Source organism: Klebsiella sp. 64 (genome assembly GCF_018223915.1).
In the GTDB taxonomy this organism is placed as follows: Bacteria; Pseudomonadota; Gammaproteobacteria; order Enterobacterales; family Enterobacteriaceae; genus Klebsiella; species Klebsiella pneumoniae.
In genome coordinates this window covers 288,358-343,602 of the sequence record NZ_JAGRQZ010000003.1, presented here as the reverse complement: position 1 = coordinate 343,602, position 55,245 = coordinate 288,358, and the positions used below count along the sequence as shown (strand labels likewise).

At 57.8% G+C, this 55,245-nt stretch carries 58 protein-coding genes and 1 pseudogene (2 of these 59 cut by a window edge); 24 read left to right on the top strand and 35 right to left on the bottom strand.

The annotated features are described in order from the left end of the window. The 3 genes in view from KHQ23_RS04790 to KHQ23_RS04780 are tightly spaced (at most 6 nt apart) and all read left to right on the top strand, a layout consistent with a single transcriptional unit that may run on beyond the window. Positions 1–174: the 3' end of a MarR family winged helix-turn-helix transcriptional regulator gene (locus KHQ23_RS04790; RefSeq protein ID WP_211776927.1), read on the top strand. It extends 291 nt beyond the left edge of the window; 174 of the gene's 465 nt are visible here — the last part of the coding sequence; its start codon lies off the left edge, out of view; its stop codon occupies positions 172–174. A 6-nt stretch (positions 175–180) separates the two neighbouring features. After that, positions 181–1,248 carry an HlyD family secretion protein gene (locus KHQ23_RS04785; RefSeq protein WP_002887394.1) on the top strand — a complete coding sequence of 356 codons (1,068 nt, stop codon included), beginning with the start codon at positions 181–183 and terminating at the stop codon, positions 1,246–1,248. Continuing rightward, positions 1,238–2,302 (top strand): DUF2955 domain-containing protein, encoded by a 1,065-nt coding sequence (locus tag KHQ23_RS04780; RefSeq protein ID WP_002887411.1) that lies wholly within the window; start codon positions 1,238–1,240, stop codon positions 2,300–2,302. The genes KHQ23_RS04785 and KHQ23_RS04780 overlap by 11 nt, the downstream gene beginning before the upstream one ends. Here the strand turns inward: KHQ23_RS04780 and KHQ23_RS04775 are convergent. From KHQ23_RS04775 to KHQ23_RS04740, 8 genes are all read right to left on the bottom strand, one after another. Next, positions 2,299–2,553 (bottom strand): DUF3343 domain-containing protein, encoded by a 255-nt coding sequence (locus KHQ23_RS04775; protein WP_004177546.1) that lies wholly within the window; start codon positions 2,551–2,553, stop codon positions 2,299–2,301. The two genes, KHQ23_RS04780 and KHQ23_RS04775, sit on opposite strands and share 4 nt — an antisense overlap. Continuing rightward, entirely contained in the window at positions 2,550–3,317 is a 768-nt protein-coding gene (yjiL, locus tag KHQ23_RS04770; protein WP_004178487.1) for a putative 2-hydroxyacyl-CoA dehydratase activator YjiL, read from the bottom strand. Before yjiL ends, KHQ23_RS04775 begins: the two co-directional genes overlap by 4 nt. 9 nt (positions 3,318–3,326) lie before the next feature. Next, positions 3,327–4,478: a double-cubane-cluster-containing anaerobic reductase gene (locus KHQ23_RS04765; RefSeq protein WP_002887414.1), complete on the bottom strand. Its 1,152-nt coding sequence runs from the start codon at positions 4,476–4,478 to the stop codon at positions 3,327–3,329. A gap of 97 nt (positions 4,479–4,575) precedes the next feature. Beyond that, on the bottom strand, positions 4,576–4,815 hold the full coding sequence (locus KHQ23_RS04760) for a DUF2164 domain-containing protein (RefSeq protein WP_002887416.1): 240 nt from the start codon (positions 4,813–4,815) through the stop codon (positions 4,576–4,578). 25 nt (positions 4,816–4,840) lie between these two features. Next, complete coding sequence (mdtM, locus tag KHQ23_RS04755) at positions 4,841–6,082, bottom strand: multidrug efflux MFS transporter MdtM (protein ID WP_032413332.1); 1,242 nt, start codon at positions 6,080–6,082, stop codon at positions 4,841–4,843. Positions 6,083–6,135: 53 nt separating this feature from the next. Next, positions 6,136–7,428 (bottom strand): DUF445 domain-containing protein, encoded by a 1,293-nt coding sequence (locus KHQ23_RS04750; protein ID WP_004146918.1) that lies wholly within the window; start codon positions 7,426–7,428, stop codon positions 6,136–6,138. Beyond that, positions 7,421–8,083, bottom strand: a complete 663-nt coding sequence (locus tag KHQ23_RS04745) for a LysE family translocator (RefSeq protein ID WP_004177543.1) — start codon at positions 8,081–8,083, stop codon at positions 7,421–7,423. The genes KHQ23_RS04750 and KHQ23_RS04745 overlap by 8 nt, the downstream gene beginning before the upstream one ends. 47 nt (positions 8,084–8,130) lie before the next feature. Continuing rightward, positions 8,131–8,946 (bottom strand): AraC family transcriptional regulator, encoded by an 816-nt coding sequence (locus tag KHQ23_RS04740; RefSeq protein ID WP_032435530.1) that lies wholly within the window; start codon positions 8,944–8,946, stop codon positions 8,131–8,133. 215 nt (positions 8,947–9,161) lie between these two features. On the opposite strand from KHQ23_RS04740, the gene KHQ23_RS04735 reads away from it, so the two are divergent. Both KHQ23_RS04735 and KHQ23_RS04730 read left to right on the top strand, forming a co-directional pair. Then, positions 9,162–10,064: an Rpn family recombination-promoting nuclease/putative transposase gene (locus KHQ23_RS04735; RefSeq protein ID WP_004146106.1), complete on the top strand. Its 903-nt coding sequence runs from the start codon at positions 9,162–9,164 to the stop codon at positions 10,062–10,064. Positions 10,065–10,222: 158 nt separating this feature from the next. Continuing rightward, positions 10,223–11,593, top strand: coding sequence for an NAD-dependent succinate-semialdehyde dehydrogenase (locus tag KHQ23_RS04730; RefSeq protein WP_004146105.1), 1,371 nt, complete (start codon positions 10,223–10,225; stop codon positions 11,591–11,593). Positions 11,594–11,690: 97 nt separating this feature from the next. Here the strand turns inward: KHQ23_RS04730 and KHQ23_RS04725 are convergent, their stop codons facing one another. From KHQ23_RS04725 to KHQ23_RS04710, 4 genes are all read right to left on the bottom strand, one after another. Then, positions 11,691–12,236: a YfaZ family outer membrane protein gene (locus KHQ23_RS04725; RefSeq protein WP_004177540.1), complete on the bottom strand. Its 546-nt coding sequence runs from the start codon at positions 12,234–12,236 to the stop codon at positions 11,691–11,693. Between the two features lie 391 nt (positions 12,237–12,627). Beyond that, the gene (gene yjiA, locus KHQ23_RS04720) at positions 12,628–13,584 is read right to left on the bottom strand and encodes a GTPase (RefSeq protein WP_032422058.1); all 957 of its coding nucleotides are present in this window, start codon (positions 13,582–13,584) and stop codon (positions 12,628–12,630) included. A gap of 11 nt (positions 13,585–13,595) precedes the next feature. Next, positions 13,596–13,799 (bottom strand): YbdD/YjiX family protein, encoded by a 204-nt coding sequence (locus tag KHQ23_RS04715; RefSeq protein ID WP_002887451.1) that lies wholly within the window; start codon positions 13,797–13,799, stop codon positions 13,596–13,598. Between the two features lie 109 nt (positions 13,800–13,908). Continuing rightward, a complete protein-coding gene (locus KHQ23_RS04710; protein WP_002887454.1) occupies positions 13,909–16,059 on the bottom strand; it encodes a carbon starvation protein in 2,151 nt (716 codons plus the stop codon). Positions 16,060–16,443: 384 nt separating this feature from the next. Between KHQ23_RS04710 and KHQ23_RS04705 the strand changes: the two genes are divergently transcribed. Both KHQ23_RS04705 and KHQ23_RS04700 read left to right on the top strand, forming a co-directional pair. Beyond that, positions 16,444–17,067 carry a hypothetical protein gene (locus tag KHQ23_RS04705; RefSeq protein WP_004177539.1) on the top strand — a complete coding sequence of 208 codons (624 nt, stop codon included), beginning with the start codon at positions 16,444–16,446 and terminating at the stop codon, positions 17,065–17,067. 127 nt (positions 17,068–17,194) lie between these two features. Beyond that, positions 17,195–17,905, top strand: a complete 711-nt coding sequence (locus KHQ23_RS04700) for a transcriptional regulator (protein WP_073553639.1) — start codon at positions 17,195–17,197, stop codon at positions 17,903–17,905. 74 nt (positions 17,906–17,979) lie between these two features. On the opposite strand, the gene KHQ23_RS04695 is transcribed toward KHQ23_RS04700, so the two are convergent. From KHQ23_RS04695 to KHQ23_RS04640, 12 genes are all read right to left on the bottom strand, one after another. Further along, the gene (locus KHQ23_RS04695) at positions 17,980–18,492 is read right to left on the bottom strand and encodes a 4-hydroxyphenylacetate 3-monooxygenase reductase subunit (protein ID WP_009485364.1); all 513 of its coding nucleotides are present in this window, start codon (positions 18,490–18,492) and stop codon (positions 17,980–17,982) included. A 19-nt stretch (positions 18,493–18,511) separates the two neighbouring features. Beyond that, the gene (gene hpaB / locus KHQ23_RS04690) at positions 18,512–20,074 is read right to left on the bottom strand and encodes a 4-hydroxyphenylacetate 3-monooxygenase, oxygenase component (protein WP_002887473.1); all 1,563 of its coding nucleotides are present in this window, start codon (positions 20,072–20,074) and stop codon (positions 18,512–18,514) included. 225 nt (positions 20,075–20,299) lie between these two features. Then, positions 20,300–21,190: a 4-hydroxyphenylacetate catabolism regulatory protein HpaA gene (hpaA, locus tag KHQ23_RS04685; protein WP_211776926.1), complete on the bottom strand. Its 891-nt coding sequence runs from the start codon at positions 21,188–21,190 to the stop codon at positions 20,300–20,302. 9 nt (positions 21,191–21,199) lie between these two features. Continuing rightward, positions 21,200–22,558, bottom strand: a complete 1,359-nt coding sequence (gene hpaX / locus KHQ23_RS04680; protein ID WP_032422059.1) for a 4-hydroxyphenylacetate permease — start codon at positions 22,556–22,558, stop codon at positions 21,200–21,202. 21 nt (positions 22,559–22,579) lie between these two features. After that, the gene (gene hpaI / locus KHQ23_RS04675) at positions 22,580–23,377 is read right to left on the bottom strand and encodes a 4-hydroxy-2-oxoheptanedioate aldolase (RefSeq protein WP_032422060.1); all 798 of its coding nucleotides are present in this window, start codon (positions 23,375–23,377) and stop codon (positions 22,580–22,582) included. A gap of 10 nt (positions 23,378–23,387) precedes the next feature. Continuing rightward, positions 23,388–24,191: a 2-oxo-hept-4-ene-1,7-dioate hydratase gene (hpaH, locus tag KHQ23_RS04670; RefSeq protein WP_002887487.1), complete on the bottom strand. Its 804-nt coding sequence runs from the start codon at positions 24,189–24,191 to the stop codon at positions 23,388–23,390. A gap of 108 nt (positions 24,192–24,299) precedes the next feature. After that, positions 24,300–24,680, bottom strand: a complete 381-nt coding sequence (locus tag KHQ23_RS04665) for a 5-carboxymethyl-2-hydroxymuconate Delta-isomerase (RefSeq protein WP_032422061.1) — start codon at positions 24,678–24,680, stop codon at positions 24,300–24,302. A 9-nt stretch (positions 24,681–24,689) separates the two neighbouring features. Beyond that, on the bottom strand, positions 24,690–25,547 hold the full coding sequence (gene hpaD / locus KHQ23_RS04660) for a 3,4-dihydroxyphenylacetate 2,3-dioxygenase (RefSeq protein ID WP_002887492.1): 858 nt from the start codon (positions 25,545–25,547) through the stop codon (positions 24,690–24,692). A gap of 1 nt (position 25,548) precedes the next feature. Then, positions 25,549–27,015 carry a 5-carboxymethyl-2-hydroxymuconate semialdehyde dehydrogenase gene (gene hpaE / locus KHQ23_RS04655; protein WP_032422062.1) on the bottom strand — a complete coding sequence of 489 codons (1,467 nt, stop codon included), beginning with the start codon at positions 27,013–27,015 and terminating at the stop codon, positions 25,549–25,551. Next, on the bottom strand, positions 27,012–27,776 hold the full coding sequence (locus KHQ23_RS04650) for a fumarylacetoacetate hydrolase family protein (protein ID WP_002887498.1): 765 nt from the start codon (positions 27,774–27,776) through the stop codon (positions 27,012–27,014). Before KHQ23_RS04650 ends, hpaE begins: the two co-directional genes overlap by 4 nt. Beyond that, positions 27,773–28,405: a fumarylacetoacetate hydrolase family protein gene (locus KHQ23_RS04645; RefSeq protein WP_004146085.1), complete on the bottom strand. Its 633-nt coding sequence runs from the start codon at positions 28,403–28,405 to the stop codon at positions 27,773–27,775. Before KHQ23_RS04645 ends, KHQ23_RS04650 begins: the two co-directional genes overlap by 4 nt. Positions 28,406–28,462: 57 nt before the next feature. Beyond that, entirely contained in the window at positions 28,463–28,627 is a 165-nt protein-coding gene (locus KHQ23_RS04640) for a hypothetical protein (RefSeq protein WP_020805208.1), read from the bottom strand. Between the two features lie 64 nt (positions 28,628–28,691). Between KHQ23_RS04640 and hpaR the strand changes: the two genes are divergently transcribed. After that, positions 28,692–29,132, top strand: coding sequence for a homoprotocatechuate degradation operon regulator HpaR (gene hpaR / locus KHQ23_RS04635; RefSeq protein ID WP_002887503.1), 441 nt, complete (start codon positions 28,692–28,694; stop codon positions 29,130–29,132). Positions 29,133–29,135: 3 nt separating this feature from the next. Here hpaR and KHQ23_RS26275 read toward each other — a convergent pair. Further along, a pseudogene (locus KHQ23_RS26275) lies at positions 29,136–29,400 on the bottom strand (FAD/NAD(P)-binding oxidoreductase); the annotation flags it as partial. A gap of 212 nt (positions 29,401–29,612) precedes the next feature. Here KHQ23_RS26275 and KHQ23_RS04625 point away from each other — a divergent pair. Beyond that, positions 29,613–30,629: an Ldh family oxidoreductase gene (locus KHQ23_RS04625; protein WP_009309150.1), complete on the top strand. Its 1,017-nt coding sequence runs from the start codon at positions 29,613–29,615 to the stop codon at positions 30,627–30,629. 118 nt (positions 30,630–30,747) lie between these two features. Here the strand turns inward: KHQ23_RS04625 and KHQ23_RS04620 are convergent, their stop codons facing one another. Beyond that, positions 30,748–31,968, bottom strand: a complete 1,221-nt coding sequence (locus tag KHQ23_RS04620) for an amino acid deaminase (RefSeq protein WP_023302457.1) — start codon at positions 31,966–31,968, stop codon at positions 30,748–30,750. 43 nt (positions 31,969–32,011) lie between these two features. Further along, positions 32,012–32,191, bottom strand: coding sequence for a hypothetical protein (locus KHQ23_RS04615; RefSeq protein ID WP_032409297.1), 180 nt, complete (start codon positions 32,189–32,191; stop codon positions 32,012–32,014). Between KHQ23_RS04615 and KHQ23_RS04610 the strand changes: the two genes are divergently transcribed. From KHQ23_RS04610 to KHQ23_RS04590, 5 genes are all read left to right on the top strand, one after another. Beyond that, the gene (locus KHQ23_RS04610; RefSeq protein WP_002887553.1) at positions 32,169–33,608 is read left to right on the top strand and encodes an amidohydrolase family protein; all 1,440 of its coding nucleotides are present in this window, start codon (positions 32,169–32,171) and stop codon (positions 33,606–33,608) included. The two genes, KHQ23_RS04615 and KHQ23_RS04610, sit on opposite strands and share 23 nt — an antisense overlap. 10 nt (positions 33,609–33,618) lie before the next feature. Continuing rightward, positions 33,619–34,011: a RidA family protein gene (locus KHQ23_RS04605; RefSeq protein WP_032422063.1), complete on the top strand. Its 393-nt coding sequence runs from the start codon at positions 33,619–33,621 to the stop codon at positions 34,009–34,011. 102 nt (positions 34,012–34,113) lie between these two features. Beyond that, a complete protein-coding gene (locus KHQ23_RS04600; RefSeq protein ID WP_004214404.1) occupies positions 34,114–35,598 on the top strand; it encodes a sodium:solute symporter family protein in 1,485 nt (494 codons plus the stop codon). Continuing rightward, positions 35,595–36,467: a 2-dehydro-3-deoxygalactonokinase gene (locus KHQ23_RS04595; RefSeq protein ID WP_004214405.1), complete on the top strand. Its 873-nt coding sequence runs from the start codon at positions 35,595–35,597 to the stop codon at positions 36,465–36,467. The genes KHQ23_RS04600 and KHQ23_RS04595 overlap by 4 nt, the downstream gene beginning before the upstream one ends. Continuing rightward, complete coding sequence (locus tag KHQ23_RS04590; protein WP_004192142.1) at positions 36,454–37,053, top strand: 2-dehydro-3-deoxy-6-phosphogalactonate aldolase; 600 nt, start codon at positions 36,454–36,456, stop codon at positions 37,051–37,053. The genes KHQ23_RS04595 and KHQ23_RS04590 overlap by 14 nt, the downstream gene beginning before the upstream one ends. Here KHQ23_RS04590 and KHQ23_RS04585 read toward each other — a convergent pair. After that, positions 37,050–37,913, bottom strand: a complete 864-nt coding sequence (locus tag KHQ23_RS04585; RefSeq protein WP_004177525.1) for a MurR/RpiR family transcriptional regulator — start codon at positions 37,911–37,913, stop codon at positions 37,050–37,052. The genes KHQ23_RS04590 and KHQ23_RS04585 overlap by 4 nt on opposite strands. A 69-nt stretch (positions 37,914–37,982) precedes the next feature. Further along, on the bottom strand, positions 37,983–38,516 hold the full coding sequence (locus tag KHQ23_RS04580) for a GNAT family N-acetyltransferase (protein ID WP_002887560.1): 534 nt from the start codon (positions 38,514–38,516) through the stop codon (positions 37,983–37,985). 32 nt (positions 38,517–38,548) lie between these two features. Here KHQ23_RS04580 and KHQ23_RS04575 point away from each other — a divergent pair, with 32 nt between their 5' ends. The 9 genes from KHQ23_RS04575 to KHQ23_RS04535 all read left to right on the top strand — a co-directional run bounded on the left by KHQ23_RS04575 (position 38,549) and on the right by KHQ23_RS04535 (position 48,058). Then, positions 38,549–39,379 carry a GNAT family N-acetyltransferase gene (locus tag KHQ23_RS04575; protein ID WP_004178524.1) on the top strand — a complete coding sequence of 277 codons (831 nt, stop codon included), beginning with the start codon at positions 38,549–38,551 and terminating at the stop codon, positions 39,377–39,379. Positions 39,380–39,479: 100 nt separating this feature from the next. Beyond that, complete coding sequence (locus tag KHQ23_RS04570) at positions 39,480–42,245, top strand: sigma 54-interacting transcriptional regulator (RefSeq protein ID WP_009485347.1); 2,766 nt, start codon at positions 39,480–39,482, stop codon at positions 42,243–42,245. A gap of 100 nt (positions 42,246–42,345) precedes the next feature. Further along, complete coding sequence (locus tag KHQ23_RS04565) at positions 42,346–42,768, top strand: PTS sugar transporter subunit IIA (protein WP_004177518.1); 423 nt, start codon at positions 42,346–42,348, stop codon at positions 42,766–42,768. 14 nt (positions 42,769–42,782) lie between these two features. Then, a complete protein-coding gene (locus tag KHQ23_RS04560) occupies positions 42,783–43,253 on the top strand; it encodes a PTS sugar transporter subunit IIB (protein WP_002887607.1) in 471 nt (156 codons plus the stop codon). Positions 43,254–43,269: 16 nt separating this feature from the next. Next, on the top strand, positions 43,270–44,049 hold the full coding sequence (locus KHQ23_RS04555) for a PTS mannose/fructose/sorbose/N-acetylgalactosamine transporter subunit IIC (protein ID WP_073553635.1): 780 nt from the start codon (positions 43,270–43,272) through the stop codon (positions 44,047–44,049). Next, positions 44,027–44,878 carry a PTS system mannose/fructose/sorbose family transporter subunit IID gene (locus KHQ23_RS04550; protein WP_004146068.1) on the top strand — a complete coding sequence of 284 codons (852 nt, stop codon included), beginning with the start codon at positions 44,027–44,029 and terminating at the stop codon, positions 44,876–44,878. The genes KHQ23_RS04555 and KHQ23_RS04550 overlap by 23 nt, the downstream gene beginning before the upstream one ends. 12 nt (positions 44,879–44,890) lie before the next feature. Then, positions 44,891–45,952 (top strand): SIS domain-containing protein, encoded by a 1,062-nt coding sequence (locus KHQ23_RS04545; RefSeq protein WP_012737366.1) that lies wholly within the window; start codon positions 44,891–44,893, stop codon positions 45,950–45,952. A gap of 17 nt (positions 45,953–45,969) precedes the next feature. Further along, positions 45,970–46,980 (top strand): SIS domain-containing protein, encoded by a 1,011-nt coding sequence (locus KHQ23_RS04540; protein WP_004178531.1) that lies wholly within the window; start codon positions 45,970–45,972, stop codon positions 46,978–46,980. 133 nt (positions 46,981–47,113) lie between these two features. Continuing rightward, positions 47,114–48,058 carry an Rpn family recombination-promoting nuclease/putative transposase gene (locus KHQ23_RS04535; RefSeq protein ID WP_019725343.1) on the top strand — a complete coding sequence of 315 codons (945 nt, stop codon included), beginning with the start codon at positions 47,114–47,116 and terminating at the stop codon, positions 48,056–48,058. 54 nt (positions 48,059–48,112) lie between these two features. Here KHQ23_RS04535 and opgB read toward each other — a convergent pair whose 3' ends face one another. From opgB to KHQ23_RS04505, 6 genes are all read right to left on the bottom strand, one after another. Then, positions 48,113–50,404, bottom strand: coding sequence for a phosphatidylglycerol--membrane-oligosaccharide glycerophosphotransferase (gene opgB / locus KHQ23_RS04530; protein ID WP_004222503.1), 2,292 nt, complete (start codon positions 50,402–50,404; stop codon positions 48,113–48,115). A gap of 257 nt (positions 50,405–50,661) precedes the next feature. Further along, positions 50,662–51,153 (bottom strand): DUF2501 domain-containing protein, encoded by a 492-nt coding sequence (locus tag KHQ23_RS04525; protein ID WP_004177504.1) that lies wholly within the window; start codon positions 51,151–51,153, stop codon positions 50,662–50,664. Positions 51,154–51,218: 65 nt separating this feature from the next. After that, positions 51,219–51,956 carry a DNA replication protein DnaC gene (dnaC, locus tag KHQ23_RS04520; RefSeq protein ID WP_024622969.1) on the bottom strand — a complete coding sequence of 246 codons (738 nt, stop codon included), beginning with the start codon at positions 51,954–51,956 and terminating at the stop codon, positions 51,219–51,221. Between the two features lie 2 nt (positions 51,957–51,958). Continuing rightward, positions 51,959–52,498 (bottom strand): primosomal protein DnaT, encoded by a 540-nt coding sequence (gene dnaT, locus KHQ23_RS04515; protein ID WP_002887624.1) that lies wholly within the window; start codon positions 52,496–52,498, stop codon positions 51,959–51,961. Positions 52,499–52,600: 102 nt separating this feature from the next. After that, entirely contained in the window at positions 52,601–53,074 is a 474-nt protein-coding gene (locus KHQ23_RS04510) for a threonine/serine exporter (RefSeq protein WP_002887631.1), read from the bottom strand. Then, the gene (locus tag KHQ23_RS04505; RefSeq protein WP_016946263.1) at positions 53,065–53,841 is read right to left on the bottom strand and encodes a threonine/serine exporter ThrE family protein; all 777 of its coding nucleotides are present in this window, start codon (positions 53,839–53,841) and stop codon (positions 53,065–53,067) included. The genes KHQ23_RS04510 and KHQ23_RS04505 overlap by 10 nt, the downstream gene beginning before the upstream one ends. Before the next feature lie 279 nt (positions 53,842–54,120). On the opposite strand from KHQ23_RS04505, the gene pobA reads away from it, so the two are divergent. Next, positions 54,121–55,245: the 5' portion of a 4-hydroxybenzoate 3-monooxygenase gene (gene pobA / locus KHQ23_RS04500; RefSeq protein WP_004146953.1), read on the top strand. 60 nt of this gene lie beyond the right edge of the window; 1,125 of the gene's 1,185 nt are visible here — the first part of the coding sequence; the start codon lies at positions 54,121–54,123; its stop codon lies beyond the right edge, outside the window.

Here is a 55,245-nt window from a genome sequence, read left to right as displayed (position 1 = left end):
ACGCTGACCGCTGAGGGGCGGGCTATTCTGGAAAAAGTGAGCTGCGTGATCGAGACCTATCAGGAGCGCGTAACCCAGACCATCCCGGAGGCCGATCTCGCCACCTTCAGCGCCACGTTAAATCAAATCGCCTGCCGTTTGCGGAATATCCGCGAAGAAGATAACAAGATCTAACACACTATGATGACGCCTGAACAAAAATTTGCCCGCTGGGTACGGGTGAGTATTGCCGCTTTTCTGGGAATATTCGCCTGGTTTATCGTTGCCGATATCTGGATCCCGCTGACGCCGGACTCCACCGTCATGCGCGTGGTGACCCCGGTTTCGTCGCGGGTCTCCGGCTATGTCTCGCACGTCTACGTGCACAACAACAGCCAGGTGAAAAAGGGCGACCTGCTGTATGAGCTCGACCCAACGCCATTCATTAATAAAGTTGAAGCGGCGCAGATCGCCCTCGAGCAGGCGAAACTGAGCAACCAGCAGCTGGACGCGCAAATCGCCGCCGCCCGCGCCAACCTGCGCACCGCGCAGTACACCGCGCGTAACGATAAGGTCACGCTCGATCGCTACCAGCGCTTGAGTACGATGCAGAACGTCTCGCAGTCCGACCTCGATAAGGTGCGGACCACCTGGCAGACCAGCGAGCAGTCGGTCTCGGCGCTGAACGCGCAGATCCAGAACCTGCTGATCCAGCGCGGCGAGCGCGACGATAAGCGCAACGTCACCCTGCAGAAATACCGCAACGCGCTGGAGGAGGCGCAGCTGAACCTGGCCTGGACCAAAGTGCGTGCGGAAACTGACGGCATGGTCAGCAACCTGCAGCTGAACCCGGGGATCTACGCCACCGCGGCGACGGCTGTGCTGGCGCTGGTTAACAACAACACTGACATCGTCGCCGACTTCCGCGAAAAAAGCCTGCGCCACACCGCGGTGAATACCGATGCGGCGGTGGTCTTTGACGCCCTGCCGGGTCAAGTCTTCCCGGCGCACGTGACCAGCAGCGACGCCGGGATTCTGGCGGGACAGGAGGCGGTGAACGGCCAGCTGTCGCAGCCGGAGCAGTCCACCCGCTGGGTGCGCGACGCCCAGCGGATGCGCATTCACGTCGCGCTGGATCAGCCACTGGACAAACCGCTGCCGACCGGCGCCCGCGCTACGGTGCAGCTGTACAATAGCGAGGGACCTTTCGCCCGCACCTTCGCCGGCCTGCAGATCCACCTGGTGAGCTGGTTGCACTATGTCTATTAATACCCTGGCGCATGTCTTTACCCCGCACGGCAATATCGTCTACACGGCGAATGATTTTCGCCAGACGGTGCGTATCGCCGTGGCCGGGACCATTGCGCTCAGCATCTCCACCTTCTACGACGTACAGTACGGCGTATTTTTCGTCGTTTATCCGCTGATGCTGATGTCGCTGGTACCGATGTTCAACCTGCACGTCGCCCGCCAGTTTATATTTAGCGCGGCGGTAAACTGTGTCGAAATGGTGCTAATTGTCGGCTATTTGTCGCAGTGGCCGGTGATCATGACCCTGGTGGTGTTTGCCCTGTACGTGATGCGTTTCCGCTTTATGAGCCAGGGACCGCTGTTCCTGTTGGGATCGATGGGGGTGGTGTGCCAGAGCACGATGCTCAACTTTATGAGCTATCCCACCAGCAACTGGCACACCCTGATGTTCTCCAATATGGAAGCCTGCGTGATGGCCGTGGCGCTGAGCGCGCTGCTGCATTACCTGATCCCGGACGTCGAACCGCGCAAGCCGCCGCCGCGGATTGAGAAAGACGCCGCCCGCATCCGTCATGAGTCGCTGCTCTCCGGTACGGTAGCGACGATCATCTTTGTGGTGTTTCAGATCTGCGATCTCAGCGACTCGCTGTCGGCGCTGATGGCCGGGATCCTGATCCTGTTCCCGATGCACTATCGTGGGGCGGTGATCAGCTCGATCTGGCGCGTCGTCGGGGTGGTGCTGGCCTGTCTCTATATACTGGTGGTGCAGCTGATTATCTATGATTTCAGCAACCACATGATCCTGATGATGCCGCTGATTGGTCTCGGGCTGGCCTTCAGCGCCCGCCTCCACGTGATGGAGAAAGTGGGCGCCGGGGTGGGCTTCGCCAGCATCACTACCATCGGCATTATGTTCGGCCAGAATTTGCATCCGTATCAGGATCTGGTGTTCAGCGATCTGTACCGCATCACCTCGGTGACGGTCTCGCTGGTGGTGACGCTGACCCTGGTTTTTCTCATGCACCGCCTGCTGAACTGTTTCGCGGCGACGCGTTTTGTGGTGAGCGATTAACCTGCAGGTGGGAAGGTGGCGAGACAGCGCCATGCTTCCCCGTTCTGCTGATACAGCGCCGCCGTCTGTTCCGGGACGATCCAGCCTCGCGCATCGGCTTCCGTCCCCTCCAGCAGGATGCACAGCCCGCAGCCGCTGCGCAGCTGGCGGGGTATATCTTTGACCTCGAAGGCCACTCCCGCCGCCTGCAGGGCTTTGCGCATCCGCACCACCCCCACCGTGGAGTGAAATAAAAACAGAAACGTTGTCATCCGCGCCTCCGCTGGCGCTGGCCGATCAGCGCCGCGCCGATCGCCCCGGCAAACTGGGCGTCGGGATGGGTTGTCACCGCCATGCCGACATGGCTTTCCAGCATCCGGGCAAAGGCGGCGCAGTGGCTGACGCCGCCGGTAAACAGCAGCGGCCCCTGCGCCGATAAGCGGCCAATAAAGTTCGCGCTGCGCCGGGCCATGGCGTTAATCACCCCGGCCAGAATCGCCTCCGGCGCGACACCGGCCGACCGCAGGCTAATGACCTCCGATTCGGCAAACACCGTGCACATACTGGTAATGGCGTGCGGTTCCACGCCGTCGGTAATGGCGTCCAGTTGTTCGACGCTGGCGCCGAGGGTGCGTGAAATTACTTCCAGAAAGCGGCCGGTGCCGGCGGCGCATTTGTCATTCATCAGGAAGTCGCTGAGGTTGCCCCCGGCGTCCAGCTGGATGACTTTGCTGTCCTGGCCGCCGATATCAATCACCGTGCGGGTGTCCGGCGCCAGCAGGCGGGCGCCGAGGCCGTGACAAGAGATCTCCGTCACCTGCTTATCGGCGAAATCCACCAGCTGGCGGCCATAGCCGGTGAGGGTTAAAAAAGGCGTCTCCATGAGGCCAGCGCGCAGTGTCTCCCAGGCCTCGTGGATGGCGTCGGCGGGGCGAAAGGGGGTGGGGCAGAGGAAGCGGCGCACGATGACGCCGTCCGCCAACAGGATGCCTTTTGTGGCGGTGGAGCCGGAATCAATGCCAACCGTATAGTTCACGCCAGCTCCTTAAAGCATTTCGATAAAGGCGGCGACGCGGGTGCTGAGCTGGCCGAGGTCCGCTGTCGAATAGTCGGTTTCAATCGCCATGTAAGGAAGATCGTGCTGTTGGCGCAGATGGCGTTTAATCGCCAGCGATTCCACGGCATAGGTATGGCAGGCCTGCAAAATGACGTCGATCACCCCGTCGGCCTGATACTCCTCCACCATCTGGCTCAGCAGCTGCAGACGCTGGTCGTTGGGGGAGATACAGGAGCAGCCGATGGCGAGATATTTATCGGTTAAGGCGTCGTAGACGTCACCCTCTTCCGCCACGCAGCGCTCGGTCGCTTTCGCGCCGGTGCAGTTCTCATAGCCGACCACCCAGCCGCCGTTTTCCTCGATGGCGCGGACCACTTTTTCCGCCGCGCCGCCGATCGGGCAGCCGGTGATCAGGATCCGCGGACGAGGTTCCAGCCGTTTACCCTGCTGCCACTCCTGATGGATGCGCTCCGCCATGGCATGCAGTTCATCAATCAGGGCGGTTTTGTCGAAACGAAAAGTGGCGCCGTACACCACTTTCAGGATGTCGCCGCCGCTGAGCGCCGGCGGATTGAGCTGCCCGAGACGATAAAAGTGGGCCAGCGCCCGGCGCTCGCGATTTTTCAACACGATGGCTTCGCGCAGTGCCGCCTCGCTAATCGGCGTGCCAAACCGGGCCTCAATCACCTGCTGCAGGCGCAGGATCTCCGTTTTCCACAGTGCGCGCGAGGCGGCATCGCTGGCGCTGTTCGGCAACTGCATGACGTGGACCGCCTTGAACTCGGCCATGTACTCATACATTTTCTTTTTGCCGTCGCAGGTGGTTTCCCCAACCACCAGGTCAGAGAAATAGAAGTAGGGACATTTATCGGTTTTGCCGAAGCCGTAGCTGCTTTTGATAAGCGGGCAGAGGTTGCGCGGGAGATCTTTTTCCGCTTCCTCGATGGTTTCATCGGAGGTTGAGCACAGCGAGACGACAACGGCGCCCGCCGCCATGGCGATCTCCTGGGGCATAAAGGTGCAGTAAGTGCCCACCAGCGGTACGTTCTGCTCTTTAAGATCCATGACGGTGAGAAAGCCCTTCTGGCGAGCTTCTGAGAACTGGTCAAAAATGGCGGGTAGATCGGTGATAAGCGACATGGTTTTCCTTCCCCGTACACGGGAGATGCTGAAAGAGTCGCCATTATAGCCATGGTGTATGCAGGGTTTTATTGATCTCCTGCGTCTGTACGCGGTGTTAATAGACCTTTTTCAAATCCATCTCTTCCTGGATACGCTCGCTCCATGCCTGATGGGTGCGGATGGCCTCTTCGATACCGGCGTTGTAAAACAGCGGCCCCAGCTCTTTGGCGATAAAGTCGACGAAAAATTCGGCGTCAAACTGCTCCAGTTCGAGGTCGAAGGTCTCTGCGCAGTACTTGCTGAGCCTGTCGCGCAGCAGGTCGCGCTGCGCCTGGCTGAGTTCAATGTCATTCATGATGGGGCTTTCTCCGTAAAAGGGCTCACGACTGCCGGGCTTCGATCACCGCTTGTCCGCGCTGGTGGCGTAACAGTCCGGCCAGGCAGCAGGCGGCGACAATCCCGGCGGCCACCGCCAACAGGTGGAAGGGGAGTCTGCCGCCATGGAACCACAGCCAGCGCGCGCCTTCAATTGATAACGCGCTGACGCTGAGGATCACGATATTCAGCGAGGCGGAGACCGTGCCTTTCGGCAGGTCGTTGGAAAAGAGGGTAAAGCGAAACAGCGTCGGGAAAATCAGCCCGATGCCGAAGGCGTAGAAGCAGGTGCCGACCACCGACCACAGCCAGACGTGGGGCCATACCAGATTGCCAACGATCAGGATGGCCAGGCCGAGCATCTGTACCGGCACCGCGCTGAGGACAAAGCGCGGGCGGGTGGGGTCTTTTACCCAGCGCGCCACCGACAGATTGGCGATGATAACGGCGCTGAAGACCGGCACCTGGCTCCAGGCGAACTCGCTGGTGGTCAGTCCGCCGGCGTCCATTAAAATCACCGGCGATACCGCCACCCAGCTCATCAGCGGAATATAGCTCAGCGACAGCGTGGCGGCGCCGAGTAAAAAGATGCGGTTGCGAAAGACGTTGCGAAAATCGCGCAGCACGCCCACGGGGCTGAACGGCACATCGCCGCGGCGCACCGTCTCCGGCATGGTCAACAGCAGGCCGAGCCAGGCCACCAATCCCATGGCGGCGATAATGCCGAACAGCGCTTTCCAGTGAATGAAATGCATCAGCGCCGCGCCGGAGAGCGGACCGACGATCGGCGCCACCAGCACGACGGAGGTGATCACCGCCATCAGTCTGATCGATCTTTTTTCCTCAAAGGCCTCCTGTACGGTGACGTAGCCGACGGTGGCGATAAAGCAGATGCTGGTGCCCTGCACGAAGCGGGCAATCAGGAACTGCGTCATGGAGGTGGTGAACAGGGTCGCCAGGCATGCGAGGGTAAAAATCAGCGCGCCGGTGAGCAGCACCGGACGCCGTCCTATCCGGTCAGAGAGCGGCCCCAGCAGCCACTGTAGCGCCATGCCGCCGGCCATATACAGGCTCACCGAGGCCGGAGCCAGCGCCACATCAGCATTGAAATCCCGCACCACGTGCAGGATCCCCGGCTGGATCAGATCGGTAGTGAGATAAGCGGAAAAATCATACAGAATTAACGCCGCCGGGAAGAACAGCGCGGCGGCGTGTCGGCTCAGCCAGTGGGAAATCCTGTGCATCATCTCGCCCTCCCTGTGGAATATTTATCAGCGCTATTGTTCGGATAGTATCATTGCTAACCAATATGCAGATGCAGCAGCGAGGGGATCTGCGAGAGCAGCCACAACAACAGGCCGATGGTTCCCCCCACCAGGGTACCGTTGATGCGGATGAACTGCAGATCTTTACCGATATTGAGCTCGATCTGCCGCGACATATCGCGGGCGTCCCAGCTCTTCACTGTGTCGCTGATATGGCGGGTGAGGAAGGCGGCGAACTCCGGCGCCACCCGGTGCGCCGCCTGCTCCAGGTGTTCGTTAAGCGATTCGCGCAGCGCGTCGTCGCGGAGTAAGGTTTCACCGAACCACTGCCCCGCCTCGGCGATGCGCTGCTTAATACGTGAGTCGTCGCTGCTGATATCGTTTTTTACCCAGCCGCGCAGGTCGCCCCATACTTCGCCAAGATAGTGGTTAAAGGTCTCATCATTTTTTAGCCAGGCTTTGATGTTATCGGCCTTCTGCGCCATATCCGGGTCGGATTTCAGGTTATCGATAAGCTTTTGCACGGCGCGGTCAAAAGTCTGACGGATCTGATGCGTACGGTCGTGAGTCACCTCGTCCAGCAGGGTATTCACCGCGTCGGTGACCATCTCAGCGCTGTGCTCGCCGAGCCACTCGGTGGGTAGGAGTTTGGCCTTCAGCGGGTGTTCGGTCTCCAGCCAGTGTACGATGCCGCGGGCGATAAAGGCGCGGGAGCTGTCGCGCTGCAGCAGGGCAATCAGTTGGTTTATCAGCGAATCGAGCAGCTTTTGATGGCGATTGTCGCGGGTCAGTCCCTCCAGCATCATGGCGCTGGTCTGCGTCAGGTCGACCTTATCGATAGCCTTATGCACCGCGCGTCGCAGCAGACGTTGAATGCGCGCGTCATCGGTCAGTTCGAGAAAACCGCTCATCACCTGCAGCAGGTGCTGGCCGACCCGTCGGGCGTTCTCCGGCTGGCTGAACCAGTTGCCGAGCATCAGGGCTGGCTGATAGCGGCGGATCAGCGCGACCAGCGACGGGGTATCAAGGAACTTTTCCTCGACAAAGCGGCCGAGGTTGTCGGCGATGCGGTCTTTATTGCGCGGAATAATCGCCGTATGGCGGGCGACAAAGGGCAGCGGAATACGGCGAAACAGAGCCACGACCGCAAACCAGTCGGCCAGCGCCCCGACCATCGCCGCTTCGGAAATAGCTTTTAGCGCACCGACCCAGGGCGACGGTGGTAGCGCGAGGGTAGTGATAAAAATGGCGGCTGCAATCAGCAGCAGCGACAGCGCCAGCAGTTTGGCGCGTTTCAGTTCAGCGAGTTTTTCCATATGCTTAAGCATATAGCCTGACGGCGAGGTCGTGCAAAAATCGCCAGATAATCCCCAGGCCGAAGAGCATCAGGATCGCCCCCGCCGCCCGCTCGACTCGCCAGACGATGGCGCCCAGGCGGCGCTGTATCTGCGGCAGCGCAATCGCGCTCACCAGCAGTAAATCCCAGAAGAACACCACGCTGACCATCCACAGCCCGCTCACCGTTTGCTGAAGCAGGGTCACAGCCGGCCCGAGCAGGGAAGTCATCAGCGCCAGATAAAACAGGGCGTTTTTGGGGTTGAGCAGCGATGACCCCAGCCCCAGCAGCAGCTGCCTGCCGAACCCCGGACGCGCTGCGCGAACGCTCTCCATCGCCAGCGTCGCGGGACGGCTGCGTATCAGCAGGCTGCCAATCCACAATAAATAGCCCGCGCCCAGCAGCTCGATGAGCAAAAAAAGCAGCGGCGCCTGGCGCAGAAGCCCCCAGCCGACGATGGCGAGCACAATATACAGCGCATTGCCTGCGGCGATGCCGAGACACAATCCGATGCTGCCGCGGATCCGGTAGCGCACGGCGTAGCCGACCAGCAGAAAAAAATCAGGGCCCGGACTGAGCAGAGCGACAAAGTGGGACAGGGCTAACGCCGGGAAGGCGGCGGGAAAGAGCGTCGATAAGGTATGCATAGTGGCCTCGATAATGGTGCAGAGGCCACCCTACGCCAGGTGGCGTATTACTTATTGTCAGATATTGATCTGCTTTGCGCATACTGCCGCGGCGTGGCGGCGGTATAGCTGACAAAGGTTTTATGGAAATGGCTCTGATCGGCAAAGCCAGCCTGATAGCCAACGTCGGCGATAGGATCCCCGGCGCGTAAGCGCGTTTTCGCATATTCGATGCGCGCCATGTTGATCAAACTGGCAGGCGTCAGGCCGGTATCTTGTTTCACGGCGCGGATAACGGTCTCTTTACGAAGCGCGCTGTCGTGGGCCAGCTTATCCAGCGACGGCGACGCCGGCAGATCCATCGCCAGGCACTGAAACAGCAGGGCGCTGGCGTGATGTGGCGCCTGCGGCGCGGCGGCGCACAGCGGCAGCGCGTGCAGGAGTTGCGCCAGCCGGGCGGGCAGTTGTTCAAGGCTCCCGCGGCTCATCAGGGCGACAACCTGCTGGAAACTGGCAAAGAGAGGGCTGTCGCGCAGCAGCGGCTGCGGCGAGGCGATACTGGCGCCAGGGGGAATATCCGGGCGCTGCGCGTGGCACCATGTCGCGTCCAGGTAAAGCATGTGATAGCTGCGCGGCCTGCCATGCAGCGGATTACAGCTATGCGGCGCGCGCGGCGGGATCACGATCAGATCCCCGGGTTGCAGCAGGTACTCCTGGCCAGCGCACAGGCAGCGCGTTTCCCCCTCGATAATCGCCCCTACGGAAAGCTGGGGGTGGCTGTGGCGCTTATAGGCCTGGCGGCTGCGCCAGGTGCTGCGCAGCTCCAGCCACGGCAGACGATCGTCTCGCCAGAAGGTTTGGGGAATATCTCGGGTATGGTTCACTGCTTTGGCCTTTGCTGCGGGGATAAGCCGTTTATAGCATGCTGCGCCGAGGCTGTCGCCCGCCTGGATTTGCGTACCGCGTCGAAAAAGGATGTCACGCTTGCAGTCCGGGGAAATATGTTTTCGTAGCGGAATGTAAAATCCCGGTTTCCGGGGTGCCAGAGACATTCATGGGATGTAGAGTCCCTGCAGGATAAGCAGGCAGGGATGAGCCGATGGCAAAGGGCACCACCTCGACGCCGCATGATGCGGTGTTTAAACAGTTCCTCACTCAGGCCGACACCGCGCGCGATTTTCTGGCGATCCATCTACCGCCTGCGCTGCGTCAGCGCTGCGACCTCGATACCTTACAGCTGGAATCGGCAAGCTTTATCGAGGAGAGCCTGCGGGCCTGGTACTCCGATGTGCTGTGGTCACTCAAAACCGCGTCTGGCGAGGGCTACATTTATGTGGTTATCGAACATCAGAGCTCGCCGGATGCGCAGATGGCCTTCCGCCTGATGCGCTACGCCATCGCCGCGATGCAGCGCCATCTTGATGGCGGTCATACAAAACTGCCGCTGGTGGTGCCGATGCTCTTCTATCACGGAGCGACCACGCCATACCCGTGGTCACTCAACTGGCTGGACTGTTTTGCCGATCCACAGCTGGCGAGTGAGCTTTATATCTCGCCCTTTCCGCTGGTGGATGTCACGGTGATCCCCGACGATGAGATCGTTCGCCACCGGCGCGTGGCATTACTCGAGCTGATACAGAAGCATATTCGCCAGCGCGATTTAATGGGCATTGTTGAGCAACTGACGACGATTTTACTTAGCGGGGACGCTAATGACAGACAGCTAAAAACGCTGTTTAATTATCTGCTGCAGACTGGCAACGCGCGCCGCTTTGGCCGGTTTATCCACGAAGTGGCGCAACGGGTTCCTCAGCACAGGGAGAGATTGATGACTATTGCTGAAAGATTACAGGAAGTGGGCCGCAGAAAAGGCAAGCGTGAAGGACAGCATGCCGAGGCGCTGCGCATTGCCCAGAGGATGCTGGCCGACGGCATTGCCCGCGAGACGGTGGTGAAAATCACCGGCCTGGCCGCCGACGAGATCGCCGCGCTGGCGCATTGATAACGCCGGGGCGGCCTGACGGTCGCCCCGGTTAGCCTCGTTAGGGAATATTCCGGATATACCTAACTTTACCCGCATCGCCAGCCATCTCGACTACCCTTAATATCCTTAACGGCATTTTTGACTGCCTTAGTAGCGATAACAAGGAGACATGCGATATGGCCTATCAGACGGTGAATCCTGCGAACAATCAGCTTATTAAAACGTACCCGGCGCACAGCGATGCGGACGTGGAGGCAGCGCTGCAGCAAGCGGATGCGCTCTACCATTCTGCCTGGGCAAAAGGCGATATTGAACCGCGCTTGGCGGTACTGCATAAGCTGGCTGATCTGATTGATAGCCGGGCGGAGGAGCTGGCAAAAATCGCTAGCCAGGAGATGGGGAAACTCATTAAGCAGAGCCGCGGCGAAGTGAAACTTTGCGCGCAGATCGCCCGCTATTACGCCGATAACGCCAAATCGTTCCTGGCGCCGGTGAAGTATCCCTCCGAACTGGGTGAAGCCTGGGTTGAGCACCATCCCATTGGCGTCTTACTGGCGGTGGAGCCGTGGAACTTCCCCTATTACCAGCTGATGCGCGTCCTGGCGCCAAACCTGGCGGCCGGTAACCCGGTTATCGCCAAACACGCCAGCATTGTGCCGCACTGCGCGGAGACCTTTGCCCATCTGGTGCGTGAGGCCGGCGCTCCGGAGGGGGCGTGGACCAACCTGTTTATCTCCCAGGATCAGGTGGCGAAGATTATCGCCGACGATCGCGTGCAGGGCGCGGCGCTCACCGGGTCGGAGAAAGCCGGCAGCGTGGTGGCGGCGCAGGCGGCGAAGCATATTAAGAAATCAACGCTGGAACTGGGCGGCAATGATGTGTTTGTCGTGCTGGACGATGCCGACCTGGAGCGCGCGGTGAAAATCGGCGTCCAGGCGCGGCTGAACAACGCCGGCCAGGTGTGTACCGCTGCCAAGCGCTTTATCCTGCACGAAAATATCGCGGATGCGTTCCTGACAAAATTTAGCGAGGCGTTTCGCCAGGTGAAAATCGGCGATCCGCTGGATGAAAGCACCACGCTGGGGCCGCTCTCTTCCAAAGATGCGCTGGATACCCTAAGCAAACAGGTGGACGAGGCGGTGAAAAATGGCGCTAAGCTGCATCTGGGCGGCAAAGCGGTGGCTCGAGAAGGCAATTTCTTTGAACCCACCATTTTGACCGGTATCACCCGTGATAATCCGGCGTACTTCGAAGAGTTCTTTGGCCCGGTGGCGCAGATCTACGTGGTGAAAAACGATGAGGAGGCAATCCAGCTGGCCAATGATTCCCACTATGGTCTGGGCGGCGCGGTGTTCAGTCAGGATATCGAACGCGCCAAACGGATGGCCTCCGCCATTGAAACCGGAATGGTTTATATCAACTGGCTCACCGATACCGCGCCGGAGCTGCCGTTTGGCGGCGTGAAGCGTTCCGGTTACGGACGGGAGCTCTCCGATCTCGGCATCAAAGAGTTTGTGAACCAGAAGCTGGTGGTGGTGCGCCGCTAAGCCTATGACCCGGCCATAAAAAAACCTGCCATTCGGCAGGTTTTTTTATGGCTAATGCTCAGCGCACCTTAACTTTATCGCGGGGCGTTAACCATAATCAGAAGGTGACCCCGCCGCCCACATAGGCGCCATCAATCAGGGTGTGGTTCGGGCGACCCTCTTTACCGTCAACGCTCACATGGCGGTAACCCACTTTCAACGTCACTGGACCAATCGGAGACCAGCTCACGCCGCCGTTCGCTTCAACATAGTTTTTCACGCTGTTGTTCAGACCATCCGGCGCGACATACCCTTCGCCAAACACGTGGATGCTGTCGGTCAGGGCCACGTTCACCCCGCCGCCGACCGGAAACGCGACGCCGTTATCGCCTTTTTTCGGCCCGAGGTAGATGGCTTTCGCGCCGGCGTTGAGCATCACCGGGCCCACTTCCAGGTTGTAACCCGCGCCCACGCCGCCGGTCTGGCTACCATCATCGGTATTCTTCAGCCAGTGGCTTTCGGCGTACAGGCCAGAAGAGGATTTACCCATTTCCATATTCAGATTAGTGAAGTTTTTACCCTGTTCAACGGTAAACCCCACCGCCATGGCGGAACCAGAGACCGCGGTCAGGGCTGCAAGAATAAGGATGTTAAGCTTTCTCATGGTTTACTCCTCGTCAATAAAGTTGTCTGAGGGCACCTTAACAAGCGATGTTTACCTCTGCAAATGTGACTTGCGTCGATTTTTTATGCTGGTTTTGTCAGGAAGGTGTTTTGAAAATGTTGTAATGACGTTTGGTTACGGCGAGGTCAATCATCAAATTTAGCCTGTTTAGCCGTGGTTTAATTGGTGGGCTAAACAGAAACTGAACAGAGCAGTCATTAATTATTAAGGGGCCTATTCATTCAGTTTCTTATAATTTCCAAAAATGTTTCTACTGTTACTTATTAAAACGTTGCTTTACATTTTTCGACGCGCTGCCGACGTTTGGTCCCTGTTTTTGACGAGGTCTCAGAGAGAAGGGGGCCTGCGCCTTAGGGCGCAGGCGGGCAGGTTAGCGTCGTAACCCGGCAAACGCCGCGCGAATTTCCTCTTCCGGCAACTGAATGCCGATAAACACCAGCGTGCTGTGCGGCGTTTCATCGCCCCACGGGCGATCCCAGTCGGCGCTGTAGAGGCGCTGCACGCCCTGGAACAGCAGGCGATTTGGCTCGCCGTCGATCCACAGCATGCCTTTATAACGCATCAATTGCTCGGCGAAGGAGAGCAGCAGATTTTCCATTACCCGTGAAACTTCACTGATATCCACCGGATAGTCGAGCTCGACCACAATCGACGAGACGTCATTCTGTTTTTCTGCCACAAAATGAAAGCGCGGTGTGGCGCTGACAACCTTCTCTTCCAGCATAAAACCGCTGGTGTTAAACAACTGGCTTAAATCGATATCGCCGTGAATGACGGTATAAATCGGCGCCCGCGCGTTAATGCGCGCCAGCCGTTCACGCAGCTTTTCGGTGTCGCCGGCGACGTCGGTTTTGGTTAACAGGATCCGGTCCGCGTAGCCGACCTGCGACTGGGCGATGGTGAACTGATCCATCTGCTGGTCGGCATGGACGGCGTCAACCAGGGCGATCACGCCGTCCAGCAGATAGCGCTCGCAGAGCACCTGATGGGAGAAAAAGGTCTGGATAATCGGCCCCGGCTCGGCCATGCCGGTGCATTCAATCACCAGCCGGTCAAACTCGATTTCGCCGCGATCGCGACTGTCGAGGAGATCGAGCAGGGCGTCTTCCAGTTCGTTGGAGCGTGTACAGCAGATACAACCGTTGGTCAGGGTTTTAATCTGCGTGGCGCGGTCGCCGATGAGCTGATCGTCAACGGAGACTTCGCCGAATTCGTTTTCAATTACGGCGATTTTGAAACCGTGCTGCTCATTGAGGATATGGCGCAGGAGGGTGGTTTTTCCTGCGCCGAGAAAACCGGTGAGTAGGGTGACTGCAATCGGTGCCATTATTGCCTCCATTAACAGCAGCGTACGCCGCCTTTGCCGTCGCCGCCGTAGCGGGCCTGCTGGCGTTCGCGGAAGAATTCTTCATAAGTCATGTACGGCTGATCCGGATGGTTGGTTTGCATATGCGTGACGTAGTTGTCGTAATCCGGAATGCCAATCAGCATTTTTGCCGCCTGACCGAGATATTTTTTTGCCTGACCTAAGTTACCAAACATTATAAGTTCCAGATAACGAATAAAGCCGGATGGCGGCTAGCGCCATATCCGGCCTACGTTAATGCGCTTTTGGTAGGCCGGATACGCGTAGCGCTATCCGGCATCAGGGTTAATGATGTGACGAGGTCTTCACACCGCCTTCCGGTACCGGCACATACGGAGTCTCTTTGTCGGTACGCACCTTATTGTTGCGGACATTGAGCCAGGTTTTGATGCCGTAGAAGATGATGCTGTACACCACCACCAGGAACAGAATACTCAGGCCGGCGTTGGTGTAGTTGTTGACCACGATATGGTTCATGTTGGCAATCTGCTGCGCGGTCAGCTCGCCGCCGGCGGCAATCTTCTCTTTATACTGCTGAGCCATAAAGAAGAAGCCTTCCATCTGCGGATTGCTGCTGAACAGCTTCAGACCCAGCGCCCAGGTGGTGCACAGCAGCAGCCACGCTGCCGGGATAACGGTGACCCAGATATATTTGGTGCGCTGCATCTTGACCAGCACCACGGTGCCAAGCACCAGCGCCACGGCGGCCAGCATCTGGTTAGAGATACCGAACAGCGGCCACAGGCTCTTCACGCCGCCCAGCGGGTCGACCACGCCCTGATACAGCAAGTAGCCCCACAGCCCGACGCAGCCGGCGGTACCGATAATCCCGGCGACCAGCGAGTCGGTTTTTTTCAGGAACGGCACGAAGTTACCCAACAGATCCTGCAGCATAAAGCGGCCTGCGCGGGTACCCGCATCCAGCGCGGTGAGGATAAACAGCGCTTCAAACAGGATACCGAAGTGGTACCAGAAGCCCATATCCGCCATCGGGATGATTTTATGGAATACGTGGGCGATACCGACGGCCAGCGTCGGCGCGCCGCCAGCGCGGTTCAGTACCGAAGGTTCGCCGATATCTTTCGCCGTCTGCAGGATCTGCTCAGGTGAAATCACAAAGCCCCAGGAGCTGACGGTCGCCGCCGCGTGGACGGTGACTTCTTTCAACTGCGCTGCGATCATCGCCGCGTTTTCACCGCCCATTTCATGCAGGTTTGGCATCACGATGCCCAGGCCCGCCGGCGGGGTGTTCATCGCGAAGTAGAGACCCGGTTCGATAATCGAGGCCGCAACCAGCGCCATAACTGCAACAAAGGATTCCATCAGCATCGCGCCGTAGCCAATAAAGCGGGCATCGGTTTCGTTGGCCAGCAGCTTCGGCGTGGTGCCGGAGGCGATCAGCGCGTGGAAGCCGGAGACCGCGCCGCAGGCGATGGTGATAAACAGGAACGGGAACAGCGCGCCTTTCCACAGCGGGCCGGTACCATCAATGTACTGGGTCACCGCCGGCATTTTCAGGTCCGGGTTAAGGATAACGATCCCCAGTGCCAGGCCGACGATCACGCCGATTTTCAGGAAGGTGGCCAGATAATCGCGCGGCGCCAGAATCAGCCATACCGGCAGCAGGGCGGAAATAAACGCGTAGCCAATCAGGGTAAAGGTGATGGTGGTGTCTTTAAAGGTCAGCGCCGGGCCCCAGTACGGGTCGTGGGCAATCACGCCGCCGAACCAGATAGAGGCCACCAGCAGCACGATACCGATAACCGACACTTCACCGACGCGGCCTGGGCGCAGGAAGCGCATGTAGATCCCCATAAACAGGGCGATAGGCACCGTCGAGCAGACGGTAAACACGCCCCACGGGCTTTCCGCCAGCGCTTTCACCACGATGAGCGCCAGCACCGCGAGGATGATGATCATAATCAGGAAGCAGCCGAACAGGGCGATAGAGCCCGGAACCGGCCCCATCTCCTGTTTAATCATCTCGCCCAGCGAGGCGCCGTTACGCCGCGAGGAGATAAACAGCACCATGAAGTCCTGTACCGCGCCCGCCAGCACCACGCCGGCCAGCAGCCACAGGGTGCCCGGCAGATAGCCCATCTGCGCGGCCAGTACCGGGCCAACCAGCGGGCCGGCGCCGGCGATCGCGGCAAAGTGGTGGCCAAACAGCACGTAGCGGTTGGTTGGCACATAGTTCAGGCCATCGTTATTAATGACCGCCGGCGTGGAGCGCGTCGGGTCAAGCTTCATCACCTTCTGCGCGATGTACAGGCTGTAATAACGGTAGGCGACGAGGTACACAGAAACCGATGCGACGACGATCCACAGGGCACTGACGTGCTCACCGCGGCGCAGGGCGACGACTGAGAGGCAAAATGCCCCGATGATTCCGAGAATCACCCAGGGTATGTGCTTGAATAGTTTTTTGGTATCCATAGTAAAACCTGGCGTTAATTAGATGAATAATTGGCCGAAGCCGTCTGGTTTTAAGTTAGGGTTGATGGAGGTATTGATTAGCTAGGCTGCCTTCGATCTTGCCAGAACAGCGCGCGCGTAAAGTTGGGTAAATCGGTGAGTGGTTGTATAGGGGGTTAAGCGGTTACTTGCGGGGGTAAGCGGTTAGATATGAGTACGAGAGCGCGTAAATGTGTGATTAAGCTCACAATATTATTCTGCGCATCTCAAAGATATGCTTTCAAACTGAGGATAACGATTTTTATCACCCGCAGATCACTATCTTTATTTCAAGTAGAGGTATTTTGATATTATGCTGACTTTGCCATGTCGTATGGATAGCGTTTAACAAAGGGAATTCGAGTTATGAAATTTGTAAAGATAATGATCATCGCCAGTGCTTTTTACTTAACATATGCTCATGCAAGAGAGATACATCAGGCTGTTGATGAGCCGGCAGCCCCTTATAATTTGCGCTGGGGGATGAGTTACGATGAGGCCAGAAACACGCCTTTATATTCTCTGGAGGTATCAGATATCAATTATGCCGGAAAAGACCCGGATCTGATTATCTCAACGCTGACTCCCCAGGAAGTGGGGGCGTTGAAATATCAGGAGATGAAGCTTTATTTTGATAAGAATAAAGGGCTGAAAAGTGTTTTTGTTAGCGCTGATGTTGATTCCAGTCAGCAGGCCTATAAAGTTGATGATGGCCGGGAAGCACTCGCCTTATATAATGAGGAAGTTAAGGTTCTTGATCGAGAATATGGGCCAGCGACAATCAAAGAAGAGTTCATTGCAGAAAAAGGGAAATTCTATCAAAGTCTTTCCGCCTGCATTGCAAAACAGCAGGAGTGGTATAATAAAAGATTAGATCTGAATAAAATAAAAAATTGTTCAACCTGGCAACGTACTTATAAAAAAGGTCGGGTAACCGTTTTGCTATACATCGAACCGAGACAAGTTTCCAAACATTATATTTATAAATAAATTAAAGGACTTAACGGTGAGAATATATAAGATTTTTTTTAGAAGTATTGCCATGGTCATTATGGTTATGATCCTTTCTGATTGTCGTCAGTCGTATTATATTGCCAGAAATACGGGGCGCAATATAATGACCTTATCCGACCATCAGCGCGCTAAATCGGCGTTAAACGCTAACGATTTAAATGCAGCTCAGGGCTACCTGACGGGAGAAAAATACAATAATCGCTACAGGCCTGTTAGCGGTGAGGAATCCTGGGGAAGTTTACAATATCGGGCGGCGAAAATCGTCGCCAACGCCGCGGCGAACGGTCAAAAAGTGCGTGATGATGCGCTCTATCTCGCTTATATCTCTTTGTTTGAAGCAGAAGAGGGAGTGCCCGAACATCCCGATATTATGTTGGGTTACATGCATAAAGCCATGGCGCTACTGTTAGCGAATCCGCAATTACTCGATAAAATCGATTCTAAAAATGTCAGTACTTTACCCAGCCAGTTTACCCTTGAACGCTATGCTGTATGGCAATATTTATACGATGGCGGCGAGATTGACTGGACCAAAAAAGCGCCTGAAGGTGAAGGTTATACAATTGCTGGTGAAAGCTATCAGACCTGGAATATCAAGTTAAAAAAAGCCATCTGGAATCGGGGAGACGCTTTTTTAACAAATATAGGTAAACAACAATTTATTCATGACGCTATAGATTATTCGCAATTTCCGGTTATTGCCTGTACCGCCAGGCGAAAAGGCTGGCACTTAACATTACCTGCTGACTACCGGGAACAAAATTTCCCCGGCGGTGGACGTTTTGATTGGGCTTCATGTCGCGCTGTTGAATAAGGCTGGCGGGTGAGATGACGCATATTAAGCGCCAGGTTTACGTATCGGGCGATAAGTAAACCTGGGCGCGGATTTTAGACTGCGACTTCCATTTCCATCATCACCGGGTGGAAACGGCGTTTAAAGTAAATCAGGCCGTGCCCTTGCGGGCTCAGGGTAATATTGCGGATCTCCACCAGATACACCAGGTGGGTACCAATGGTTTGCACCTGGCTAATTTCGCCTTCGAGGCTGGCCAGCGAACCCTTCAGCACCGGCTGTCCGAGCGCGCCCTGCTGCCAGCCGCTGAGGGCAAACCGCTCTTCCATCGTCACCCCGGTCATCCCGGCGAAATGACGGGCCATGATTTCCTGTTCGTGGTTCAGCACGTTGATGCACAACTTGCCGTTACCCTGAAACACCGGGTTCATCGCGCTGTTGACGTTGATACAAACCATCACCGATGGCGGCGTATCCGTCACCGAGCATACCGCCGTGGCGGTAATGCCGCAGCGGCCGGCTTCGCCTGCGGTGGTGACAACGTTAACCGCCGCCGACAGGCTGGCCATGGCATCGCGAAAACGCAGGCGTTGTTCATCTAATTGCATTATGACCTCCCGCTGTGAATTACTTCAGCAGCTTATCCAACATGTTGATATCAGCATTATTGTGCAGATGCGGCACCGTCCAGCCGTTCTGGTCGTACTCGGACAGGCAGCGGTCGACCATCGCCATCATCTTGTCCATATTGCCGGAGCTCTGCGCCTGGCGCAGACACTGCAGGCGAATTTCATCCTGGCTACCGGAGTAGTTGATCTCATACAGTTCATGGCGGCCGCCGAATTCGCTGCCGATGGCGTCCCACATCAGTTTGAGGATTTTGATACGTTCAACGTGGTCCATACCGTTGGAGCCGCGCACGTACTTCGCCAGATACTGGTCGATCTGCGGGTTGTTCAGATCGCGGGCGCTGGATGGCAGATAAATCAGGCCGCTGGTGACGTTGCGCTCGATGATGTTCTTGATCTTGGCGTAGGCCATCGGGGCCATCACGCGATAGGTCTGCAGCGCGGCGTGATCCGGCAGCCATGCGCCGTTGACCCACGGCGTCGCTTCCGAGCACATGGAATCGCTTAACGCCCAGAACATGTTGCGCCACGCCACCACTTCGCCAAGGTCGGCCTGCACGCCACGGAATTCGAGGGTGCCGGTACATTCCAGAGAACGCTTCAGCAGGGCAGTGATAAAGTCCAGTTTGACCGCCAGACGCACGCAGGCCTGCAGGGGGTACATGCGGGCAAAACCGCCTTCCATGGTCCAGCGACGGCAGCGGTCAAAGTCGCGATAAATTAGTACGTTCTCCCATGGGATCAGCACCTTATCCATTACCAGAATCGCGTCGTTCTCGTCGAAACGGCTGGAAAGCGGATAGTCGTACGGCGATCCGGTCGCGCCGGCGACCATCTCATAGGAGGCGCGGGAGATAAGCTTGACGCCTTCGGCATCCATCGGCGCGACGAACATCAGCGCGAAGTCCGGGTTCTCGCCCATCACCTGTGCGGAGCCGAAGCCGATCATGTTGTAGTGGGTCAGCGCCGAGTTGGTGGCGACCACTTTCGCGCCGCTGACGATGATCCCGGCATCGGTCTCTTTTTCCAGCTTGATGTAGACATCCTTCACTTCATCAGCCGGCTTGTGGCGGTCGATCGGCGGGTTGACGATCGCGTGGTTGAAGTACAGGCCGGTTTCCTGAATGCGGGTGTACCAGTTGCGGGCGTTCTGCTCGAACTGGCCGTAAAACGCCGGGTTGGCGCCCAGCGCGCAGCCGAAGGCGGCTTTGTAGTCCGGGGTGCGGCCCATCCAGCCGTAGCTTAAGCGCGACCATTCGGCGATGGCGTCGCGCTGCTGGCGCAGATCGTCGGCGCTTTTCGCCACGCGGAAGAATTTATGGGTGTAGCCACCGCTGCCAGTATCGGTGCCCCAGCACAGGGAATCCTGCATCTCCGGTTTATGCAGCGCATCGTACAGCTGAGCGACGGAGGCCGCGGCATTACGGAAGGCCGGATGCGTGGTGACGTCTTTCACGCGCTCGCCGTAGATATAAATTTCGCGGCCATCCTGCAGGCTTTTTAAATACTCTTCGCCAGTTAACGGGCGTTTCGCGTCGGCGCGGAAATCTTCAGGTTTCATAGGGGCCTCTTCAGTATTTATCGGAATAATGATGTTAAATATATGTTTTGTTTTTGTTGTTTAATTGAAGCGGTTATGGCGCTTGTCGTGAAGGGACGTTTGCGACAACGGCGGGTACTTTTCAGGCGGGAGTGAATTTTGTGATCTCTGCAACTTTTACCGGCTGGCGCGGCGCTGACCCGCCCTACGGTCTGTAGCCCAGGCAAGCGCAGCGCCGCCGGGGTATTACGACACCGGTACTTTTTGCGCCCGGTAGCTGCTGGGCGAGCAGCCGACCTGGCGGCTAAAAAAGCGCGCAAAATAGGCGGGGTCTTTAAACCCCAGCTGCCAGGCAATCTCATTGACCGCGCTATCGGAGAACAGCAGCAGGCGCTTCGCCTCGCGCAGCTGACGGTCGAATATCAGCCGCTTCGGCGAACGGTTGGCGAAGCGGCGACAGATGTCGGTCAACCGCGATTCGGTCAGATGCAGCTCCCTGGCGTAATCCGGTACCGTCCAGTGCTGATGGTAGTGGCTGTCGATCATCTGGTTAAAGCGCTGGAATAGCTTCAGCTCGCCGCGCATCCCGCTGGCGGCGTGATCGTCGAGCTTTGCGTTACGCAGCAGCAGGGTAAAGACCGCCTGCGCCAGTAGCGCCAGGGTATGCTCCCGCCCCGGCAACTGGGCGGTAGATTCCCGGCGAATCAGCTGCCAGTAGTGGGCCAGCGCCGCCAGCTCGTCGGGTTTATCCGCCAGCGACAGGCAGATCCCCGGCAGGCCGAAGGTCTCCCGCGTGCCGGGATAAAGTACCTCCAGCAGCGGCAAGATCAGCTCCTCATGGACCGTCAACACATGGCCATCGCTATCGGACTCGGTAATAAAAGCGTGCGGTACCGAGGGCGGCGTTATCACAAACAGCTGCGCCTGCACCGAATAGCGATGGTCATCAAGCTGCAGCTCAATCTGTCCGGTATCAAGGTAGTGCATCTGGAAATAGCGGTCGTGGCGATGCGCCTGCATGTCGCGGCCAAAAAAGGCCGCCATGCGGGAGAACGACTGGTAGTGCACCTCTTCGGTACCCAGACTCTCGTCGTAATCTTTATTGATGTCGATGTTGGCGATGGAATGCTGGCACATACCCGCTCCTTAGTGGCCTTTTTGCGCCGCTAATCCCGGCGCGGTGGCGGCGTCCTCACGCTGGCTCATTGGAATGCGGGTAAGCACCAGCGCACCGACGATCAGTAAACCGGCGACAAACCACAGCCCGGAGCTAAAGCTGCCGGTGGTATCGCGCAAAATGCCGATCAACAGCGGGCTGACGGCAGAGCCGACGTTGCCGATAGCGTTGATCACCGCCAGCGCCACCGCGCGTGACTGCAGGCTGATCACCCGATCCGGGGTGGTCCAGAAAATGGCCATCGCGGTAAAGGATCCCACCGAAGCCATAATAATGCCGATCAGTTGGATCAGGCTGTGGTGCGTTGCCGAAGCCAGCAGCCAACCCGCCGCGGCGAACAGGTAGGGCAGGATGGTATGCATCTTGCGCTCTTTGCGGCGGTCGGATCGGCGGCTCCACCAGATCATGCCGAAAATAGTGCAGAACTGCGGGATCGCCGCCAGCAGGCCAATCATGATGTTGCTGCTGCCGGTGTTGAAGCTCTGCAGGATCTGCGGCGTCCAGATATTAATGGCGCTGAGGGTATTGGTCAGGCAGAAGTAGGCGAGGGTATACATCAGCACCGCTGGCGTCAGTACTTCGCGCAGCGTGGAACGCGGCGAAGCCGGGACGATCGCCGCATGTTCCCGTTCGCGATCGATCATCGCCATCAGCGCCTGTTTCTCTTCGTTATCCAGCCAGTTGGCTTTATCCGGCGTGTCGTTGAGGAAGAACCAGGTGACGACGCCGAGCACCACCGACGGCAGGCCTTCCAGCAGAAATAGCCATTGCCAGCCTTTCAGGTTCCACAGGCCGTCGAGCGCCAGAATATAGCCGGAAAGTATCGAGCCGAGCATCATGGTCACCGGCATGGCGATCATAAACAGGGCGTTGGCGCGGGCGCGATGGTAGGCCGGGAACCACCAGGTCAGATAGACGAGGATCCCCGGCAGAAAACCAGCCTCGGCGATGCCGACCAGCATGCGCAGGATGTACAGCGTATGCGGGCTGGTGGCGAACATGGTGCAGGTCGAGGCGATCCCCCAGACCACCATGATCCCGGCGATCCAGCGGCGCGCGCCAACTTTCGCCAGCATGATATTGCTGGGGATCCCGCACAGCACGTAGGTGACGTAGAACAGCGTCGCCGCCAGGCCGAACATGGTGGAGGTCAGGCCGAGATCTTTACCCATCGTCAGACCGGCAAAGCCGATATTAATTCGATCCAAAAATGAGAAAACAAAGAGAACAAACAGGAAGGTAATCAGGCGGCGGAACAGCTTTTTGATCACTCGGTTTTCTACTTCAACGGCTTTATTATCATTGTGTTGCAGGGTAGAGGTAGTCATGTTGCGCTCCACATTATCCGTTCAATAGACGGATTTATTGTTATCGGTTGTGGTGGTTGCGGTGTGGGTAAACCGGGCCGCCAGCGCTTCTGCGCCGCGGGCCAGCAGGGTGGTATCGACGCCGACGGCGACGAACAGCGCGCCCAGTTCGAGATAGCGTTTCGCCAGCTGTTCATTAGCCATCAGGATCCCCGGCGCTTTACCGGCCTGACGGATTTGCTGGATGGCATCTTCAATGGCGGCCTGCACTTCCGGGTGTTGTGGGTTGCCGCCGTGGCCCATATCGGCGCTGAGATCCGCCGGGCCGATAAACACGCCGTCCACCCCTTCGACATCGAGGATCTGCGGCAGATTTTTCAGCGCTTCGCGAGTCTCAATCTGTACCAGCACGCACATGGCGTCATTGGCCTGGTGGATATAATCCGGGACGCGATTCCAGCGTGAGGCGCGGGCCAGCGCGCTGCCGACGCCGCGAATGCCGGCAGGCGGGTAGCGGGTGGCTCTGACCGCCAGCCGCGCCTCTTCGGCATTCTGCACCATCGGCACCAGCAGGGTTTGCGCGCCGACATCCAGCAGCTGTTTGATCTGCACCGGATCGTTCCACGACGGACGCACCACCGGCTGGCTGGGGTAGGGCGCAATGGCCTGCAGCTGGGTCAGCACCGTTGGTACATTGTTGGGCGCGTGTTCGCCGTCGATCAGCAGCCAGTCGAAGCCCGCGCCGGCCAGCAGTTCGGCGCTGTAGCTGCTGCACAGCCCAAGCCACAGGCCGATTTGCGGACGGCCCGCTTTTAAGGCGTCTTTAAAGGCGTTATTCATGGTGTTTCTCCTAGACAAACCGGCAGCTGATGGCGCCCATGTTGCCGTAGTCGACGTGGAAGGTATCGCCCTTGCGCGCCGGGACCGGGCGGGTGAAGGAGCCGCCGAGGATAATCTGCCCGGCTTCGAGCTGGACATCGTACGGCGCCAGCTTGTTGGCCAGCCAGGCCACGCCGTTGGCCGGATGATTGAGTACGCCCGCGGCGACGCCGGTCTCTTCAATTACGCCGTTGCGATACAGCAGGGCGGAGATCCAGCGCAGGTCGAGCTCGTCCGGTTTAATCGGCCGGCCGCCGAGGATCACCCCGGCGTTGGCGGCGTTGTCGGAGATGGTGTCGAACACTTTGCGCGGACGCTGGGTTTCCGGGTCGATGTTGTGGCAGCGCGCGTCGATAAGCTCCAGCGCCGGGATAACGTAGTCGGTGGCGTTGTAGACATCAAACAGCGTACAGTTCGGGCCGCGCAGCGGTTTGGCCAGCACGAAGGCCAGCTCGACTTCGATACGCGGAACGATAAAGCGGTCGGTGGGAATATCGCTGCCGTCGTGGAAGAACATATCGTCGAGCAGCGCGCCGTAGTCCGGCTCGCTGATCTGCGAACTGGCCTGCATCGCTTTAGAGGTCAGGCCGATCTTGTGGCCTTTGAGCACGCGGCCTTCGGCGATCTTCATCTCGACCCACTCGCGCTGGACGGCGTAGGCGTCCTCAATGGTGATCGACGGATAATCCAGCGAGATCGCGCGGATCTGTTCACGCTGCTTTTCGGCCTGGTTCAGCCGCTGGGCAATCAGGGTACGGGTCTGTTTATCGAGCATAGAGATTCCTGTGGCATTGCATTGCCGGATGGCGCTTCGCTTATCCGGCCTACAAATTCATGGCCGTTGTAGGCCCGGTAAGCGCAGCGCCACCGGGCAATTTGCACATTATTTAAATAACGCGTGCACGTTGTTTTGTTTGTAGTTCAGCGTCGGGTCGAGCTCTTCCATGGCGAACGACAGCGCCAGATAGCGGCTCTCCATTAGCGTCGCGAAGTGGGATTTGATCAGCGCGAACAGCATATCTCCCACGTCCTGACGGCTCTCCAGGCTGCGCCCGGCGCCGATCTTCAGGGTCATATGCACGAAGGCGTAATCCTGCCTGCCGTCGGCCACCTGCCAGGTATCCAGCCAGTGGGCGCGGCTGCGGATCCCGCCGATCGGAAAGATGCCGGTGGCGGCCAGCGCCTCGTTGACTTTGGCGAACAGCCCAGGCAGATCGGCCTGCTCGCGGATGTTGTCGGTACATTCGGCGATAAAATGCGGCATGGGGCCCCCTTACGCCTGCGCTGGCAACGGGAACACGGCGTTAACCTGGCCGGTACCGGAGCTGGCGAATAGCTCGGTGATAAACTCCACCTTGCCGTCGTATTTATCCCAACCCAGCAGGCCGAGCAGCATCACCGTGTCGTGCATGTTGCCTTCGCCGTAGCAGTAGTCGGCATACTCCGGCAGCATGGTGCAGAACTCTTTGAATTTGCCCTCGCGCCATAGCTTCACCACCCGCTCATCCATTTGATGGTCAAATTCGCGGGTGTAGCTGTTCATCCCCTCTTCGGCGCGCTGGTCGTCGATAAAGCGGTGCGACAGCGAACCGCTGGCCAGCACCGCCACGGTGCCGTCGTATTTTTCAATGGCTTTGAGGATCGCTTCGCCCAGCCTGCGGCTGTCGGCAAAGTCGTGAACGGTACAGAAAGCAGAGATAGATACCACCTTGAAGTGCTTATCGCTGTTCATGTAGCGCATCGGCACCAGGGTGCCGTACTCCAGCTTCAGGCTGGGAATATTGTGCGCTTTGGCACGCACCCCGAGCTTCACCGCCTCGTCGGCGATAAGCTGGCCCAGCTCCGGGTTGCCGTCGTAGTCGTAGGTCATGTCGCGAATGAAATGCGGCAGTTCGTTACTGGTGTAGACGCCCTGAAAATGGTCGGCGCAGTTGATGTGGTAGGCGCTGTTGACCAGCCAGTGGGTATCAAACACGATAATGGTATCGACGCCCATTTCACGGCAGCGCTTGCCAATTTCTTTATGCCCGTCGATCGCGCCCTGACGGCAGCCGTGGTTTTTCCCCGGCAGCTCAGACAGATACATCGACGGCACGTGAGTGATTTTTGCTGCTAACGCTAACTTACCCATATCAGACTCCCCATTTCGGGATCGGATGGTCGCCCATCGAGATGCAGACGTTTTTCATTTCGGCGAACACTTCAAAGCTGTACTCGCCGCCTTCGCGGCCGGTGCCGGAGGCCTTCACGCCGCCGAACGGCTGACGCAGGTCGCGCACGTTCTGGGTGTTGACGAACACCATCCCGGCTTCAATTCCGCGCGCCAGACGCAGCACTTTGCTGACGTCCTGGGTCCAGATATACGACGCCAGGCCGTATTCCACATCGTTCGCCAGGCGCAGTCCTTCCGCTTCGTCTTTGAACGGCAGCAGGCAGGCGACCGGGCCAAAAATCTCTTCCTGGGCGACGCGCATGCGGTTGTCGACATCCGCCAGCACCGTCGGGCGCAGGAAGTTGCCGGCTTTCAGATGCGCTGGCAGATCGGACGGTTTATCCGCGCCGCCGGCCAGCAGGGTGGCCCCCTCTTCGATGCCGAGGCGAATGTAGCAGGACACTTTCTCCCAGTGCTGCTGGCTAATCAGCGCGCCGATCTGGGTGTTCGGATCGGTCGGATCGCCTACGCGCAGGCGATTGGCGCGCTCGGCGAAGCGTTTAACGAACTCGGGGTAGATACTCTGCTGAATAAAGATGCGCGAGCCGGCGGTGCAGCGTTCGCCGTTGATCGAGAAGATGGTGAACAGCGCGGCGTCAAGCGCGCGCTCGATATCGGCATCTTCAAAAATCAGTACCGGCGATTTTCCGCCCAGCTCCATGGAGTACTTTTTCAGACCGGCGTTTTTCATGATGTTGCGGCCGGTGGCGGTGCCACCGGTGAAGGAGACGGCGCGCACATCATGATGGCGCACCAGCGCGTCGCCGGCGGTGGCGCCGTAGCCCTGCACCACATTGAGTACGCCAGCCGGGATCCCGGCTTCCAGCGCCAGCTCGCCCAGACGATCGGCGGTCAGCGGCGACAGTTCGGACATTTTCAGCACCGCGGTATTCCCCAGCGCCAGGCACGGCGCCACCTTCCAGGTGGCGGTCATAAACGGCACGTTCCACGGCGACACCAGCGCGCAGACGCCAACCGGCTGCACGAGGGTGTAGTTCAGCATCTTGTCGTCGACCGGATAGGTCTTGCCGTTCATCTGCTGGCACACTTCGGCGAAAAATTCGAAATTGTGTGAGGCGCGCGGGATCAGCACGTTTTTGGTCTGGTGGATCGGCAGGCCGGTATCGGCGGTTTCCATCGCCGCGATCTCCGGGACGTTCTGATCGATAAGATCCCCCAGGCGGCGCATCAGGCGCGCGCGCTCTTTCATCGGCAGGTTAGCCCACTTCGGGAAGGCCTCTTTCGCCGCCGCCACCGCCTGGTTTATTTCGGCTTCACCGCCGGAGGCGACTTCCGCCAGTACCTCGCCGGTGGCCGGGTTGGTGGTATGAAAATAGTCTGCGCCGGCAACGTTTTTACCGTTGATCCAATGGTTAATCTTTTTCATGACAGTGTCTCCTCATACGCTTGCTGGCTGATGATATGGTTGACCAGGCGGCCCACGCCCTCGACTTCAACGATCACCTCGTCGCCCGGTACCACGTCGGATAGCCCTTTCGGCGTGCCGGTGGCGATCATGTCGCCCGGTTGCAGGGTCATAAATTCGCTTAAATAAGCGATGAGAAACGGGATGCTGAAGATCAGATCGGCGGTGGTGCCCTGCTGGCGCAGCTCGCCGTTGACCCAGGTGCGCAGGGCCAGGTTATGCGGATCCGGGATCGCCTCTTTGCTGACGATCCACGGGCCGATCGGCGTCAGGGTGTCGCGGCTTTTCACCCGCAGGTTCGGGCGGTAGTAGTTTTCCAGATAGTCGCGGATCGCGTAGTCATTGCACACGGTATAGCCGGCGACATAATCCATAGCCTCGGCTTCGCTGACGCGGCGAGCGGTTTTCCCAATCACCACCACCAGTTCGGCTTCGTAGTGCATGTATTCGACGTTATCCGGGCGTACCGACTGCTGCTGGTGGCCAGTAAAGGTGTTCGGCGCTTTGATAAACACCAACGGCTCGGTTGGCGGTTTAAATTCCAGCTCGCTGGCGTGATCGGCGTAATTCAGCCCCAGCGCGAACAGCGTGCCGTTGGCGGGCGGCAGCCAGCGGAATTCACCTTCTTTTAATACCGTGCCATCGTCCAGGCGCACCTGGTCGCGTTCATTGACCAGCACGTCGCGTACCTGTCCTTGCCATTCAATGCGTGCCTGTTTCATGCCAGCTCTCCTTCTGCGACAACCGGATTTTCGAGCGCCGGGAAACCGTCGGCGAGAATACGTACCCGGTCGCCGGGGCGCAGCGTGACGCGAGAGTGGGGCGTGCCGATAAGGATCGCGTCGCCGGGATTGAGGGTGGCGAATTCGCTCAAGGCGCTCAGCAGCTGCGCGGCATTACGCTGCAGATCGCCGGTATGCCAGCTATCAGCCTCGCGGCCGTTAATTTCGGTGATGATGGTCAGATCGTCGACGTTGCGTACCGCCGATAGCGTGCCGATGGGGCAGAAGCCATCGCGGCACTTGGCTTTGATCGCCGGGCGATAAAAACTCTCTTCCGGCAGACTCACATCGTTAGCCAGCGCGTAGCCAGCGATATAGTTCGCCGCCTCTTCCGCCGCCACTTTACGCGCGGTTTTGCCGACAATCAGCGCCACCGTTGCGCCGCTTTGTACGGTCTCGCCCTGCGGATACGGGATCGCTTCGCCATCGCCAATTACGGTATTGCGCGGCTTGATAAACCAGACCGCGGTTTTCGGCGGCGTCTTGTAGGGGGCCTGTTGAAACGCCTCACGCCAGGCGTCGAGCTGGCTGCGATGATTGAGCGCAACGGCGAAGATGGTACCTTTCATTCACCACTCCTCTGGGACAGATTTCGGTTCAAAGGGATTTCGTTAATATATTAATGATCATCTTTTATGCTTTGCGCTGAGGTTTAGCAACTGGAAGTGAATGTTTTGTGATCGGATTAACACAATATTTACATAGCAATTACTTATTTGTTGTAAATCAATAATTTGAATATTTTTCAGGAAAAGACTGGTACTTTTCAGGTGCAGAAACCGGTTGTACATGGCAGGATTAACGCTAATTATTAAGTTATTAATAAGTTTTTGGTGAGGCTGTTGAGGGGATACTATGCATGATTCATTAACCATTGCCTTGTTGCAGGCGCGTGAAGCGGCGATGGCCTACTTTCGACCGATCGTCAAACGGCACAATCTCACCGAACAGCAGTGGCGGATCGTGCGAATTCTCGCCGAACGTCCGTCGATGGACTTTCACGATCTGGCCTTTCGCGCCTGTATCCTGCGCCCCAGCCTGACCGGGATTTTGACGCGCATGGAGCGGGATGGGCTGGTGCTGCGCTTAAAGCCAGTTAACGATCAGCGCAAGCTGTACGTCTCGCTGACGCCTGCCGGAACTGCGCTGTACGAAAGCGCCCAGGCGGAGGTGGAAGAGACCTATCGCCTGCTGGAGGCCCAGTTCACCACGGAAAAGCTGCAGCAACTGACCTCCCTGCTGGAGGAGTTTATTGCGCTTGGCGTCCCTGCCGGGCGCGGTGATGAAGAAGAGTAGCGGTTACGGCTCGGCGCTCAGCCTGGCGAGGGCAATAAGCGTTTCCGCGCGGGCGGGGGACAGCGGCTCTCTCGGCTGCGGCAGCGGCCAGCCATACAGCCAGCGGGCGCTGGGTCAGTTTGGCCTGCAGCCAGTCGTCGGCGGCAGCCACGTCGCCGCAGCGCACATCTTCGCAACGGCACAGCAGGCTCTCCGGCGTCGCCGCGTTTTTCAACGACTCCGCCAGCCGGAAGGTGCGGTTGATGGCCGCGGCGAAGCGCTGCCAGCGCTGCAGCAGAGGATCAGTTTCTGCCAGTAAACCACGCCGCCGCCGTCGGCGGTTTCAAACAGCGCGTTGTGCACGGAGGGGCGGGCAATCAGCCGCGCGCCCTTCACCTTCCGGATGGCGGCGATGTCGTTGGGGATTTACTACTGGGGCGCGCGCAGCTGCCTGCCGCAGGCTAACTTTAGCGGAGACGAAGAAGAGTAAAGGAGAACAGTATGGAGTCGGTAACTCTATCGTTACCTGAAGCTTATGACCTGGCGCTGGAGGTACTCAGCGCCAATGGATTTAGCGCCGACCACGCGGCGGCGATTGCCCGCAATGTGACCGCCGGGGAGCGCGACGGCTGCGCTTCCCACGGCCTGTGGCGGCTGTTGGGCATTGTCGATACCCTGCGCAAAGGTAAGGTATCGCCCGATGCCGAGCCGCAGATCCATGACCAGGCGCCGGGGATTGCGCGGGCGGACGCCGGGGGCGCTTTTTCACTGCTGGCCTACGAGCGCGCGCTGCCGCTGCTGCTGGAGAAGGCGCGCCACAATGGCATTGCGGCGCTGGCAATTAATCGCTGCGTTCATTTTTCCGCGCTGTTTGCCGATATTGAGCCGTTGACCGAGGCAGGGCTGGTAGGGCTGGCCTGTACGCCAAGCCACGCCTGGGTCGCCCCGGCGGGCGGCACACGTCCGCTGTTCGGCACCAACCCCATCGCCTTCGGCTGGCCGCGGCAGGATAAGCCGCCGTTTATTGTTGATATGGCGACCAGCGCCGCGGCGCGCGGCGAGATCCAGCTGCATCAGCGCGCCGGCAAAGCGCTACCGGAAGGCTGGGGAATCGACAGTCAGGGACAGCCAACGACCGATGCCGCAGAGGTGCTGAACGGCGCGATGTTGACTTTCGGCGGCCATAAGGGCTCGGCGCTGGCGGCAATGGTTGAGCTGTTGGCCGGGCCGCTTATTGGCGATATGACCAGCGCCGAATCGCTGGCGTGGGATAACGGCGCGGGCGGTCTCCCCTACGGCGGCGAGCTGATTCTGGCGCTGGATCCGCAGCGCTTTCTCGGCGCGCAGGCACCAGAGCAGCTGGAGCGCGCCGAAACGCTGTTCAATGCGATGCAAGATCAGGGCGCGCGGCTGCCGGGCGAGCGGCGTTTTGCCTGCCGCCAGCAGAGTGAACGGCAGGGGGTCATTATCAGTCGTTCATTGCATGATGAGATTTGCGCCTTGCGCCAGGGCGGGTAAGGCGCGAAGCGCCGCTACCCGATACATCCCCCGGCTCGCGCTACGCTTAGCCGGGCTACCGAACGTCGCGGGTTGTGTAGCCCGGGTAAGGCGCGAAGCGCCGCTATCCGGATGCCTGTCAAAACAGCGTGTCGAGCTCGTCCAGCACGTTGTAGTCGTCATCGACCAGCAGCAACGTCTTCCACTTATCAAAGGTCAGACAGGGGTGCGAGGTGCCGAACAGCAGAATATCGCCGACCTGCACATCGCTGCCCGGCGCCAGGCGCAGCATACAATGCTGATCCATGATGCCGGTGCTGACGATCGACTCCGCGCGCAGCGCTAACTGCTGGCCATTACGATAATGGGCGATCGGCTGCGGCAGCCCGGCGTCGAAAGCGCAGTCGCGCTTGCCGAAATTCACTACCGCGCGATCCGCCTCCGGCACCGATTGCACCATCGCCATCAGCTCCAGCGCTGAAGTGAGATCGCCGGCGAGATCGCAGGCAATCGGATCGCGGGCGATCAGCGCTTGTTGGGCGAGATCGTAGATCCCGCGATCGTGGGTGATATAACAGCCAGGGCGGATGACGATACGGCAGCGGCGCGGTTTTGCCGCCGCCAGCCAGATGTTGCACACCACGTCATACCAGACGGTGCCCGCGCCGGTGAGAATAAATTCGCCGTCAACCAGCGGCTCCATGCGGCAGGAAAGCGCCGCGGCCTGCTGTAACAGCGCTTCCACCTGCGGCTGCGGATCGTCGCCGTGCAGCACCCCTTCATACAATTCCAGTCCGCGTAGCCGTAGCCCCGGCAGGTCGCTTACCCGCTGCGCCAGCGCCAGCGCGTCATTGACGCTACGACAGCCGCAGCGCCCGCCAGGCACGCCAAGTTCAATCAGCACATCCAGCGTTTGTCCCTGGTCTGCGAAGAATGTGGAGAGGGCGCGCACGTTGACCTCGCTATCGACGCAGCAGATAAAATCCACCGCCCGATAGTGGGCTTTTAGCTGCGCGACCACCTGCATATTGGCTTTGCCGACCAGCTGATTAACCATCAGGACGCGTTGGATGCCGCTGGCCATTGCCGCGCTAGCCTGCCAGGCGCTGCCCACGCCGATCCCCCACGCCCCCGCTCGCTGCTGCGCCTGAAATATCCATGGCGTCATTGTCGTTTTACCATGCGGCGCCAGCGATACGCCGCGGGCGTCGGCGTAGCGCTGCATCCATGAAATATTATTTTCCAGCGCCGACTTTTTTAGCAGCGCGGCGGGTAGACAGACCTCTTCCGCCAGCAGATTAGCCGGCGCGGACATGAGGGCGGATTTGTGCGGGATGAGCGGTGCTGAATGGTATTTCATAACACTATCCTTTCAGGGTTTATAATCGGTTAGTCGCTGGGTATCATTTATAACTATTTGATAAATATATTTTTAATATAAAAATGTTATTCTTTTTGAATAAAAGTATCACAAAGCGATCTGAGTTTTGCGTAGTTTTCCACTGTTTTTTGCGCTTGTAAATGGTTAACTTATCGGCATGTCGAAAGGGAGTAATTGCTATGAAAGTTGACTGGCTTTTCAAAAACGTCACGGTGATCGACGGGAGCGGCGGGCCGCAATACCGTGCTGATGTGGCGGTGAAGGGCGATCGAATTATGGCTATCGCCCCGGCGCTGGACGTTGCGGCGGAGCAGGTGATTGATGGCCAGGGGCGGGTACTGGCGCCGGGCTTTATTGATGTGCATACCCATGATGATATCAACGTGATCCGCATGCCGGAGTACTTGCCGAAGCTCAGCCAGGGGGTGACGACGGTGATCGTCGGCAACTGCGGGATCAGTGCGGCGACCGCCACCATGCGGGGGGAAGTGCCGGACCCAATGAATCTCCTCGGCGAGCAGCAACACTTTATCTATCCCACCGTGGAGGCTTATGCCCATGCGGTGGAGGCGGCGCGACCGTCGCTGAACGTCGGCACGTTAATCGGTCACACCGCGCTGCGCAATAACCATATGGACGATCTGTTTCGTCCGGCGAACGAGACGGAAATCGCCGGCATGCGCGTACAGCTACGCGATGCGCTGCGCCAGGGAGCATTAGGGCTCAGTACCGGGCTGGCCTACGCCAGCGCCTTCCAGTCGACCACCGAGGAGGTGATGGCGCTGGCGGAAGAGCTGGCGGCCGGGAAGGGCGTCTATACCACCCATTTACGTTCAGAGTTTGAGCCGATTCTCGAGGCGCTGGACGAAGCCTTCCGTATTGGCCGTCACGGCAACGTGCCGGTGGTGGTTTCGCACCACAAGTGCGCCGGGGCAAAAAACTGGGGGCGTACCAAAGAGACGCTGGCGTTTTTCGATGAGATGCGCCAGCAGCAGGATATCGCCTGCGACTGTTATCCCTATTCAGCCAGCTCATCGACGCTGGATATGAAACAGGTGACCGACGAGTTTGATATCGTGATTACCTGGTCCGAAGCGCAGCCGGAGCAGGCGGGGAAAACGCTGCAGCAGATCGCCGATGAGTGGCAGGTGAGCCTGCACGACGCCGCGGCGCGGCTGATGCCGGCGGGCGCTATTTATCACAACATGGATGAGCAGGACGTACGGCGGGTGATGCGCTATCCGGTCACCATGATTGGCTCTGACGGGCTGCCGAACGATCCGATGCCGCATCCGCGCCTGTGGGGCGCCTTCCCGCGGGTGCTCGGCCACTATAGCCGCGACGAGCAGCTATTCCCGCTGACTACCGCGGTACACAAGATGACCGGGCTGTCGGCGGCGCGCTTCCAACTGGCGGATCGCGGGCTGGTGAAAATTGGCTACTTTGCCGACCTGGTGCTGTTTGACCCGCAGACGGTGCGCGATGTCGCCAGTTTCTCCGACCCGAAACGACCGGCGGACGGCATTGAGGCGGTGATGGTCAACGGCGTGATGAGCTACGGCAGTGATAAGAAAATTACCGGACGGGCAGGGCGTTTCCTGCGTCGTCGGATGGACTAAGGAGTTGAGTATGAGTATCAAGCGTTATGGCGTAGAAGGCGGTACCGGTACCGGCGGGCAGCACCTGCCGTTCGCGCGGGCGGTGGAAGCGGGAGGCTGGCTGTACGTTTCCGGCCAGACGCCGATGAAAAATGGCGAAGTCTTGGAAGGCGGGATTGTCGACCAGTCGCGTCTGGCGATTCAGAACTGCGTAGATATCATGACCGAAGCGGGCTACACCCTGGCCGACGTGGTGCATGTTAAAGTGATCCTCACCGATGCACGCTATTTTCAGTCGTTCAATAAGGTATTTCGCGAGTTCTTTGGCGACAACCCGCCTGCCCGCATCTGCTGCGTAGCGGACCTGGTGGTGGATTGTAAAGTCGAAGTGGATGTGACCTGTTTTAACGCTTCTCGCGCATAAAAAGTTAGTAACCAGAAATATAAACAGTCATTTTGAGCGCTGAAATAATTCAGCGCTTCGTAGCCTTTTACCTTTTCAAAATTAACTGGCAGGATGTGAATTATGAATAGTCATGTCTTTTTAGTCGGCTTTATTATTTATGCGTTAGCCATGATTTGGCTTGGCTGGTACGTGTCGCGTCATCAAAAAAGCGGTGAGGATTTTTTACTCGGTGGCCGTTCTTTGCCGCTGTTCCTGACGCTGGGGTCCACCGTGGCGACCATGGTGGGAACCGGTTCAAGCATGGGCGCTGTCGGGTTCGGCTACAGCAATGGATGGGCCGGGATGCTTTACGGCGTGGGCGGCGCCATCGGTATTTTACTGGTGGCCTGGCTGTTTGCGCCGGTGCGAAAGCTGCGCTTTATGACCATGAGCGAAGAGCTTTCTTATTACACAGGGGGCAGCCATTTAATTAAAAATCTCGTCGGGATAATGATATTTATTGCCTCAATTGGCTGGCTGGGGGCACATATTCTTGGCGGGAGTATGTATTTAGCCTGGGCGACAGGAATTAATCTGACGGTGGCAAAAATTATTATTGCCATGGCGTTTGCGATTTACGTCATTATCGGCGGTTATTCTGCTGTTGTGTGGACGGACACCATTCAGGCATTAATTCTGTTTTTCGGTTTTATCCTGATGGCGATTCTGGCGGTGGTTCACGTCGGGGGGTGGGATGCCATCGTTAAGGCGATGGATCCAAAGGCGATGAGCCTGTTTGCGGTCGATAAGTTGGGGACTATTCCGGCGCTATCGCTGGCGATGGTCATCGGCGTCGGCGTGCTGGCAACCCCTTCCTATCGCCAGCGTATTTACTCGGGAAAAGACGTCTCTTCGGTGCGGCGCTCGTTTGTCTATACCGGTGTGCTGTATCTGTTTTTCTCGGTGCTGCCGGCGGTTATCGGCATGGCGGCCTGGACGATGAACCCCAATCTTGAGAACAGTAACTACGCCTTCCTGTTCGCCACCAGCTTCTTACCGGCGATCCTGGGGCTGGTGGTCCTGATTGCCGGACTTTCCGCCACCATGTCTTCGGCCAGCTCCGATGCGATAGCCGCCGTGGCCATCATGATGCGGGATGTCTATACCCTCGTTACCGGAAAAATGCCGCCGGCGCATAAGGCGATAACGCTCTCTCGCTGGATGCTGGCGTTCGTTATCGGCCTGGCGATGATCTTCGCCCTGACCTCGAACGATATCATCAGCTATATCACCAAAATGATCTCCATGCTGATGTCCGGGCTCTTCGTCTGTTCCATTCTCGGCCGCTTCTGGCTGCGCTTTAACTGGCAGGGCGCGCTAACCGCGCTGCTGAGCGGCATGCTGGTGTCTATTGTGGTTCTGGTTAAGGCCGACTGGCTGGCTTACTGGGGCAATCCGTGCATTCCGTCGGTTGTTGGCAGCTTTGTTTCCGCTATTTTTGTTACCGTCATGACGCCAGCCAGCAAAATCAGCCGTCAGCAGGCGCTGGAAATGATTACCCAGGAGCGGGAAGGAGAGGCGATCCCGGCGAAGACGGTAGTGCAGGTCTCAGGAGAAACGCAATGAAGGATTATATTGCCGTCGACTGGGGCTCTACCCAGCTGCGCGGCTGGCTGATTCGCAACGGCCAGTGCGTCGAAACGAAGCAGCTGCCGATGGGTATTACCCGCCTGAACGGACGATCGCCTGCTGATGTATTCGCGGAGCATTTGGCCCCCTGGCGCGGCGCACAGGCGCTGCCGGTGCTGATGGCCGGGATGATCGGCAGCGACGCGGGCTGGCAAGCGGTGCCGTATCTGGACTGTCCGACGGCGATCGACGCGCCTGGGCGGCAGCTATGCGCCGTTGCTGAAGGCGTGTGGATTATACCCGGCCTCAAGATTGAACAGGACGGGGATTTCAACGTGATGCGCGGCGAAGAGACGCAGCTGCTGGGCGCCTGGCAACTGATGCCCGCGGAGTGTTACGTGATGCCGGGTACCCACTGCAAATGGGTACAGGTGGTAGGCGGCGGGGTGCGTCATTTTGCCACGGCGATGACCGGCGAACTGCATCATCTGCTGATGACGCAATCGCTGATCGGCAAAGGGCTGCCTGCCCAGCAGCCGGACGATGCGGCGTTTGAACGGGGGCTGGAAAAAGGTCTGGCGCAGCCGTCGCTGATTAGCGAACTGTTTGTCGCCAGGGCCGCCCGGGTGCTGGGAGGTCTGGCGGCGAGCTCAGTCAGCGATTACCTCTCCGGGCTGTTGATTGGCGCGGAGGTGGCGACCCTGGGGCAGCGTTTCTGTACTTCTGCCGTCACGCTGGTTGGCGAACCGGCGCTGAATGCCCGCTACGGTCGGGCGATGAAGGCGCGCGGAATGATGGTTAACAGCTGCAGTGGCGATGAGGCATTGCTGGCTGGCATGGCGAGGATAATGCATGAACAAGATTAAGCTGGTGGCGATTTTACGCGGCATTCAACCCGCTGAGGCGGCAGATCATATTGAGACGCTAATAAATGCAGGCTTTCGCTATATCGAAATCCCGCTCAATTCGCCGGACTGGCAGCAAAGTATTCCGGCGATGGTGCGTCAGTTTGGCGAGCGGGCGATGATTGGCGCGGGAACGGTGCTGAAGGTTGAACAGGTTGATTTTCTCGCTGAAGCTGGGGCGAAACTTATCGTGACGCCCAATACGGCCCCGGCGGTGATCCGCCGCGCGGTAGATAAGGGGATGCTGGTGTGCGCCGGCTGCGCGACGGCCTCCGAGGCGTTTAGCGCGCTGGATGCCGGGGCGCAATGGCTGAAAATCTTTCCGTCATCAGCATTCGGCGCGGACTATATTCGCGCGCTAAAAGCGGTGTTGCCGCCGGAGGTGCCGGTGCTGGCGGTCGGCGGCGTGACGCCGGAAAGTCTGGCGACCTGGATACAGGCGGGGTGCGCCGGTGCCGGTCTGGGCAGCGATCTTTATCGCGCCGGACAGGCCGTGGAACGTACCCGCGAGCAGGCGGAGAGGTTTATCTCCGCCAGTAAAAGTTAGTCCCCCAGCGGCTGCCGATCGACGCCGCCGCGGTGGCTGTCGAGCGCCAGCTTAATACGGCGTAATTTGCCTTTTGCCTGGGTTTTGTTGGCCATCGCCAGTTCGGTGGCCAGCACATCGACCATCGCCAGCATCGCGTAACGGGAAGTGCTGGGCTTAAAGATATAGTCGTTTTCCCGTACCAGCAGCGGTAGCACCAGATCCGCCTGTTCAGCCAGCGGCGTTCCGGCGGGGGTAATCGCAATAACCTTCGCGCCGTACTGGCTGGCAATCGCCGCGCTCTCGATGATTTCCCGGGTATAGCCGCCCAGAGACAGCACGATCACCACATCCTGCGGCGTCACCGCCGAGCTCATCATGCGTACCAGCAGACCATCGCTCTGGCTGACTACCGGCAGACCGAGGCGAAACAGGCGATACTGAATTTCCTGAGCGCAGATGGTCGAACCGCCGCCCATCCCCAGGGCGAGGATCTGCCGCGCATCGCTCAGCCAGCTCACCGCGCGCTTCAGCGCCTCGATATCCAGCGCCCGCCGGTTGGTCTCCAGTACGCTGATGATTGACTCATAGATCCCCTGGACGCCTTCGAGATCCGGAACATCGAGGATAAACCGCTGGCCGACCGCAAGAGATTGCGCAAGCTTCATCTTCAGCTCGCGGACGTCTTTACAGCCGAGCGCCCGGGCAAAACGGGTGACCGAAGCCTGGCTGGTTTGCGTCAGACGCGCTATCTCGGCGATGGGCAGCTCCGCCGCCGCCGCGACATCATCGAGAATAAACTGCGCAATGCGTTTTTCGGTCGCCGTGAGTTCCACAAAGCGATCGGTTATGCAGGAAATAATATCGATTGACCAGGACATACGGTAACAACGGGTAAGTTTTGAATGGTACTTTGTACCATATTGCGCCGCTGAAATCAGTGCTGAAGTCTACAACGCCAGGCGCATGGCGCAGCGCGACTCGGGCGGCAGGCCGTGCCGGGTCTCCTGTTCCCTTTTTGCCGCCAGCCCGGCGGGCAGGGTCAGCTCATCGAGCATGGCGAATCCCAGACGGGTATAAAACGGCGCATTCCACGGCACCTCGCGGAAGGTGGTGAGGGTTACCGCCGGGTAGCCCATCTGCCGTGCGCTCTCAATAACCCGCTCCAGCAGCATCCGGCCGATGCCCTGTTGCTGCCAGGCCTGGTGGACGGCGACTTCGACGATAAATAACGCATCGTCGAGCGGTTCGGTCAGAATAAAGCCAACGGGTTGCCCGGCGGCTACCGCCAGCAGGCTATGCTCCGTTTCCAGATAATCATGATGGCGCGCAACGCTAATCACCTCGCTGTCCGCCAGCCAGGCGAGAGAAGGGATCTGGCGAAATGCCTGGGCGGCAGAACGTTCAATGGCGGGCAGAAGGGCGATATCGCTCTCCTGAGTCAGGCGTAATACGGCACCGGCAGTTATAGTGTTAGTTTTCATCACCTCAGCATAGCAGCCTTCGGGAGAAAAGTATGGAGCTGACCGCCGTTCCCGCCACGCAGTTCAGCAGCGTGCAGTTAACGGATATTCTCAACGCCTGTTTTGAAGCCTACCTGGTGCCTGTTACCCAGTCGGTAGAGGGATTTGTTCAGCGTTTTAGCGCCGAGGGGATGAGCCTGGTCGATTCCCGCGTCTGGCTGGCCGGAGATGAACCGGCGGCGATCGCGATCGTCGCGCGCCGGGGGAGTGCCGCTCGCCTGGCGGCCTTTGCCCTGCGCCCGGCCTGGCGCGGCAAAGGCCTGGGCCGGAAACTGATGCAGGAGCTGCTGATGCTTTTGCAACAGCAGGGGATCGAGACGGTATTCCTGGAGGTGATCCGCGATAACCATGCGGCCGTCGCGCTGTATCAGTCGCTGGGCTTTACGCGACGCTATGGGCTCTGCGGCTACCTGAGTACAGAACTTCTGGCCCCGGTGCCGGGCGTATTACAGCTTTATCCCACCCTGTCCCTGCTTCGGCGCGCCATTGAGGAGAGTAACAGCCAGCTTCCCTGGCTGCTGGATCCGCTCACCTTCGCCACTCTGCCATGTCAGGTCGTGACGCTGGAACAGCGCGCCTTCGCGGTTCTAACGACGGCGGGCTCGCGCCCTGTACTGTCGTTTTTGTGGGTGGAGCCCGCCGCCCGCCGCCAGGGGCTGGCGCGTGAGCTGCTGATGGCGCTGGCGCAGCAGTTCCCGGGCATTGGTACTTCGGTGACGGTCCCGGAAACTTTTACGCCGCTGTTTGCCGCGGCCGGTTATACGCCGCTCTCGCTGCAGCAGTATGAAATGACGATGGATCTGGCCGACGCGAAGTCGGCTTAGCCAGGAGTGTGCGCTGGACCGCAAAAAAACAGCACGGGCCGTCGATAAGCCTCTCTTTTCCCGCATCATATCCCTTCGTAATGGCGAAGAGGGGGATGCGATGCGTAAAACGGAACTGTTGGCTTTTTTGCAAAATCAGACCGATTTTTTCGATCCGGATAACCTGAGCGAGGTCTTTACCGCCAGCTGGCTGGCCCGGCGTTTCGCGATGCAAAGAAATACCGCCAGCCATTATCTCAATCAGCTGGTCGCTCAGGACGTGCTGGTGAAAATCAACACCCGGCCGGTCTATTTTCTGCATAAAAAAGCCTTTTGCCAGCAGTTCTACCCGCTTTCCCGCAGTGAGTATGCCAGCATGGCGGAGTTACTCGCGGAGAGCGACCGCCAGCCGGAGCAGGCGGACCATTTTTCGTTGCTGACCGGGCATGACGGCAGCCTGCGTAAACCGATTGAGCAGATGAAAACCGCGCTGTTTTATCCTAACGGCGGGCTACCGCTGCTTATTACCGGCGACAGCGGGACCGGCAAAAGCTATATGGCTGAGCTGATGCATGAGTTCGCCATCGCCCAGGAGCTGCTGGCGCCCGATGCCCCCTTTGTGAGCTTTAACTGCGCGCAGTATGCGAGTAATCCGGAGCTGCTGGCCGCCAACCTGTTTGGCTACGTCAAAGGCGCGTTTACCGGTGCGCAGAGCGATAAAGCGGGGGCGTTTGAGGCGGCAAACGGCGGGATGCTGTTTCTCGATGAGGTCCATCGCCTGGATGCTCAGGGGCAGGAGAAGCTGTTCACCTGGCTGGATCGTAAGGAGATCTACCGGGTGGGGGAGACCGCGCAAGGCTTGCCGATTTCGCTGCGGTTGGTGTTTGCCACCACCGAAGATATTCACAGCACTTTTCTCACCACCTTCCTGCGCCGAATTCCGATCCTGGTTAGCTTGCCCGATCTTCAACACCGTAGCCGCGAGGAGAAGGAGGCGCTAACGCTACAGTTTTTCTGGCAGGAGGCGCGCACGCTTGCCGCCCGGCTGCAACTAACGCCGCGACTGTTGCAGGTCCTGACGCAGTATGTTTATCGGGGCAACGTCGGCGAGCTGAAGAATGTGGTGAAATACGCCGTGGCGTCAGCCTGGGCCAGGTCTCCGGGCCGCGAAATGCTGACCGTGAGGCTGCACGATCTGCCGGAGAATGTCATGGCCGCGACGCCAGCGCTCAGCGAAGCGATGGGCCAGCAGGAGCCGCTGCTGATCGAGCCGCAGACCAGCCTGGTCTGGCTGCTGCGTGCGCGCGACCCGGTACAGGGGCTGATCTATGACGTTCAGTGTCGGGTTCTGGCGCAGTATGAAGCGGTGCTGAATAAAAAAACGGTCTGGGAAGAGGCGCAAAGGAGCATGGGGGAAGAGATTGAAACCCTCTTCGATCGGCTGATCTTTGATAATCATGACTCCAGTAGCCCGCAGATGCTGCTGCTGATCGCTCATCAGGTTCGGGAGGAGTATTATCGCCTGGAAAAGCGCTTCAATATCCAGTTTAACGGCAACTGCCTCTACGCGCTGAGCCACTACCTGATCCACCGATCCCGACAGGCGCAGTCCACGATAAACAATGAAAAAGCCCGCCAGCTGGAGGACTTCCTGGTACAGAAGTTTCCGCTGCTGTATCGCTTTTGCGAAGCGATCCTCGGTGCGTTGACGCTGAAGCTGGATATTGAACCCCAGCGTATCGACCTGCTGCTGTTAGTGCTGTGGTTCCACAAGAATGGCGCCATCAGCCAGCAGCAGGTGACCCGGGCGATAATTCTCGCTCACGGTTACGCTACCGCCAGCAGCATCGCCAACGTGGCAAACCGCTTGCTGAAAAGCCAGCTCTTTGAGTCATTCGATATGCCGCTGGACGTGACGCCGGAGGCTATCGCTAACCAGGTGATGGCCTACATAGAGAGCCATGCTCTGGCATCAGGATTGATAATCCTGGTCGACATGGGATCGCTGAACGCCATTCACCGCCATTTTAATCGTCGCCTGAGTACGCCGATGGCGATCATCAACAATGTCTCCACCGGTATGGCGATGTACGTCGGGGAGCGCATTTTGCAGGGCGTTATGCTGGAAGATATCGTCCGCGAGATCGGCGATGACCTTGCGGTTGAGCACCAGCTCTATTACCCGCAAACCGATAAGCCGCGGGCGATTTTAACCACCTGCGCGACCGGTCTGGGCGCGGCGGCGAATCTGTCGGCGCTGTTAAAAGCCAGCATTCCTGAAGCGCTTGGCATTGATATTGTGGCCTGCGATGTGGAGACCCTTGCCGATCCCGCGCGACGGGAGCCGATGCTAAGCCGCTATGAGGTGCTGGCGATCGTCGGCACCCTGGATCCGCATCTTGCCGATCTACCATGGATCTCGCTGGATTCGCTGATCTCTGGCGAAGGGAGTCGTCCGCTGATGCGCATTTTTGGCGAACTGGCGACGGCGGAGCAGGTCAGCGAGATCAACAACCTGATCCTGAAAAACTTTTCGCTGCGCCGGGTGATCGAGTCGGTGACGATCCTCGATACGGCTAAGGTGATCAACCAGGTTGAGCAGTTTTTGCTGCGCTATGAGCATCTGGCCGGGCGCGATGTACCTAACGATCGTAAGGTCGCGCTGTATGTGCATATCAGCTGTCTGATAGAGCGATTAATTCGTCACGCTTCCCCAGCCCAATACACTGGAGGGCAGTGTCCGGATCGCGAGCTGGCTACGCTACGCGAGGCCTTTAGTGTCATAGAGAGCGGGTATAGTGTCAAAATTCCCGTTGTAGAGCTCTGCTACATTCACGATATCCTGACGCGGGAAACGGAATTTATTCAGGAAGATCAAGACTTTTAACACATCTCTTCTTTTTTATCCTTGCGTTAGCCGACGCGCCACTGTTTCTGGCACGTCGGTTGCAATTAAGAAAGCAGTGGAATGCGCTTTCGAGGTAAGGATGAAACGACACTATATTTTTGCCAGCCATGGCAGCTTTGCTAACGGTTTGTTGAACTCCGTGGAACTGATCCTTGGTAAACAACCCGATATACATACCTTGTGTGCCTACGTGGAAGAAGAGGTCGATCTGACGCAGCAGGTGGAAGCGCTAGTGGCGCGTTTCCCGGCGCAGGATGAGTTGATCGTGATTACGGATATTTTTGCCGGTAGCGTGAATAACGAGTTTGTTCGTTTTTTATCTCGCCCACATTTCCATTTATTATCCGGTTTAAATCTGCCGTTAATTATTGACTTGCTGATTTCCGCAGCGGAAGACGATACCGAAAAATTAATTACCGAGGCATTAACAAACGCCAAAGAGAGCATTCAGTACTGCAATCAAACGATTGCCAGCGCGATGACTATGGATAAAGACTTCTGAAATGAGGAAGCATGATGATTACATTATTAAGGGTAGACCATCGATTACTTCACGGCCAGGTGGCCTTTTCCTGGACCCAATATGTCGGCGCCGATTGTATTTTAATCGCCAACGATAGCGTCCCTGGCGATGAGTTGCGGAAAACCACCATTAAGCTTGCCAAACCGCCCTCGGTGAAGCTGGTGATTAAAAATATAAATGATTCTATTGAGGCAATAAAAAGCGGGGTTACCGATAAATATAATTTATTTATTGTTGTGGAGTCGGTTAATGACGCCTGGCGTATTGCCAGCGCCATCGACGAAATAAAAAGCATAAATCTTGGCGGAATAAAGGCTAAAGAGGGCAGTAAAAATATCTCTAAGGCGATTAATTTACTGCCGACAGAAATAGAACAGCTACAACAACTGGTGGGCAAGGGCGTCGAAGTGGAGATTCGCCAGGTCCCGAACGATCGCAAACAGCTTTTTGCGGAATGCGTGTAATTCCGGAGGACAGATTATGGTAGAGGCTCTCTTACTGGATCTGGTGGCGTTTATCGCGCAATCGGAATATGCCTTAGGGACGTCGCTAATTTCACGGCCTATCGTCACCGGGCTGCTGACCGGGCTGGTGCTGGGGGATGTACAGACCGGCGTCATTATGGGCGCGACGCTGGAGCTGGCGTTTATCGGCTCTTTCTCCGTTGGCGCCTCGATCCCGCCCGACGTGGTGACCGGCGGTATTCTCGGCGTGGCGTTCGCCATTACCTCTGGCGCAGGCACAGAAACGGCGTTGCTGCTTGGCCTGCCTATCGCCACGCTGACTTTGATCCTGAAAAACATCTATCTGGGGATGTTCATTCCAATGCTTAGCCAAAAGGCGGACGGGTATGCGGAACGGGCGGATCTCCGCGGCATTGAGCGGATGCATTTGATTGCCGGATTCGGCCTGTCGCTGATGCTTGCCGCGGTGGTCACCGTCTCATTCCTGGTGGGCAGCAACGCGGTGAAATCCCTGCTCGATACGATCCCGGAATTTATCAAACATGGGCTCAGCGTCGCCACCGGCATCATCCCGGCCCTCGGCTTCGCGATGCTCGCCAGGCTGCTGATTAACAAGAAAGTGGCGCCGTATTTTTTCCTCGGTTTTGTGCTGATGGCCTATTTGAAAATCCCGGTGACCGGTATCGCCATTCTCGGCGCTATCGTGGCGGTGGTCATGGTTAACGTCACCGCGTTGAATTCACCTCGTATCACGACAGAACAAGGAGTCAGCGATGACGACGAAGATGATTTCTGAAGAGACCCTGCAGCCGCAGGCGCAGGAAGAAACCCGGATTACGCCGCGCGATTTACGCCGGGTGTTCTGGCGCTCTTTCCAGATGGAGTTCTCGTGGAACTATGAGCGGCAGATGAATCTCGCCTTTGTTTACGCGTTGATCCCGGTGCTGAAGAAGCTCTATCCGCGCAGAGAGGAGCTGGCCGCAGCGCTGAAGCGGCATCTGGTTTTTTTCAATACCACGCCGCATATCGTCACCCTGCTGCTGGGGATCACCACGGCGATGGAAGAGAAAAACAGTCAGCAGAAAAACATGGATGCCACTGCGATTGATAACGTCAAAGCCTCACTGATGGGACCGTTAGCCGGGCTGGGTGACTCTTTCTTCTGGGGGACGCTGCGCCTCATCGCCACCGGGATCGGCACCAGCCTGGCGCTGAAGGGCAACATCCTCGGGCCGATCCTGTTTCTGCTGGTGTTTAACGTGCCGCACATTCTGGTGCGCTGGTGTTTTACCCGCTGGGGCTACGTACTGGGCACCGGGGTCCTGCAGCGGATCCAGAAGAGCGGAATGATGGAGAGCCTGACCTACGGGGCGTCGATTATCGGTCTGATGGTAGTCGGGGCGATGACCGCTTCAATGATCGATATCACCATTCCTCTCTCCTTCGGCGCCGGGGAGGCCAAAACCCAGGTACAGGACATTATCAACGACATTCTGCCCTGCATGCTGCCGTTGGTGAGTTTTGGCATCGTCTACTGGCTACTGGGACGGAAAGTTAAACCGCTCTCAATTATTGGCGGCATGGCGCTGGTGGGCATTCTGGGTTCGTGGATCGGATTGTTTTAACGGGAGTGAGCTATGCGACCAACAATGATGACATATATCAGTGAAGAGCCGGCCTGCCTGGCGCAGATCCTGCGCGACTACCGGCAAAAGCTGGCGCCGATTGAAACCTTCGTCCGCCAGCACCCGGTACGGCGGATATTATTGCTCGCGACCGGATCGTCGCTGAATGCCGCGCTGTGCGCGCGCTATTTCTTTGAGCAACGCTTCGGTGTGCTGCTTGACATTAAAGAGCCGTACAACTTCACCCATTACGACGCGATCGACCCGCATGCCGATCTGGTGGTGGCGATTTCACAGAGCGGAAAAAGCGCGTCGACGCTGGAGGCGATGCGTAAGGTACAGGCTTCCGGCAAGTCGGTTTTCGCCCTGACCTCAGATCCGCAAAGCCCGATAGGAGGCGCCAGCGATGGCGTTCTGGATATTAATACCGGGATCGAGAGCGTAGGGTTTGTGACCCGCGGCTTTAGCGCGACGGTGCTCAACCTGTTGCTGATAGCGCTGATCATTGCTCGTAAGCAGGAGAAAGCCAGCGAGGTCGAGGAGCAGCACTATCTCGCTGAATTGCAGCGGCTGGTAGCGGCGATCCCGGAGGTTATCGTCCGCACCTCGCGCTTTATTGACCGCCATAGCGAAACGCTGCGCAGCGGCGAGCGCTTTGTCGCCACCGGCTACGGCGCGCTGGTTGGCGTGGCGAAGGAGTTCGAAACCAAATTTACCGAGACGGTGCGCGTGCCTTCCAGCGGCTTTGAGCTGGAAGCCTATATGCATGGCCCCTATCTGGAAGCCAATGCCCGCCATGTGATGCTGTTTATTGAAGATACGCCGGACGCGCGAACCCGGGCGCTGCGCGACTATCTGGCGCCGTCCATTGGCCGGGCCTTTACCCTGACGCTGGGTGACGAAGAGGATGCTCAAACGCTGGCGCTAAACTGTCCGTGCGAGCATCACCTGGCGCCTCTGCTGCTGATTGTCCCAGTGCAGATGCTCGCCTGGCATACCGCAGGACTGAAAGGCATCGATCTGGCTAAACGTATTTTCGACGATTTTGACCGCGTCTTAAAAAGTAAAATCTGAATATTCAGGAGAAAACTATGTTGGGTTTTAATCAGGACGAGTACCTGACCAGTGCTCGCGAGATCATCGCTGCGCGTAAACAGGCTGAAACCGTAGCCGACGATATTTATGACAGCGGCTGTAGCGCATTATTTTTTGCTTCGGTAGGTGGTTCCCTGGCGCCGATGATGGCAATTAATGAATTTGCCAAAGAATTAACCAGCGTGCCGGTATATCTTGAACAGGCCGCGGAGTTAATCCATCGCGGACATAAAAAATTAAATAAAGATGCGGTTGTCGTTACGTTATCTAAATCCGGCGATACCAAAGAGTCGGTCGCCATTGCCGAATGGTGCAAGGCACAGGGGATCCGCGTGGTGGCCATTACTCGTCACGCCGACTCGCCATTGGCTGCCGCCGCCAGCTGGCATATTCCGATGTGCCACAAAAATGGCGTGGAATATGAATATATGCTGCTGTACTGGTTATTCTTCCGCGTCATTTTTCGTCACGGCGAGTTTGCTGATTATGCGCGATTTGCCAGCCAGCTCGAGTTACTGCCGGAAAATCTCCTGCAGGCGAAACGCCAGTTCGATCCCCGAGCGGATAGCATTGCCGCGCAATACCATGACTGCGACTATATGATGTGGATTGGCGGCGCGGAAATGTGGGGCGAGGTCTATCTGTTCTCAATGTGTATTCTCGAAGAGATGCAGTGGAAGCGGACGAAGTCGGTGAGCTCCGCTGAATTTTTCCACGGCACCCTGGAGCTGCTGGAAAAAGAGGTTCCGCTGTTTCTGGTGAAAGGCGAGGGGAGATGCCGGGCGCTGGACGAACGCGTCGAGCGTTTTGCCGAAAAAATAACTGACCATCTGGTGGTTATCGACCCGCGCGACTATCCGCTGAACGGCATTGATGACGCGTTCCGCTGGATTATGGCGCCGTGCGTGGTGTCCACCCTGCTGGTGGACCGGCTGGCGGCCCACTTTGAACACCATACCGGCCACGACCTCAATATCCGCCGTTACTACCGGCAGTTTGATTACTAAGCCGTGTTGATGGCGGCCAGCCGGGCTGGCCGCCATGCTATTCTCCGAGGCGCTTCCCAGAAAATTGTCGTCAAACCCAACCGGGTAAAAACCGGTGATAGAGTCCGGCTTACCTTCTCTTTCAGGCAAGCGGATGGCCATGAAAAAACGGATGACCTCGACGCCGCACGATGCGGTCTTTAAGCGATTTCTTCGTCACCCGGAGACAGCGACTGATTTCCTCACCCTCTACCTTCCCGAAGCGATCCGTCAGCGGTGCGATTTCTCTACCCTGAGGCTGCAATCGGCGAGCTTTATCGATGAGGATCTGCGCGCCTGGTATTCAGATGTCCTCTGGTCGGTGCAGACCACCTGCGGCACGGGGTATGTTTACGTGGTGATAGAGCACCAGAGCTCACCGGATAGCCATATGGCCTTTCGCCTGATGCGCTATGCGATTGCCGCAATGCAGCGCCACCTGGATGCCGGGCACAAAACGCTGCCGCTGGTGGTGCCGATGCTTTTTTATCACGGTGCAACCAGTCCGTATCCTTTTTCCCTCAACTGGCTGGATGAATTTGCCGACCCGCAGCTGGCGAAGACGCTGTATGGCTGTCCGTTTCCATTGATCGACGTGACGGTGATGCCGGACGATGACATCGTGCAACATCGGCGAGTCGCCTTGCTGGAGCTGATGCAAAAACATATTCGCCAGCGCGATCTCAGCGACATAACGGAGTCGTTGGCGGCCGTTGTGATGCTGGGATACACTAACCGTCGGCAGTTGAGAATGCTGTTTCACTATATGCTGCAGTACGGTAATACGGCCGAGCCGGGCGTGTTTCTCCGCCGGCTGGCCCGCCGTCTGCCACAGTATGAGGAGACATTGATGTCTATCGCGCAAAAGCTTAAGCAGGAAGGTCGGCAACAAGGCCGACTGGAAGGCCGGGAAGAAGGGCACCTGGAGGGCTTGCAGGAAGGCAGCCGACGCGAGGCGCTGCGCATTGCCGGCAGTATGTTACAGAATGGCCTCGACAAAGAGATGGTACAGAAGATCACCGGACTGTCGGCTGATGAACTACAGCCGCTGTGTGGTTAACGTCCTGCCACGACAACCGCTGCCCGGCACGAAAATCCGCCGGGCAGGATTGCGTTAGCCTTCGCTTTTCACCACTTTAATCTCCACCATGCCGATCCCCAACTGACGCGGGGAGTGGCCGAGGATATTGCCCTCGTTAGTGGTTTGCGGGTCCGGCGGGGTGATGATCAGCGTGTTGCTGCGCGTTGGGTTGTCAAAATGCAGCGTCGTGGTAGTCACGTCATTATCCAGAGTGAGCACTTGCTCACTTTCTCCAACTCGCACCGGAATCGGCTTATTAGCGTTTGGGCCATAAGCTTTGGCGGTGATCACCAGATCAAATTTCTCCGGTAGCGGCTCTTTATATTCAATCTTCACGTCGCTGCCCAACTGAGCATTGGACCACCGCCCCCACGACTCGGGACGCGAAATACCGCTGAACTGTTTAACCTCTTCCGGGGCGCCAGCGACGTTAAACACGAAGCTGTCGGCCTTATAGCGAATATCGTTGTCGACAATTTTCAGCGTATCGACGTTGCCCTTATAGCGCTCCATATCGATAAGGGTGTCCCTGAAGGCGGTCTTGCCGTGCCACTGCGGCTTATCAACGTGCTGGACCTTCTGCTCACCCCCCAGCTGTCCCTGCGAGACGCACCAGTCGGTGGAGAGCGCCAGCTCAGGCGACCACAGCTGGCCCATTTTATAGCAGCGATCGACCCACACGAAATTATCCCGTGGCGCGAAATCGGCCAGCTGGAAGCGCAGCGGCGCAGAGTATTCACTCTCTGGCAGCGGTTCTACGCGCTGGTCAGATACCCGCAGCAGCAGCGGCAGACGGAAATGGCTGCCGGAGAAAGCGATCATATTTTTCTGCGAGTCGATGGTGAAATTCTTCATTTCTTTGGGGAAATTCCACAGGCGGATCACGTCAGGCTTCCATGCCAGGACTTTCTCTTTCATATTCATGAAAATACCGGAGAGCGACTGGCCGGAGAGGCTGCTACGCCCGAGGCCGATATAGTTATCGCCGCCGAGAATATCCAGCACCGTCGCGCCGTTATCCATGGTGTTGCGTTTCACCGCCAGGGTCTCCTGCTGCGGTTTATCGCCGCGCAGGACGAAGAACAGATTGCTGCGATCGTGCTTGTTGAGATAATCCCAGGCGCTGTTCTTCATGGCCAGGTGATCGGAAGAGACCACGATGACCGTGTTTTTGAAATAGGGTGAGGCTTTAATCTTCTCTATCAGCGCGGCGATATGTTCCTGACTGCAGCTAACGGCGCTGAAAGAGAGGTTTTTCTTGCCGTCCACATCATAGCGTTTACGCTCGCAGGTGCGTGAGATAAAACCGTCGGGATGGTGGGTATCCACCGTCAGGGCGAAGAGCGAGAAGCGTTTCCCGGACTGCGACAGCTCTTCGAATTTTTTCCAGGTCTCGTCGAGCACAGTGTCGTCATAGAAGCCCCAGTCGTTGCGGTAGGTAGGATCCGCCACCGTAGTTTTTAGCTCTTCCGCCCCGTACAGATGATCGAAGCCGTGGGATTTAAGAAACACGTCTTTGCCGGCAAAGCGCAGGTTAGCCCCCTGCACAAAGTAATTCTCGTAACCGGAGTTCTTCAGAATATCGCCAAGGCAAATATTCTGTGGAAAGAAGCTGGAGACTGAGGCTGAGGCATTACCTTCGAACGGCGCGAACAGCGGAATGCCGCACTGTGAGGCGACCATGCCGGCGATAGTGTAATCGGTCCCCGGCAGCTGCATGGTATTGCTGAAATCAATGGCCTCAGCTTTAATTCTGCCAAGCTCAGGGGTGAGGTTGGGGAAGGCGTCGTTATCAAAATAGGTGCGCTCGAGACTTTCGCCATAGATATAGACCAGGTTCAGCTGCGGATTGTCGATTTGCTTCGACGGCTCTTTATAGTACGCGGCAAAGTCTGGATCGCCCTCGCGTGACTGGGATTTCACCAGCTCGCTGATCTGATGGAAGGCCGGGCTGGCATCAACGGAGGCCAGCGCCAGCAGTAGCGCCGCCAGGCTGTAACCGACGTGATGAGGATGATGCCGACGGCGGCGCAGCACCCAGCCGAGGGCGCCAAAGACGGCGACCAGTGCGACGGCCACGCCGACCCCCGGCAGTATATATTTGCCGATCCCGGCGCCGGTCAGGCTGTTGGTCAGAGTGTAGAGTACCGCGTCGTTGATGCCGTCGCCGGTGAAGTAGTCACTGGCGTAGAGGGTGATATTCAGCACCACGAACAGGCCTAACACCGTGAGCGTGGCGGCAAACCACCAGGTGTTACGACCCGCTTTCCAGGCATACAGCACCACCGAAGCTAAAAATAAGGCGATGGATAACAACTCTGACACAGCTCATCCTCATTAATGCCAGTTATCGGCTGGCAGAACAGATTACTTTTCAAGCCCCACTGTAATTGCAGCGCCATCTTGCTGCAATTCTAGCGTCATGAAAGTGTGCAGTTATTCAGAATTGGTTTAGAAGTTGCCTTTTTTGATCGGCATCGCATCGGGCGAAATGGGAAAACGAAACAGGAAAACTGCAAAAAAAAGCGTTTCAGGCCGCGGCGCCGCCGCGAAGGCAACAAATGCGGCCTTGTCAGTCAGGATCAGGAGAGGAAATTAACACCCTGTTTTAAGACCAGATCGCAGGCTTTGGTTTTTACCTGTTTCGCCAGCGAGCTATTGCCGAGCGTATTCAGGTCCAACTGCTGGCCGTTTTTGCTGTTGAGCAGCCCCTGCAGGCCATCCAGATAGCTGGTGTCCTGTTTTTGTTTTTCCGGCGTGCTAAGCCCCAGTTTATCCAGCACCTGATTTTTGACGTTATCGGCGCTGGTCACGGAGGCCAGCTTCTGTTTCGCGCAATATGACAGGATCCCGGCCGCATTATTCATGCTGCTGGCGGTCAGGGATTGGCTGCTGCCGTTAAGCAGGCTGGTTAGCGAGGAGACGGACATGCCGCCGCTGGCCTGGGCGTTACTGCCGCTGAGCTGGCTGGCAGCGCTGTTAAGGGAATCCTGCCAGGAGGCGGCGTGGGCGCCAGAGAGGGTAAACGCGCTAACGGCAAGCGCGGCAACAACGCTATTTTTAAACGATTTCATAGACGGACTCATAAGCGTGACTGAATAATCGCTTTAGTATAACGCCGTCGTCGCCCGGAAATCTCTTAATACTCCTTGCCTGTAACGCGGTGCCGGTAACTTTCCCAATTGAAGATAACCCACAGGCTGTTGCCGAGCCGCATACGGTCCATCACCCGCTCGCCGAGCAGTTTGTTCATCTCTTCCATATTGCTGTTGGTGAGCATCCCGGTAGGTCGTTTGGAGGATGAGCGCCGGTCAACTATCTGATTGATAATGACCTTTTCATAGCGAGACTCCGTCTGCATACCAATTTCATCGATCACCAGCAGGTCGACTATGCTGAGGTCGTTAAGCAACTGTTCTTCGCTCGTTTCCCGGTTGCCGAAGGTATCTTTCATCGCCGACATAATATCGGCCACGGTGATGATTAAGACCGACTTCCCGCGCAGCAGCAGCTCGTTGCAAATGGCTGCCGCCAGGTGGTTTTTGCCAGTGCCCGGTTTACCGGAGAAGATAAAGCTGGCGATATTGCCATCGAACTCTTCCACGTACTGGCGCGCCCGGGCGAGCGCATTCATCTGCCCCTCGCACTCGACGCGATAGTTATCAAAGGAGCAGTTCTGATGCAGCGGGCGGATCCCCGAGCGGTTGAAGGTGCGCTGCATTTTCATCGCGCGATTCTCTCGCTCCAGCGCTTCGGAACGCAGCCGGCCTTGCTCTTTTTGCCAGGCCAGCAGCTCTTCGCCGGTTTTAAACGCCGGTTCAATATGTGCCGGCATCATTTTCTGCAGGCGTTTCATCAGGTCGCCAACGTTTTTCATGCTCATCCTCGGAAACCTCGCGGAATATGGCTGTCGGGTTCGCTAACGCTGTTCACATCGCGCTTCGGCTGTCCGCCGTTGCTGGCGCGGCTGATTTGCACGCTACGCGCCAGCTTCTGCTGCCACTGCACGTGGTGAAAGACTTTACCTTCCGCCTGCCAGTAAGCGACGAAAGCGGCCAGCTCTTCGGGGGTAACCGGCTGGCTCAGGGCAATGCCCCACAGCGCGGCCAGGCGCTGAAAATCGGCGTCAGGCTGCCATCCGGCGTACATAGCAAATTTGCCCATCGGCACCGCAACCGGCGCCGCGGCGGGCTCCTCGAAAAACTGCGGGTCAAGCGCGATGTCGCTGCCGGGGCGCGCCAGCCTGGCTTCCAGCTCCAGCAGTTGCGCCAGCCGCGCTGGCGTCAGCGCATAGAATGCCGGCGCGTTATTGGCAAAAACGGCAACGGTGCCGTCAGTCGATTTTGCCAGCAGCGCCGCGTGCTGCTGGAGGAACTCTTCCAGGCCGCTAAAATGGGAGGTTAAAATTCGCGAAGACATAACTCTATCTCAACTCTGAACTGCAAAGAGTGGGGTGATCTGCACATAGTAGCACAGAGGCTATCGCGGAAGGAGCGTCGCGGATTAACCGCGACGTCGGGGTTAGACGCGAGGACGCTTACGATACAGCCACAGGCCGGGTATCGACAGGCCAATCGAAAGGGCGCCCACAATCGAAGAGGCCTTTAAAAAATTGCTCAGCAGCAAAATCATCATCTCTTCCGAATAACCAAAATGACTGATTTTTACCGCGGAAATCATCGCCGTGTAGGCTGAGATGCCAGGAAACATCGGGATCACGGCGGCGACGGTAAAAATCTTCGGATGCGCCAGATACCAGCGCGACCATTGAATGCCAATGCTGCCCACCAGCAGAGCGGCGAGAAAGGTGGCCCATTCAATGTTAAAACCGGCGCTCATCATGATCATACGCGAGCCATGGCCAATCGCCCCCAGCAGCGCGCACCAGCGCAGAGCGCGCTGAGGGACATTAAAGACCATCGCAAACCCGACGGCGGGGATCGCCGCCAGCAGCATGTCTTCCGCCAGCGCAAAAATAAATGAGATTATGCCCATCCGCGCAGCCCCCATACGGTCATGGCCATCACCACGCCAATGCAGGTGGCGAGGGTTAGCAGGCTGGCAATCGCCCAGCGGGCGAGTCCGGTATTGATATGCCCTTTAAACATATCGGCGACGGCATTGATTAATGGAAAACCCGGGACCAGCAGCAGAACGCTGGCGGCCATGGCAATGGTCGGCGTGCTGGCAAACGTCGGGAGGCGCAGCAGCAGCCCGGAGATGGTGGTGGCGACAAAGGCGGTGATGCAGAAGTTGATCTGCGGATGCATGGAGCGATGGGTCAGCACCTGGCGAATGTACATGGCTACCGTGCTTGCGCAGAAGCTGACCAGCGCCCCATCCCAACCGCCGTTATTCAGTTTGCAGAAACAGGCGCAGGAAAGACCCACCATCAGCACCAGCAGCCAGCGCGGATAGCGCAGGGGAACGATCTGCGCAAAACGCTTCTCGACGTCGCGATAGTCCAGCAGCTTATGCTCGGCGAGGATCACAATGTGCTGCACTTCCGTCACCACATGCATATTAATGCCGCGATCGACATTTTTGCGCGTAGAGGTAAGACATTCGCCATTTTTAATGGTGGTCAGGACGATGGCATTCGAAGAGATGGCGCTTTCAACGCTGTCCATCCCCAACGCCAGCCCGAGACGTGTTGACAGTTCCTCCACCAGCGCACTCTCGGCGCCGTGCTGTAACAGAAAAAGACCACACTGGATGCATAAACGTGTGATTGCCCGCTGCTGTGTCCGATCAACCTGCATACTTCCTCTATTGTTCACGACGCCTGGTATCTGCCGATACTTTAACCTGAAGCGCAGTGGCGGCTGAGGGGGGTGGGATCAAATAATGTGCAAAAATTCCTAGTCTGCGGGGCGGCAGAATTTGAAGCATCCCACACTTTTGCCAGTTTGGTGAAAAGTGCAATTTTTGTCGCCATTCATCCCTTCTTTTTCCCCACTGACTTATCAAAAATGCAGAAAAGCACTTTTATTAAACAAAAATTATACAAATAATTAACCCTGCAAGAGTGAGACATCCCTATGAAGACACAGGTCGCGATTATTGGCGCGGGCCCCTCCGGGCTGCTGCTGGGGCAGTTGCTGCACAACGCCGGGATCCATACCGTGATCCTTGAGCGTCAAACGCCGCAGTATGTGCTGGGGCGCATCCGCGCGGGAATTCTGGAAAGCGGCACCGTCGATCTGCTGCGCGAAGCGGGCGTGGCGCAGCGGATGGATGCCGAAGGCCTGGTGCATCATGGGGTGGAGTTTCTGTTTGACGGCCAGCGGGTGCCCGTCGCACTGAGCGAGCTAACCGACGGTAAGAGCGTAATGGTTTATGGCCAGACCGAAGTCACCCGCGATCTGATGGCTGCCCGGGCCGCCAGCGGCGCGCCGATCGTCTATGGCGTGAGCGAGGTGGCTATCCATGACGCCAAAAGCGACCGGCCGACGATCACCTACCTCAGCGAAGGGGAAACCTGCCGTCTGGAGTGCGATTTTATTGCCGGTTGCGACGGTTTCCACGGCGTATCGCGGCAAAGTATTCCAGCTGGCATTTTGCAGACCTACGAGAGCGTGTGGCCGTTTGGCTGGCTAGGCCTGCTGGCGGATACGCCGCCGGTCAATCCGGAGCTTATTTATGCGCACCATCAGCGGGGGTTTGTATTGTGCAGTCAACGCTCACTGACTCGCAGCCGCTATTATCTGCAGGTTCCGCTGAGCGATAAGGTTGAAGCATGGTCGGACGAGCGCTTCTGGCAGGAGCTGAAAAGCCGCTTGCCGGAGGAGCTGGCATCCAGGTTAGTGACTGGTCACTCACTTGAGAAGAGCATTGCCCCCCTGCGTAGCTTCGTCGTGGAGCCGATGCAATATGGGCGGTTGTTCCTGGTGGGGGATGCGGCGCATATCGTTCCGCCAACCGGGGCGAAAGGATTAAATCTGGCGGCATCGGACGTGAACTATCTGTGGCGGATTCTGCGCGAATACTACCATCGTGGCCGCAGCGATCTGCTGGCGGCCTACTCGCAACTGGCGCTGGATCGGGTCTGGAAAGGGGAACGCTTTAGCTGGTTTATGACCCGCCTGCTGCATGATTTTCCGGATCAGAACGCGTTCGACGCTAAAATGCAGGCCGCCGACCGCCGCTACTATCTGGGCTCGCGC

Bases quoted from the DNA above. Each gene is read 5' to 3' on its own strand.
- KHQ23_RS04785 (WP_002887394.1), top strand. From the start codon at position 181: ATGATGACGCCTGAACAAAAATTTGCCCGCTGGGTACGGGTGAGTATT.
- KHQ23_RS04780 (WP_002887411.1), top strand. From the start codon at position 1,238: ATGTCTATTAATACCCTGGCGCATGTCTTTACCCCGCACGGCAATATC.
- KHQ23_RS04775 (WP_004177546.1), bottom strand. From the start codon at position 2,553: ATGACAACGTTTCTGTTTTTATTTCACTCCACGGTGGGGGTGGTGCGG.
- KHQ23_RS04765 (WP_002887414.1), bottom strand. From the start codon at position 4,478: ATGTCGCTTATCACCGATCTACCCGCCATTTTTGACCAGTTCTCAGAA.
- KHQ23_RS04760 (WP_002887416.1), bottom strand. From the start codon at position 4,815: ATGAATGACATTGAACTCAGCCAGGCGCAGCGCGACCTGCTGCGCGAC.
- mdtM (WP_032413332.1), bottom strand. From the start codon at position 6,082: ATGATGCACAGGATTTCCCACTGGCTGAGCCGACACGCCGCCGCGCTG.
- KHQ23_RS04750 (WP_004146918.1), bottom strand. From the start codon at position 7,428: ATGCTTAAGCATATGGAAAAACTCGCTGAACTGAAACGCGCCAAACTG.
- KHQ23_RS04745 (WP_004177543.1), bottom strand. From the start codon at position 8,083: ATGCATACCTTATCGACGCTCTTTCCCGCCGCCTTCCCGGCGTTAGCC.
- KHQ23_RS04735 (WP_004146106.1), top strand. From the start codon at position 9,162: ATGGCAAAGGGCACCACCTCGACGCCGCATGATGCGGTGTTTAAACAG.
- KHQ23_RS04730 (WP_004146105.1), top strand. From the start codon at position 10,223: ATGGCCTATCAGACGGTGAATCCTGCGAACAATCAGCTTATTAAAACG.
- KHQ23_RS04725 (WP_004177540.1), bottom strand. From the start codon at position 12,236: ATGAGAAAGCTTAACATCCTTATTCTTGCAGCCCTGACCGCGGTCTCT.
- yjiA (WP_032422058.1), bottom strand. From the start codon at position 13,584: ATGGCACCGATTGCAGTCACCCTACTCACCGGTTTTCTCGGCGCAGGA.
- KHQ23_RS04715 (WP_002887451.1), bottom strand. From the start codon at position 13,799: ATGTTTGGTAACTTAGGTCAGGCAAAAAAATATCTCGGTCAGGCGGCA.
- KHQ23_RS04710 (WP_002887454.1), bottom strand. From the start codon at position 16,059: ATGGATACCAAAAAACTATTCAAGCACATACCCTGGGTGATTCTCGGA.
- KHQ23_RS04705 (WP_004177539.1), top strand. From the start codon at position 16,444: ATGAAATTTGTAAAGATAATGATCATCGCCAGTGCTTTTTACTTAACA.
- KHQ23_RS04700 (WP_073553639.1), top strand. From the start codon at position 17,195: ATGACCTTATCCGACCATCAGCGCGCTAAATCGGCGTTAAACGCTAAC.
- KHQ23_RS04695 (WP_009485364.1), bottom strand. From the start codon at position 18,492: ATGCAATTAGATGAACAACGCCTGCGTTTTCGCGATGCCATGGCCAGC.
- hpaB (WP_002887473.1), bottom strand. From the start codon at position 20,074: ATGAAACCTGAAGATTTCCGCGCCGACGCGAAACGCCCGTTAACTGGC.
- hpaA (WP_211776926.1), bottom strand. From the start codon at position 21,190: ATGTGCCAGCATTCCATCGCCAACATCGACATCAATAAAGATTACGAC.
- hpaX (WP_032422059.1), bottom strand. From the start codon at position 22,558: ATGACTACCTCTACCCTGCAACACAATGATAATAAAGCCGTTGAAGTA.
- hpaI (WP_032422060.1), bottom strand. From the start codon at position 23,377: ATGAATAACGCCTTTAAAGACGCCTTAAAAGCGGGCCGTCCGCAAATC.
- hpaH (WP_002887487.1), bottom strand. From the start codon at position 24,191: ATGCTCGATAAACAGACCCGTACCCTGATTGCCCAGCGGCTGAACCAG.
- KHQ23_RS04665 (WP_032422061.1), bottom strand. From the start codon at position 24,680: ATGCCGCATTTTATCGCCGAATGTACCGACAACATCCGCGAGCAGGCC.
- hpaD (WP_002887492.1), bottom strand. From the start codon at position 25,547: ATGGGTAAGTTAGCGTTAGCAGCAAAAATCACTCACGTGCCGTCGATG.
- hpaE (WP_032422062.1), bottom strand. From the start codon at position 27,015: ATGAAAAAGATTAACCATTGGATCAACGGTAAAAACGTTGCCGGCGCA.
- KHQ23_RS04650 (WP_002887498.1), bottom strand. From the start codon at position 27,776: ATGAAACAGGCACGCATTGAATGGCAAGGACAGGTACGCGACGTGCTG.
- KHQ23_RS04645 (WP_004146085.1), bottom strand. From the start codon at position 28,405: ATGAAAGGTACCATCTTCGCCGTTGCGCTCAATCATCGCAGCCAGCTC.
- KHQ23_RS04640 (WP_020805208.1), bottom strand. From the start codon at position 28,627: ATGTACAACCGGTTTCTGCACCTGAAAAGTACCAGTCTTTTCCTGAAA.
- hpaR (WP_002887503.1), top strand. From the start codon at position 28,692: ATGCATGATTCATTAACCATTGCCTTGTTGCAGGCGCGTGAAGCGGCG.
- KHQ23_RS04625 (WP_009309150.1), top strand. From the start codon at position 29,613: ATGGAGTCGGTAACTCTATCGTTACCTGAAGCTTATGACCTGGCGCTG.
- KHQ23_RS04620 (WP_023302457.1), bottom strand. From the start codon at position 31,968: ATGAAATACCATTCAGCACCGCTCATCCCGCACAAATCCGCCCTCATG.
- KHQ23_RS04610 (WP_002887553.1), top strand. From the start codon at position 32,169: ATGAAAGTTGACTGGCTTTTCAAAAACGTCACGGTGATCGACGGGAGC.
- KHQ23_RS04605 (WP_032422063.1), top strand. From the start codon at position 33,619: ATGAGTATCAAGCGTTATGGCGTAGAAGGCGGTACCGGTACCGGCGGG.
- KHQ23_RS04600 (WP_004214404.1), top strand. From the start codon at position 34,114: ATGAATAGTCATGTCTTTTTAGTCGGCTTTATTATTTATGCGTTAGCC.
- KHQ23_RS04595 (WP_004214405.1), top strand. From the start codon at position 35,595: ATGAAGGATTATATTGCCGTCGACTGGGGCTCTACCCAGCTGCGCGGC.
- KHQ23_RS04590 (WP_004192142.1), top strand. From the start codon at position 36,454: ATGAACAAGATTAAGCTGGTGGCGATTTTACGCGGCATTCAACCCGCT.
- KHQ23_RS04585 (WP_004177525.1), bottom strand. From the start codon at position 37,913: ATGTCCTGGTCAATCGATATTATTTCCTGCATAACCGATCGCTTTGTG.
- KHQ23_RS04580 (WP_002887560.1), bottom strand. From the start codon at position 38,516: ATGAAAACTAACACTATAACTGCCGGTGCCGTATTACGCCTGACTCAG.
- KHQ23_RS04575 (WP_004178524.1), top strand. From the start codon at position 38,549: ATGGAGCTGACCGCCGTTCCCGCCACGCAGTTCAGCAGCGTGCAGTTA.
- KHQ23_RS04570 (WP_009485347.1), top strand. From the start codon at position 39,480: ATGCGTAAAACGGAACTGTTGGCTTTTTTGCAAAATCAGACCGATTTT.
- KHQ23_RS04565 (WP_004177518.1), top strand. From the start codon at position 42,346: ATGAAACGACACTATATTTTTGCCAGCCATGGCAGCTTTGCTAACGGT.
- KHQ23_RS04560 (WP_002887607.1), top strand. From the start codon at position 42,783: ATGATTACATTATTAAGGGTAGACCATCGATTACTTCACGGCCAGGTG.
- KHQ23_RS04555 (WP_073553635.1), top strand. From the start codon at position 43,270: ATGGTAGAGGCTCTCTTACTGGATCTGGTGGCGTTTATCGCGCAATCG.
- KHQ23_RS04550 (WP_004146068.1), top strand. From the start codon at position 44,027: ATGACGACGAAGATGATTTCTGAAGAGACCCTGCAGCCGCAGGCGCAG.
- KHQ23_RS04545 (WP_012737366.1), top strand. From the start codon at position 44,891: ATGCGACCAACAATGATGACATATATCAGTGAAGAGCCGGCCTGCCTG.
- KHQ23_RS04540 (WP_004178531.1), top strand. From the start codon at position 45,970: ATGTTGGGTTTTAATCAGGACGAGTACCTGACCAGTGCTCGCGAGATC.
- KHQ23_RS04535 (WP_019725343.1), top strand. From the start codon at position 47,114: ATGGCCATGAAAAAACGGATGACCTCGACGCCGCACGATGCGGTCTTT.
- KHQ23_RS04525 (WP_004177504.1), bottom strand. From the start codon at position 51,153: ATGAAATCGTTTAAAAATAGCGTTGTTGCCGCGCTTGCCGTTAGCGCG.
- dnaC (WP_024622969.1), bottom strand. From the start codon at position 51,956: ATGAAAAACGTTGGCGACCTGATGAAACGCCTGCAGAAAATGATGCCG.
- dnaT (WP_002887624.1), bottom strand. From the start codon at position 52,498: ATGTCTTCGCGAATTTTAACCTCCCATTTTAGCGGCCTGGAAGAGTTC.
- KHQ23_RS04510 (WP_002887631.1), bottom strand. From the start codon at position 53,074: ATGGGCATAATCTCATTTATTTTTGCGCTGGCGGAAGACATGCTGCTG.
- KHQ23_RS04505 (WP_016946263.1), bottom strand. From the start codon at position 53,841: ATGCAGGTTGATCGGACACAGCAGCGGGCAATCACACGTTTATGCATC.